Here is a 57168-nt window from a genome sequence, read left to right as displayed (position 1 = left end):
CCGCCTGGACCTCGCTGCCTTCCGGACAGGCGACGGCGAAGTCGATGACGGCGGAATCGCCCGTCAGGACATCCAGCCCGGCGAATCCCTCGAACCGGCCACTGTGCTCCGGAAACAGCGCAAACATGGCGTAGTGCTGGCGCACGCCGGCCGCGTGGGCGCAGGCATCGCGCAAGCGATCGTGCAATCCGTCCGCGCCCGTCAGCAGCGCGACATAGAGCGCGTAGGGATCGAGGCCCGCGATGTCCCGGAACGCCGCGTCCACATACAGCCCGCCCAGCCGCGGATTGATCTCGATCACGACCGGTCCATCCGCCGTCAGGCGGAACTCCAGATGGACGATGGCGTTTCGCAAGCCCAGCGCGGTGAGACATTCCACCGCGTACTCCTTGATGGCGTGGGTTTGCGCTGCCGTGAACGTCACCGGCGGCGAGATCAGCAGGTTCTCCAGCACGGTGCCGCGCTTCTCGGTCAGGATCAGCTTTTCATGGACGAGGACCGGATAAGGCACGTCATCGACTATCACGCATTCGACGCTGCCTTCGATCCCCTCGATATATTCTTCGAGCAGAATGCTTTCGCCCGGTGCGTAGCGGACCGGAGCGGCGCCCGCGAGACGGATCTCGTGCGGCGCGCCGAAGAAGTCCGCCACCGTGACTGCATTGCGTTGCGACGTGAAGCGGTGGTAGTGGTCCGACAGTTCGCCCTCATCCTGACAGCGGGCCGTGAAAGCCGAACCCGCGCCATAAGGCGGCTTCGCAATCAGCGGATAGCCCACCTCCGCGGCCGCCTCGCGCAGTGCGGCTGCATCGCTGCACAGGGCATGGCGGACCGATCGAACACCGTGCCGCTTCAATAGCGAGCGCATCAGGAACTTGTTGTTGCAGGCCGCAACGGCCGCCGGCTCCGAATGCACCCTGCCGGTCAGCCGGCAGACTTCCGCCACGATCGCGCCGACCTCGCCGAGCATCGAGGCTTGCCCAGCATGACAGAACACCGCCTTGATGTCGTAACGCGCGTCGAGACGTTCGAGCAACGCGAGCAGCGAATCGGCCGTAAGCGTTTCGAGCGGCCAGACCTCATCGGTATCCGGCTCCGCGCCGGCCATGGACCCCGCCGGGCGCATCACGGCGGTGAGGCACGCAAAGCCCATTTTGCGGGCAGCGTCGAAGTGACGGTGCCCGTATGCAGTCACCGAGGGCACCGGGCTTTCTATCTGCACGAACAGCACCGCGGCTTGCCGCCTGGCGTCATCCGGACGGGAAATCAACTTGCTCATGCTGTATCTCCCGTTAATTGTCGATCCAGTCGCATGTTTCGCCCTGCCAGTTCACGAACCGGTAAATGCGCTGGCCGTCCGCCTCGACGAACTGCGGAATGTCGTTCTCGCTTTCGAACAGGGGCACGGTGAACTTGCCTTTGGCATGAGGCAGCACGTACTCGGGCATTGCGATGTTCGACACGCGCCGCTTCAGGCGCTTCATGATGCGGATGGCATCGCGGATGGACGCCTTGTAGACCGACGCGCCCGGCGAGAACGGCATGAAGTGATACAGGTAGTACGGTTTGACGCCGCAGCGATACAACTCGATGAACAGGCGATGCAGTGTCGCTTCGTTGTCGTTCACGCCGCGCAGGAACGGCATGTTGGAAAAGACGATGGGCACGGCCGACTGGATGCGCTTCACCGCGTGCATGAACGCCGGGCTGAGCTCATCCGGATGGCAGACATGCACGCCGAACGAATTGACCCGATGGCGTTTCAGTATGTCGATCAGTTCGTCCGTGATGCGGTAAGGATTAAAGGTCAGCGAGCGGGAATGGATGCGGATCAGGATGTCACGGTTCAGGTTCCGGAGCGCGCCGAGATGCTCATCGAGCTTCGCATCTGACAGCATCAGCGGGTCGCCGCCACTCAGAATGACTTCCTCGACCGCTGGATTGCGCGCCACGTACGCCACGCTGTCGAGGAAAGTGTCGCGGCTCGCCTTGCTCTTGTCGCTGTTGACTTCCAGCGTTCTCAGCGCCTCGAAACAAAACTGGCAATACGTATTGCAGGTATTGACCATGCGCAGAATGACGCGATTGTCGTATTTGTGCTGACAGATCGGCGTTTTCATCTCATGGGATAACTCCCAGTTCTCCGACTCACCGTCATATCCGCCCGCGGCCTCTTTATCCCAGAACGGAACGACCTGACGCCATAGCGGGTTATCGACGATGCTGGTGTACTTGTTGTTATCGAGAATCAGGCGGAGATAATAGGGCGTAATCTGGAGTTTGCGGCCCTGAAGATTATGCTGAATGCGTTGACTCAACTCTTCCGGAAAGTCGCCGCATGCGTTGCGCAGCGTCGCCTCATCGCGAATGGTATTCCTTTGATGCCAGCGCCAGTCCTGCCATTCGGAACACTCGGCATCCTTGAATTCAGGCATCGCCAGGGATATTTCAATTGCATCTGGTGTGGAAACCGACATTCTTTTTTCACGCTCTCGTTGATGTGGCGCATTGAATTTCCTATGGAAGGCCTTATGAAGGCCTGCCATGGATTAATTTCCTGTCGCCATGCTGAATTGAACGATCAAACGCCTTGCATCAACCAGGCGTCTGATTTCATTTTCACCGCCTGCGAAAAATTCTAAATTCGGGTTTCAATTACAGCAATACCCGCGAAGCAAATTGACATTCGTGGACTTATCGAAAGCCGGGATTAAAACCAATTACATTGCTTTCATATGGTTTGATAGACGGGCGCTGCATGCCGCGGGTCTGGAGATTGCTCAAATGCTTCCATTGCCGCCCACTCAGGAGGCCGACATGCCAACCCCATCCAGACCCGAACACGTGAACGCGGAAGAAATGGACGAGCCCACGGGCACGCCCACTCAGCAACGCGATCTCGATGCCCGCGAGAAACGCGGCCATGAGGATTCGGAAAACGCGCTGCCCTCGTCGCAGGAAAAGGACCGCGTGCCGCCCGATTCCACGCGTTAAACCCTGCACGAAGCTGAACGATGATCGCATGGCAAGCCCTGCTCGCCGGCGCGCTGATGGGCGCCGTGGTGTGCTACGCGCACTACGAGATCCCGCAATTCACCAGCGGCGCCGGCAAACGCCGGATCGCGCATCTGGTGCTGATCGTGGTGGGGATTGCATTCGGCGCGATGGGCGCTCTGACGCTGGATTTGCCGTTGCCGCGCTGGCTGGTCTTCGTGCTCGGCTTCGGCATCGTGCATGTGCCCGCCGCCGCCATCCTCGCGATCAAACGCCGGGGCGGCGCGGGAATGTCCTGACAGCTTGCTCAATTGCCAACATCGGAGAACGCATCATGTCTACCGAAAGCTATATGCGCAATGGCCACACCGTGAATATCGACATCGATCGTGATCCGACCGGGCTATGCACCTGGTCCTACACGATCGATGCCGATGGTTACACTGAGATGCGTGACCGCCCCGTCAAAACCGCCGAAGCCGCGTTGCACGCGGCCAAGGAGCACGCCAACGCGAAGGCGGACATGCTGCCGGCCGGTTAGTCCGCGGTTATCCAAGACGCTCCGGTGGTTGGCTGTTCGGCGGATCGCCGATCGGCTGCGGTGCATCAGGTGTGCGGTCCGGCGGCGGCGCCGGATCCGGGTCGCTGTCGGGCGTCGGAACGTGCAGGTGTTGCGCGCGTGCTTGGGTGTAGTCCATTCGATCCATCCTCGTCCAGATGACATATCCAGTCCGGCGATGAACGCATTCGCCGTGCCGCGTCATGGCAGAAGTGTCGAAGAGTCGATCTCGTTCAGCTTGACCAGCTCATCGCGCCGCGTGTCGCACGCCTCACGCACGTCCCGCGCGAACCCTGTCCAGATGGCGAACGCAGCCAGCGAGAAACTGCCAAGCACGAGAAACGCCACCGGATAGCCGTACTGATGCGCAAGCCAGCCGCCAAGCAGCGGACTCAGGCACGCACCGCCCGCCTCCACGCCTTGCACCGCACCCTGCCCGAGATTCACGCGCCCCGTGCCATGCAGCAGATGCACGATCAGCGACGGCACCGCGACGCTTTGCAGGCCCGCGCCGATGCCGTCGAAGACCTGCACCGGCAGGAGGCCCCATAACGGCGGTGCCCACGCGGCTGTCATGGCGCGCAACGGCAGCGTCGCGAGCGTGACGAGCAGGATCCACCAGAAGCCCCAGCGACGCGTCAGGCGGCTTGCATAGGCGGCCGCAGCAAGCATCACGACCTGCGAGATCACGATGTTGGCCGCCGTCACCTGACTCGGATCCGCCACGTGCGCCGAGGCGACCGCGAGACTGTAAAGCGGCAGCATCGCCGAATTGCCGAGATTGAAGAGCGCGAGCGCGGCGGCCAGCACCAGCAGCGGACGATTGCGCCACAGCACGGAGAAACCTTGCGCGCGGATGTCGGAGGCATCGTCGTCATCGTGGCGGGCGAGGCCGCGCGCGAAATGCCGATGCACCGAGCGGCCAGGAATCCAGAACGCGGTGGCGATACACGCCAAGCCGAACCCCGCGCTCAGCGCGAAGATCCACGGCATGCCCAGCGTCGCGCCGAGCCATCCCGAGAGCAGCGCCGCCGCGATGTTGCCCGCGTGATTCGCGACCTGATTGCGGCCGAACTGGCGATCGAAGTTCTGCCGTCCGACCATGCCGAGCGTGAGCCCCACCAGCGCCGGGCCCATCGCCGCGCCGCCGATCGCCGTCGAGATCTGCGAAAGCGTGACGGGCCAGAAGCCCTGCCACATCCAGATGATGAGCGCCGCAACGATGCTGAGACCGCTTGCGAGCGCGACGATCATGCGCCGGTAGGTGCTGGCATCGACGAGCGCGCCCGCCGGCGCCGTGACCAGCATGGCGACGATGCCGCCCATGGTCAGCACCGAGCCGATGCGGTCGGGCGTCCAGCCATGCGCCTGCAGAAAGATGCCGAGAAACGGCCCGACGCCCGCCTGCACGTCCGCCGCGAAGAAGCTCAGTGCGAGCAGCGGAACAGTCGGCTTCACATCCTTCACCGGAAGTCTCTTCACAGCGCGACCTGCACGCCGAGCTCGACGACATCCTCGCTCCTGAGGCCATAGTATTCCGCGCTCGATGCGGAATGCGCCGACATCGCGCCGAACAGCCGCTCGCGCCAGCGCGACATCTGGCCGTGCGAGCAGCCGGGCACGGCTTCGTCGCGCGGCAGGAAGTACGTGGTGTGCTTCGGGTCGAAGCGCCAGCCGCCGAGTTGCCCTTCGAGCGAGGCAAGCAGGCGCGGCAGATTGGGCCGTTCGGTGAAGCCGTGCCGCGAGATGACTTCGTAGCAGCCCGCGCCGAGATCGCGTACTTCGATACGTGTCTCTTCATCGATACGCGGCGCGGATTCCGAGCGGTTCGCGAACACGATCACGGTCCGGTGCAGCACACGGTTGTGCCGCAGGTTGCTTGCCAGCGCGGCGGGCGTCGAGCCGGGCATGCTGCCAGGATAGACCGCCGTGCCGGGCACGCGCGCAGGAGGCTCGGGGTCGCGGCATGCATCGCGCAGGAAGTCAGCGAGCGGCTGGGCGTGCGAAGCATGCACCACCTCGAGCGCGCGGCCGCGATGCCAGGTCGCCATCGCGACGAACAGCACGATGCCGATCGTCACCGGAAACCAGCCGCCGTCCGGGAGCTTGTGAATGTTCGCCGCGACGAGCAGCGTATCGATGGCGAGCAGCGGTGCGCTGATCATAACGATGGCTATCCACCGCCAGCGCCACAGCTTGCGCGAGAGGCTCACCATCTGCATGGAGGTGACGAACATCGTGAGACCGACCGCGATGCCGTAAGCCGAAGTGAGTCGCGCCGAACTGCGGAACGTCAGCACGAGGAACAGCACGGCGGCGAAAAGCACCGCGTTGACGGCGGGCACGTACACCTGCCCATGTTGCGACGATGAAGTTTCCACCACGCGCAAACGCGGCAGAAAGCCGAGTTCAATGGCCTGGCTCGTCATGGAAAAGGCGCCGGAGATGACGGCCTGCGACGCGATCACCGTGGCGAGCATCGCGATGACCACGGTGGGGATGAGCGCCCAAGAAGGCGCGGCGAAGAAGAACGGCTGGCTGGCCGCGCCGGGCTGATACAGGATGGCGGCGGCTTGCCCGAAGTAGCCGACGATGATCGCCGGGAACACGACGAACAGCCACGCACGCCGGATCGCACGCTTGCCGAAGTGCCCGATGTCGGCATAAAGCGCCTCGGCGCCGGTCAGCGCGAGGATCACTGCGCCGAGCAAGGTGAATGCAAGCAGCGGACGCATGCGCACGAGGTCCCACGCGAACGACGGCGACAGCGCGCGCAGCACGTCGGGATGCTGCACGATGCGATATACGCCGACCGCCGCGAGATAGACGAACCACACCGACATCACCGGTGCGAACCATTTCCCCACGGCGGCGGTGCCGCGATGCTGGAACGCGAACAGCGCGATCAGGATCAGCAGCGCGAGCGGCACGACGAACGGTTCGAAGGTCGCACTCACCTGACGCAGCCCTTCGACGGCGGACAGGACCGACACGGCCGGTGTGATCATCGAATCGCCGTAGAACATGGCGGCGCCGAACAGGCCGGCCGTCAACAGCAAACGCGGCACATGGCGGCCTTCGCGTTCGTAGCCGGAGCGCACGAGCGCCGTCAGCGCGATGATGCCGCCCTCGCCTTCATTGTCGGCACGCATCACATAGCAGACATACTTGCCCATCACGACGATCACGACGGCCCACACGATCATCGAGAGGATGCCCAGCACCACGCGCGGGTCCAGCGTGCCCGACTCGCTCACGGCTTGTCGCAAGGCATAGATCGGGCTCGTGCCGATATCCCCGAACACCACGCCGAGCGCGCCGGGAACGAGGACCTTCAGCGACCGGTGCGACGAGTCGCGGCCGGGACGCGAGGCCGTTTGCTGTCCGGCAAGATGCCCGCGGGCATCGTTCGATGTCGATGTCATGCGGCGTGTGCGCTCCCTGATGCGTGTCGATCCCGTAGCAAAGCGCGTTCCGCGAACACGGTTTAGTGAATCCGCGTAATCAAAGGTAAGCGTTGCTTACACATGCTCACGTCATTTTAGAGAAGCTTTGCGTAAAGTCGCCTCCAACGATTCGCAAGGCGCGAAAAGTGCTGAAGGTGCGCAACAAACCGCCTGAGCGAATCGGCAATTTGCAAACACGGAGAGGAAACCACATGAAAAAAGCTCGAATCGTTGCCGCGCTCATCTGCGCGAACCTTGGACTCACGACGGGCGCGGCCTTCGCGCAGCCTGCGCCCGGCGGTCCGGATCAGCATCACGACATGCATGGCGGCCCTGGTGGTCCTGGCGGTCCTGGCGCGCATCAGGCTCGTGGGCCGCAAGGCGGCGCGGATCATGGTCCCGGTCCCGGGATGAACGGTCATCAGCCCGGCGGTCCTGCCGAGCACGCGAATCAGCCGCCGCCGCATGGGGAATGGCGCAAGGGTCAGCGCCTCTCGTCGGAGTATCGCGACCATGAGTACGTGGTCGACAACTGGCACGAACATGGGCTGCGTCAGCCGCCGCGCGGGTATCAGTGGGTCGGCGTCGGCGCGGACTATCTGCTGGTTGCGGTCGCATCGGGCGTGATCGCCCAGGTCATGCTCTCGCAGTAAGGTTTATTGCACGTGTCCGCGCGGTGCGCGGATACGTGCCGACCTTCCTTGTCTTCTCGTTGTCTGCACGCGGCAAGTCATTGATTGGTCGGTTCACCCGGATCTTCGACGCCCTTCTCGATGTTCTTCTTCTGATCGCCGTAATCCTTGCGATTCGCGCCGTTCGTGATCTCCACATCACCCTTCACCTTGCGGTCCTCGTTGCCCGTGACCGTGCCGACGGCGGTATCGACCCAGCCCTTGACTGTTCCTTGATGCCTTCACGCTGATCCTTGTTCATGCTGTCCTCACGGCAACGTTGATCGTTCCTCGACCGCAGCAACGGCCATGCCCCGCAGCGACGCCCATACATTAAAAAGCCCGCCACAATGGGCGGGCAAGGATGCGCGCAACGAGAGGGACATTGCGCGCCTTCAACACCGTGTGCCGCAAGGCGTCCGTCATTCAGGTCCGAGGTCGGGGGGCGGCGGAGCGGGCGGCTCCTTCGGCGGCATCGACTGCCGGCGCATGCGGAACAGCAGCCTGCTCGAAGACGATACCCATGGCGATGTATTCAGTTTCCGTTGAACCGCAGGCCGGACAAGTGCCATCGTTCAACGCATCGTCGGAATAGATGAGCTTGTTGCACGCAGCGCAGCGAATCAGCATCTCGACTCCTGACAAATCGAATCAAGCTACTTTGTTATACGCCATAGCGCAGCGGCTTCCAATTGTTCGATATGCTCGCGTTCCGTTCTCTTCAGCGGGACGCGTCTCCACTTCATCTCACGAGATTCCATTCGGATCCCGAAGCCCCGGCCGCCAGTGCCGCTTCGTTGAAGGCGGGAAGAAGAGGTTCGTCGGGCCGTCCATGCCAGCGTACGTTGAACTTCTCCTCGATCAACCCGTCTGCTGTCTTCACCGATGCAGCCACGCTGAACAGCGTGCAACCCGACATCCGCAACGCTTCAGCAAGTGCTTCACGCGAGAAGCGTCCGCGCTGATAGGTGATGTGCAGGTCGGCCTGGTTCTCTCGCGGTATGCGCACTTCGAGCGCCTTGAGAAACCACAGCACGACAATGCCGAGCACGAGCCCGGCCACGCCGAGTCCCAGTTGACCGCCACCGAACAACAAGCCGATCACCGTCACGAACCAGAGCGTCGCCGCAGTCGTCACGCCTTTGACGAGGCCGTCCTTGCGCAGGATCGCGCCTGCACCGATGAATCCGACGCCAGAGAGAATGCCGAGCGGCAGGCGCATCAGGTCGAGTACCGCGAACGATTCCGGCGTCTTGCCCGCCTGAAGCAGCAGCGCGTTGACCTGCAGCATCGCGAGACAGGCAGCGAGACACACGAGCAGCGTGGTGCGCAGACCGGCCACCTTGCCTGACTCACCGCGATTGAAACCGATCAGAATGCCCGCCAGCACCGCCAGCGACAGCCGCATGCACACGTCTGTCCAGTGCAATGTCAGTGGCATGAGCGCCATATCGCCTGTTCCTTGAGTAATGTTGGCGAGCGCATCCGGCAAGCGAAGCCCGGCGCGTCGCCATAGTCATGACTGTCCAGCAATCGTCGAGCCCGTATGAACGCTGACTGCACGCGTGGCCAGCTTTCCAACTTCTTTCCGTCATCGAACAAGCTCCCGACAGAAGCCCCGTCGGCATGCGGTTTGCGCTGCACGGCTTGTCTGCGGTTCGGTATCCCGCGCTTTGGTTCACGACTTTCGGAGAGCTTTCCATGACCACCACTGTCGGTGATTTTCTGATCGACCGTCTGCATGCCTGGGGCGTGCGCCGCATCTATGGCTACCCTGGCGATGGCATCAACGGCGTGTTCGGCGCCCTCAATCGCTCGAAGGGCAAGATCGAATTCATCCAGGCACGCCATGAGGAAATGGCGGCGTTCATGGCGTCGGCGCATGCGAAGTTCACGGGCGAACTGGGCGTGTGCATCGCCACATCAGGCCCGGGCGCCGCGCATCTGATCACCGGTCTCTACGATGCCCGGCTCGATCACATGCCCGTGCTCGCGATTGCCGGTCAACAGGCGCGCGCCGCGCTCGGCGGTCACTACCAGCAGGAAGTCGATCTCCCCGCGCTGTTCAAGGACGTCGCCGGCGCGTTCGTGCAGCAGGCGAGCGTGCCCTCGCAGATCCGGCATCTGGTGGATCGCGCGGTGCGCATCGCGCTGTCCGAGCGCAAGGTGACCGCGCTCATCCTGCCCAACGACCTTCAGGATCTCGACTACGAGCCGCCCGGCCGCAAGCACGGCACGCTGCATTCGGGCGTGGGTTATCGCGCGCCGAAGACCGTCCCTTATGACGAAGACCTGCAACGCGCAGCCGACGTCCTCAACGCCGGCAAGAAGGTGGCGATTCTCGTCGGCGCAGGCGCGCTCAAGGCCACCGACGAAGTCATCGCCGTGGCGGACAAGCTCGGCGCGGGCGTCGCGAAGGCTCTGCTCGGCAAGGCCGCGCTGCCCGACGACTTGCCCTTCGTGACGGGCTCCATCGGTCTGCTCGGCACGGAGCCGAGCTACAAGATGATGATGGAATGCGACACGCTGCTGATGATCGGCTCGGGCTTTCCGTATGCCGAGTTCCTGCCGAAGGAAGGCGCGGCGCGCGGCGTGCAGATCGACCTCAAGGCGGACATGCTGAGCATCCGCTATCCGATGGAAGTGAACCTCGTCGGCGACAGCGCCGAGACGCTGCGCGCCCTGCTTCCACTGTTGCAGCAGAAGACCGAACGCGGCTGGCGTGAGGACATCGAAGGCTGGTTGGCAAGTTGGTGGAAGACGCTGGAGAAGCGCGCGATCGAACCGGCGAAGAGCGGCGTGAATCCGCAGCGCACCGTGTGGGAGCTGTCGCCGCGCGTGCCGTCGAATGCGATCGTCACGAGCGATTCAGGCTCGGTCGCGAACTGGTATGCGCGCGACCTGAAGGTCAAGCGCGGCATGCTGTGCTCGCTGTCGGGCGGGCTCGCTTCGATGGGCGCGGCCGTGCCCTATGCGATTGCCGCGAAGTTCGCGCATCCGGAGCGGCCCGTGATCGCGCTCGTCGGCGATGGCGCGATGCAGATGAACAACATGGCCGAACTCATCACGGTGGCGAAGTACTGGAAGCAGTGGAGCGATCCGCGCTGGATCTGCATGGTCCTCAACAATGAGGATCTGAACCAGGTCACCTGGGAGCAGCGCGTGATGGAAGGCGACCCGAAGTTCGAGGCGTCGCAGGACATTCCTTCGGTGCCTTATCACAAGTTCGCGGAGCTGATCGGCCTGAAAGGCATCTACGTCGATGACGCCGAGCGCATGGCCGCCGTATGGGACGAAGCACTGGCTGCGGACCGTCCGGTGGTGATCGAAGTAAAGGCCGACCCGAACGTGCCGCCGCTGCCGCCGCATATCACGATGCAGCAGGCAAAGGCTTTCGCGACCACGCTGATGAAGGGCGATCCGAGCCAGGCCAACGTGATCGTCGATACGGCGAAGCAGGTGCTCGGCGCGGTGTTGCCGGGACACAAGGACAAGTGATCCATGCAGCTGTCTAAGCGTGAGGCGCCGATCGAAACGATCCGGGCGCGCGCCTACACCATTCCCACCGACAAGCCCGAAGCCGACGGCACCTTCACCTGGGACGCGACGACCCTGATCGTCGTGGAGATCGTGGCGGCCGGCAAGACGGGCCTCGGTTACACCTACAGCGATGCGAGCGTCGCGAAGATGATTGAAGCCACGCTCGCGCCTGTACTGCAGGGCGAGGACGCATGGCACATCGACGCACTGTGGCAGCGCCTGCAACAGCGCGTGCGCAACATCGGTCGCTCGGGCGTCGCGGCGACCGCGATCTCCGCGCTGGATTGCGCGCTGTGGGACGTCAAGGCCCGCCTGCTCGACATGCCGCTTGCGCGTCTGCTCGGCATGGTGCGCACACGGGTGCCGCTATATGGCAGCGGCGGCTTCACCACCTATAGCGACGACGAGATGCGCGAGCAACTCACGCGCTGGGTGCATGAGGACGGCTGCCGCTGGGTCAAGATCAAGATCGGCAGCGAGCCTGCGCGCGATCCGCATCGCGTGGCGGTGGCGCGTGAGGCGATTGGCGCGCAGGCGGGCCTGTTCGTCGATGCAAACGGCGCGCTGACGCGCAAGCAGGCGCTGCATTGCGCGCAGATCTTCGCGGAGCAGGCGGTCGAATGGTTCGAGGAGCCGCTGTCATCGGACGATATCGCCGGGCTCGCCTCGCTGCGCGGCGTGCTGCCCGCGCGCATGGAACTGGCGGCCGGCGAATACGGCTACACATTGGACGACTTCCGCGTGCTGCTCGACAACGCGGCGGTGGATGTGCTGCAGGCCGACGTGACACGCTGCGGCGGCATCACCGGCTTCCTGCGCGCGGCCACGCTGTGCGATGCGTTTCATCTACCGCTCTCGGCGCATTGCGCACCGGCGATGCATCTGCACGTCGCCTGCGCCGCTCCGCGTCTGCGGCATCAGGAATGGTTCCACGATCACGTGCGCATCGAGCAGATGTTGTTCGACGGCGCACCGCGCGCGGTGGACGGCGCCATCACGCCAGACCTGTCGCGGCCCGGCTGCGGGCTCGAATTCAAATATACGGATGCACACCGGTACGCGGTGTGAAGCACACGGGGCACGGCATGAAGCAATTCACGGCAGGCAATCTGGCAGTGGCGGCCGGACTCGCCGCGGCGGGCGCCGCTTTCATCGGCATGAGGTCGAACCGGCGCGCGGCGCCCGTGCAGACCCATATCGACACGGCGCGCAGTTTCAATCGCAGCTCGGCGCTGCTCGCGCTCTCCGTGCTGGCGGACAGCGCGATGGAACATTACCGCGGCTCCTATGACAACCCCGCGATGGTCACGCCGCTCGTGGTCTCCGCGCTGTCGCTGCTCGCGGGTGTGCATGGCGGACGCGATCACGAGCCGCAGCGGCACCCGGTGCGCGATTCGGTGTATCTGGGCGCAGCGCTCGCGGGCGTCGCGGGCACGGGCTTTCATCTGTACAACATCACGAAGCGTCCCGGCCAGTGGAGCTGGCATAACCTCTTCTATGCCGCGCCCATCGGCGCGCCGATGGCGCTGCTGCTGTCGGGCGCGCTCGGCGCGGCAGCGGAGCGCCTGCGCGACGAACCGCAACACGAGCCGCGACTCTTCGGCCTGCCCGCCGGGCAGGCGCTGGCGCTGCTGACGAGTGCGGGACTGATCGGCACAGTGGGCGAAGTCGCGTTGCTGCATTTTCGCGGCGCGTTCCAGAACCCCGCCATGTATGCGCCCGTCACCATTCCGCCGCTTGCCTCCGCGCTGCTGCTGCACACCGCGCTCGCCGCGCCGCGTCCGCGCTGGTTCACGCGGCTCTGGCTGCGCATGACGGCGGCGCTCGGTGTCATCGGCGTGGGCTTCCATGCGCGCGGTATCGCCCGCAATCAGGGCGGCTGGCGCAACTGGAGCCAGAACCTGTTCAACGGTCCACCGCTGCCCGCGCCGCCGAGCTTTTCCGCGCTCGCGCTCGCGGGCCTCGCTGCGCAGCGTTTGCGGGAGACCGAGCGATGAACCTGCCCCGCTATCCCGGTTATGACGTGACGGACAAGCGCGAAACGCCGTCATGGGACGAGGTCACGCGCGGCGTGATCGACGAACGGCTCGCAACGCCCAAGGAGCCGCGCTTCCTCGACGCCGTTGAATGGCGCGCGCTGACGGCGCTGTGCGCGCGCATCGTGCCGCAGGATCATGAACGCGAACCCGCGCCGCTGCCCGCGCTGATCGATGCGAAGCTCGTCAGGGACGTCGGCGATGGCTATCGCGATGCCCGTCTGCCGATGCTGCGCGACGCGTGGCGCATCGGTCTCGCCGCGCTCGACGCGGAAAGCCGCGCGCGCCATGAACTGCCGTTCGCGAGCATCGACGCAACCGGCCAGCACGCGCTGCTGCTTGACATGCAGCACGGCGCCCTGCACAGCGACGCGTGGCGCGGCATGCCGCCCGCCCTGTTCTTCGCGATGCGCGTGCTGCATGACATCTGCGGCGCGTACTACTCGCATCCGCGCGCATGGAGCGAGATCGGCTTCGGTGGCCCGGCGAATCCACGCGGCTATGTGCGCATGGTGTTCGACCGCCGCGATCCCTGGGAAGCCGCCGAAGCGAAGCCCGGCGCGGAAGCGCGTGCGCTGAAGGAGAATCGCCGTGTCCGATGATCCGCAACAGATCCCGCGCGGCAAGCATGGCCGCGCGCCCGATGTCTTCCATCAAGGCGCATGGCTGCCGATGCGCGAATACGATGAAAGCGAGGAAGTGGACTTCGCGATTGTCGGGACGGGCGCCGGCGGCGGCACGCTGGCCTGCCGTCTCGCCGAGAAAGGTTTCAGTGTGGTGGCCTTCGACGCGGGCGCGTGGTGGCGTCCGCTCGAAGAGTTCGCCTCGGACGAGACGCATCAGTCGAAGCTCTTCTGGACCGACGAACGCATCTGCGACGGCGACGATCCGCTTCGCCTCGGCAACAACAACAGCGGCCGCGCGGTGGGCGGCAGCACCGTGCACTTCGCGATGGTGTCGTTGCGCTTTCGGCCGGAATGGTTCAAGGCGCGGTCGCTGCTCGGCTATGGCGCGGACTGGCCGCTCGACTGGCGCGAAATGTGGCGCTATTACGCGGAGGTCGAGCAGGCGCTGAAAATCGCGGGCCCGGTCACGTATCCATGGGGGCCGAAGCGGCCGCGCTATCCGTATCGACCGCACGAACTGAATGCGGCCGCGCTCGTGCTTGCGCGGGGCTGTGAGGCGCTCGGCATGGACTGGACGCCCACCCCGCTCGCCACGCTCTCCGCGCCGCGCGGCGATGCCCATCCATGCGTGTATCGCGGCTTCTGCGTGTCGGGCTGCGCAACCAACGCGAAGCAGAGCGCGCTCGTCACGTGGATACCGCGCGCCGTGCAGGCGGGCGCCGAGATCCGCGATCTTGCGATGGTCGGCCGCATCGTCATGGGCGACGATGGCCGCGCTAAAGGCGTCGAGTATTTCCGCGAGGGTCGCTGGCGCTTCCAGAGGGCGCGCAACGTCGTGGTCTCGGGCTATGCGATCGAAACGCCGCGCCTGCTGCTGATGTCCGCCACCGGCCGTCATCCCGACGGCCTTGCCAACAGCTCGGGCCTGGTCGGCAAGAATCTGATGGTGCAGTTGAACCAGGCCGCGTGGGGCACGATGGAGGAGGAAGTGCGCTGGTACAAGGGCCCGCCTTCGCTCTCGATGACGGAGCACTGGAATTACGAAGACAAGGGCAAGGACTTCTTCGGCGGCTATTGCTACATGAGCCAGGGGCCGCTGCCGGTGGCATGGGCCTCGGTGCAGAACGGGCGCGGGCTGTGGGGCCAGGCGCTGGTCGACGAAATGCGCAAGTACAACCATCAGGCGGGGCTGAAGATCGTCGGCGAAACGATGCCGCAGGAGCGCAACCGCGTGACGCTCGCCGATCAACGCGACCAGTACGGCCTGCCGGTTGCGCGCGTCACCTATTCGCTCTGCGACAACGACAGGCGCATGGTCGCGCATGCGCTCGGCACCATGAGCACCGCGCTCGAAGCCGCGGGCGCACGCGAGGTCTGGCGGCAGGATGACGATACCTGTCATCTGAACGGCACCGCGCGCATGGGCGATGATCCCGCGACGAGCGTCGTCGATGCCGACTGCCGCAGCTGGGATATAAAAAACCTGTGGATCTGCGACGGCTCGGTGTTTCCGACCGTCGGCGGCGTGAATCCGTCCCTGACGATTCAGGCCGTCGCGCTGCGCACGGCGGACCGCATCGAGGCGCTGGCGGCGCGCGGGGAGCTTTGATCGAAGGGAGAGCACGCGATGAACACGCTCGACATCGACCGTCTGCGGCCCACGCAGATGACGCACGGCGAACGACAGATCAGGCAGAAAGCCGAGGCTTACCGGGCGCTGCATGCACGCGACCTGAAGATGGCGATTGCAGAGAAGCCTGTCGCCATCGTGCTCGGTCCCGATGAAGCGCCGTACGTGATCGACCATCATCATGTCGCGGGCGCGTTGCTGCGCATCGGTGTAACGCGCGTGCCGTTCGTGCTGCTCCGTGATTTCTCGTCCCTGTCATCTGCCGAGTTCTGGCTGACGCTCGACAACCGCTCATGGACTTATCCCTACGATGCCGCGCGCCGCCGCGTCGCGTTCGAGGACATGCCGCACCGGCTGGCCGATGCACAGAACGACGAATTCCGCAGCCTCGCCGCCTTCGTGCGCGACGCGGGCGGCTATGACAAGACCGATGTCCCGCTCGCGGACTTTCGCTGGGCAGACTTCTTTCATGCGCAGTTGCCCTTCCCCGCGAACGACGCGGAGTTCGATGCCCTGCTCCAACCGGCACTTGCATCAGCCCGCAGCCCGAAGGCCGCGGGCCTGCCCGGCTTCATAGGGGATGCGCGGCGATGAAGTTCTTGAACGCTGCATACTCCGGCTTCTGCGTCGTGCCGTCGTTCAGCATGACGCCGTAGGGGCCCTGACCGGTCGGCGGGTCGTCGTAAAGCTCGTACATCTGCAACGACTCGATATCGTACTGCGGCGCGATGGAAAGCAGCGTGCCGAGCATGTCGCTGCTCAGGAAGGCTGCCGCCTGATCCTGCGTGCCGGGAAAGTCCGGACGGATGCCCACTTCGTTGATCCATATCGGCTTGCCGAACGACTTGAGCGTGCCGATCACGTCATGGCAACCGGAGCCGCCGCATGCATGACGCATGTCGCCCTGTTCCGAATACCAGTGCCATGCGGTGATGTCCCACGTCACGACGGGATGTCCGCCGGTGCCGTCCGGTTGCGTGCCGCTGGCGAGCATCTGGTCGAAGCCATAGTGCATCCACGTATTGCCGCCGATGATGATCTTCCCCGCCGGATCCACCGACTTGATGCCGGCAATCATCCCGCGAATGATGCCGCGCGCGATCTGGAAGCACTGGTTGTCGTAGTCGGTGCTGTGCACGCCGTCCACCCAGCCGACGAGACATTGCGGCGCCAGTTCGTTCGTTACCTCGTAGTACGCATACTTCTGCACGCCGACAATCTGCTGCGCCAGCGTGTACGACTTCTGATAGGCGGTGTCCTCGTCGGTGAAGTCCTTCACCACTTGCAGCAGCACCGGATAGACCGTCACGCCGGAGGGCAGCATCATCTGCGCGACGCTTGCCAGCTTCACCGCGTCGGCCTGGCTGGAGACATCGTTGCGATACATCGAGACGTTGAGATCCTTCAGTTGCGCAAGCTGCTGTTGCGGGCTGGAGGTGGCGTAGGCGTCGGCGGCGTTCACGTGGCCGTTCATGCCGTAGAAGATGCTGCCGGCCGGTGCGATGACGGCTGCGGGGGCGCTGGAGGTGGTGGCCGCGGGCGATGAGGCGGGAGTAGGAGACGATGCAGGGGTAGCGGACGCCGTCTGATTACCGTCGTTGTTTCCGCCGCCACCGCCACCGCATGCGCTCAGCGCGACGGTGGCGGCGGTCACGCATGCAACCGATAACGATGGCAGGCGACGAGTTTGTTTTGGAATGAGAAGAACCGTAGAAAGCAGAGATGTCATGCGCATGAGTAAAGGCGGGATCCTCGTGATGGCGATGTAGGGAAGCGCCTGACGGACGCCTATTCGACTGAACAAACGGACGCTGGCGGTCCGTCGCGTGGGAACGCCATACATCAGAGAAGTTCAACCCGATTCGGTGCAGAAAGGCACCGCGTGGCGGTAAGCAATTCGTTGGGATCACGGATTGCTGAAGGTGGACAAACAGCGGACTCGGCGTCAGTGAGTTCACCACGTTCACTCATGTCGGGAGACGGCTGCGAATGCCTGCCACGCACCACACGACCCATCGTGCCGGGCGGCTGATTCGCAACACTCGCGCCGCGTCGGCAGCGCTCCTTGTGCTCGCCCGCCAGGCAAGCGCCCATGCCGATGCACCGCTGAACTACTTCCTGCACGCCGATGGCCCCGCCGCCGCACCCACCATGCGACTCGGCTGGGCGCTCGCTGCCTTGGCCGTCGTCGTGGCGGTGATCGTCAGCGTGCTGTTGATCGGTGGCATCCTGCGCAAGCGTCCGCCGCCCACCGAACACGATGCGCGCCACGTGCAAGGGGAAGGCGGCGGGCTGCATTGGGTATGGATCGGCACGGGTGTGTCGTCGGTCGCGCTGTTCGCGGCCCTCGCCTATGTACTGGTCACGCTCGAATCGGTGGCATCGCCGCACAGACCGCCCGCGCTGACGCTCTCCGTCACCGCCTATGACTGGTGGTGGAAGATCGACTATGCCGGCGACCCGGCAGTGACCACGGCCAACGAGATTCATATTCCTGTCGGCGAGCCGGTGAAGATCGAATTGCGCAGCGCGGACGTCATCCACGCGTTCTGGGTGCCGCGTCTTGCAGGCAAGACCCAGACGATACCGGGCGTCGTCAACGAACAATGGATACAGGCCGACAAGCCGGGGATCTATCGCGGGCAATGTTCGCAATTCTGCGGGGCACAGCATGCGCACATGGCGTTCGAGGTGATCGCCGAGCCGCGCGCGCAATTCGACGCCTGGTACGCAAAGCAAGCCCTGCCGCACGACGCGGCCACGAACCTGAGCGCCGGAGCCAGGCTGTTCGACGACAAATGCGCGGGCTGTCACGCCATCCGCGGGTCCGATGCGAACGGCAAGCAGGCGCCCGATCTCACGCATCTGAACTCCCGCAGGCTGATCGCGGCCGGCTTGCTGCCGAACACGGCAGAGAACCAGCTCGACTGGATCCAGCATGCGCAGCGCATCAAGCCGGACTCGCTGATGCCCTCGATTGCGCTCAGCCCGGCGGATGCCGCCGCGCTGTCCGCCTACCTTCGCACACTGCAATGACCGAACCCGCCACCTCTCCTCCGCCATTGCGGCGCTCGCTCAAGACAGGCCGCGTGGAGCCCGGCAGCGCCGACGAACGCGCCTTGCGCGCGCTGTGGGAGACGCCGCCCGGCTGGCGCGGCTTCTTCTCGACGGTCGATCACAAAAGCATCGGCCTGCGTTACCTCATCACGGCATTCGCGTTCCTGCTGGCAGGCGGCGTGGAGGCGCTCGTAATGCGCGTGCAACTCGCGCGGCCCGACGCGACGCTCCTGACACCCGAGCAATACAACCAGCTCTTCACGATGCACGGCGTCACGATGATCTTTCTCTACGCGCTGCCCGTGCTGTCCGGCTTCTCCAACTATCTGTGGCCGCTGATCCTCGGCGCGCGCGACATGGCGTTTCCGCGTCTCAACGCGCTGTCCTACTGGATCTTCCTGTTTGCCGGGTTGTTCCTCTATGCGAGCTTTCCGTTCGGCGAAGCGCCCAATGCAGGCTGGTTCAACTATGCGCCGCTCGCGGGACTGACCTACAACACCGGTCCCAACATCGACGTCTATGCGCTCGGCATGGTCCTGCTCGGCATCTCGACGACGGTCGGCTCGATGAACTTCGTCGTCACGTTCCTGCGCATGCGCGCGCCGGGCATGTCCATTGACCGCGTGCCGGTGCTCGTGTGGGGCACGCTCACCGCATCGGGCGGCAATCTGCTCGCGGTGCCCTCGGTGAGTCTCGCGTTCTTCCTGCTGTGGCTGGACCGGCGCATCGGCACGCATTTCTTCGACGTGGTGAACGGCGGGCGCGCCCTGCTCTGGCAGCATCTGTTCTGGATCTTCGCGCACCCGTGGGTCTACGCGGTCGTGCTGCCCGCCATGGGCATCGTCTCCGATGCACTGCCCGTGTTCTGCCGTCGGCCGCTGGTGGGCTATCTGCCCGTCGCGCTCTCGACGGTGGCTACGATGGTCGTTGGCTTCGTCGTCTGGATCCACCATATGTTCGCGACCGGCATTCCGGCACTCGCGCTGTCGTTCTTCGGCGCGGCCAGCATGGTGATCGCGATTCCGAGCGCGGTCGCCACTTTCGCATGGATCGCGACCATCTGGACCGGCAGGCCAGTGTTCCGCGTGCCGTTCCTGTACTTCGCGGGCTTCGTGTTCCTGTTCGTGATCGGCGGACTGTCGGGCGTGCTCACCGCCGCCGTGCCGCTCGACTGGCAACTCACCGACACGTATTTCGTCGTCGCACACCTGCATTACGTCTTGCTGGGCATCAACGTATTTCCGGTCATCGGCGGCATCTACTTCTGGTTTCCGAAGTTCACCGGACGCATGATGAGCGAACGCATCGGACGCATCGGGTTCTGGATCCTGTTTGCAGGCTTCAACGTCGCGTTCTTTCCGATGCATATCGCCGGTCTGCTCGGCATGCCGCGCCGCATCTACACGTATGCGCCCGACATGGGCTGGAACACCGTCAACATGATCACGTCGATAGGCGCGTTCCTGTTCGCCGCCGGCGTGCTCGTGTTCATGTGGGACCTCCTCTACAGCCTGCGGCGCGGGCCGGTTGCCGGAGACAATCCGTGGGACGCGCCGACGCTCGAATGGTCCACGTCGTCCCCGCCGCCGCCGTATAACTTCGCCGTCGCGCCGCGCATTGCGAGCCGTCATCCGCTATGGGAAGCGCGCATTTCAGGCCGCGCGCAATCGCAGCTTGCGCAGGGCTATGTGCTGAATCAGGGACGCGAGGCGCTGGGCACTACCGTGCTCGACGGCGACCCCGACGTCATCCTCAAGATGCCCGAAGACTCCTATGCGCCGTTCTGGCTGGGCGTGGCCTCGTTGCTGTTTTTCACGGGGCTCGCTTTGCAGGCGTGGTGGTTCGCGGGCCTCTCGCTGCTCGGATGCGGCGCGGCGATCGTCGCATGGCTGTGGCCGCAACGCGAACTCGGTCAGCGCGACGACGTGCCTCACGCGGAGGCCGCATCATGAGCGAACTCGCGGAAGCCTTGCCGGAACGCGCGAACCTGCCCGTCGGCAGTCCGGGGCAGCGCTCGGGCGGCTGGTGGGGATGTCTCACGCTGGTCGCGACCGAAGCCGCGCTGTTCGGCTATCTGATCTTCTCGTATCTCTATCTCGCCTCTCAGACCACCGAACGCTGGCCACCCGAAGGCATGCCGAAACTCGGGCTCGGCATTGTGAACACCGGCATTCTTCTGAGCAGCAGCGTCTTTGTATGGGCCAGCGAGCGCTTCGTGCGCAAGGGACGGCGCGGCATGGGCGTGCTGATGCTCGTCATCGCGATTGCGCTGGGCGCGGCGTTCGTCGCAATCCAGATGAAGGAATGGGCCGATCATCCCTATGGCCTGACGACGCATCTGTACGGCTCGCTGTATTTCACGATCACCGGCTTTCACATGATGCACGTGCTGGTGGGGCTGATCGTGCTCGCCTTCCTGCTGCTGTGGACCGCGCTCGGTTACTTCGACAGGGCGAGATCGGCGGCGCTGAGTATCGGCGGGCTGTACTGGCATTTCGTCGATGTCGTGTGGCTCTTCATCTTCGCGACGCTTTATCTGTCGCCCTATGTGCTGGCGCGATGACATCCGGTCAACATCCTGCGCGCCCCGGTGGCCTCTCGCTGACTTTCGGTCTGCTGCTCGCGCCGTTCGCGTGGATGACGCAGACGACGCTGGGCCAGACCTTGTCCGCGTGGGGCTGCTTTCCGCATCAACGGCCCGTGCATGCGCCCGCGCTGCCGTGGCTCGAACAGGGACTCGCGATGACGGCGCTGGGCGCGCTGGTGATCGGCGGCGCGGGCGGCGTCATCGCATGGCGCAACTGGCGGCGCACGGGGAAGCTTGCATCCGAGCTCAAACAGCAGGGCTCGATCGACCGGCATGCCGCGCGCGATGCCTTCATTGCGCGTGCGGGCGCGCTGGCGAGTGCGCTGTTCGTGTTCGCGCTGATCGCCACCGATCTCGCGTGGCTGCTCGTCTCGCCCTGCGGAGGAAGGTGAACTCATGATCCGCCGCCTTCTATCCATATGCCTGACGTTGTTCGCATGTACGCCATGGGTCCATGCTCAGACGCCGGACACGTCGCCGGGGCTCGTCGCGCGTGGCGACTATCTTGCCCGCGCCGCCGATTGCGCCGGTTGCCACACCGCCGCCCCGGTGCCGGGCAAGCCTCAGCCGCATCCGTTCGCGGGCGGGCTGCCGATGGGTTCGCCCTTCGGCACCATCTGGTCCAGCAACATCACGCCTGATCCGGTGCATGGGATCGGGCGCTATCGCTATGAGGATTTCGCGCGCGCGTTGCGCGAAGGCGTGGCGCCGGGCGGCAAGCATCTTTACCCGGCGATGCCCTATCCATCGTTCTCGAAGATCAGCGACGACGACTTGCATGCGCTCTACGCCTACTTCATGCATGGCGTCGAACCGGTAGCGCAGGCCGCGCCCGAAACGAAACTGCCGTTCCCGTTCAACCAACGTTGGGCCCTGACCTTCTGGAACTTCGCCTTCGCGCCGGGCAAACCCATCGTTGCCGATCCGAAGCGCGACGCACAATGGAACCGGGGCGCCTATCTGGTGCAATCGCTCGGCCATTGCGGCGCGTGTCATACGCCGCGTGGCCCGGCCTATGACGAACTCGGCTACACGGACGGGTCGCCCGCCTATCTCACAGGCGGCACCAACGATCACTGGCATGCGCCGAACCTGACCGGCTTGCCGGGCGCGGGACTGGGCCGCATCTCGGCGGCGGACCTCGCCGCCTTTCTCAAGACCGGCCATGGCGCGGGACTGGCCACCTTCGGCGCCATGGTGCAGGTTGTCGAGGACAGCACGCAGTATCTCGACGATCAGGATCTCGACGCCATCGCGTCGTATCTGAAGAGCCTGCCTTCTCACGGCGAAGGGGGCACCTACGATGCTCATTCGCGCGAAGCCCGCCAGAGCGTCGCAGCGCTGCACACCGGCGAGCAGGAGCGGCCCGGCGCGGGACTCTATCAGGGTACCTGCGCGCGCTGCCATCAGGCCGACGGCATGGGCGTTCCGCTCAAGTATCCCCGTCTGGCCGGCAATCCGGCGGTGCTGTCGCAGAAGCCGGATTCGCTCGTGCGGCTCGTGCTGCAGGGCGGACGCGCGCCGTCCACCGTCCATGGTCCTGAACCGAAGAAGATGCCCGCGTTCGCTGACCAGCTCACCGACACGGAGATAGCCCGCGTGCTGACCTTCGTGCGCTCGACTTGGGGCAATAACGCGCCGCCCGTCACGACGCGCGATGTCAGGACGATGCGCGAAGCGGTGGGAGGCGGCTCGACACACTGAGCCGCGCGCCAAGGCACAGCCATTGCGCCTGGCGAATGACCTGAACGACCGACACTCGATGATGCAGAAGCCTCCCCGACGCCTGCTGGTGATCTCCCCGCATCTCGACGACGCCGTTTTCAGTTGCGGCGCCCTGCTCGCTGCGGAAACCGATGCGTTGGTCTGCACGGTGTTCGCCGGAACGCCCGAGATGCCGATGGTGACCGGCTGGGACACGGAGTGCGGTTTCGGCGACGCGCACCGGGCCATGGAAGCACGTCGCGCCGAAGACATTGCGGCGCTGGAGATACTCGGCGCACGCGCCAGGCATCTCTCGTTCCTCGATTCGCAATACGCGGAGGACGGAGCGCAAACGCTGCAAGCGATCGCTGACGCGCTTGCCGACGTGATCCATGCGGGTCGCCATGACGCCGTCCTGATCCCCGCAGGCCTGTTCCACTCCGACCATGATCTCGTGCACCGTGCCGCGCTCGCCGCCTGCATGGCCGATGCGTCGCAGCGCTGCATCGCGTATGAAGATGGCCTGTACCGGCGCATGGACGGGCTCGTGCAGCAACGTCTGGCGGCTCTTCAAAGCGACGGAATGAAAGCCACGCCCTGGCTCGAAACCATCGACGTAGCGGGCCTGCCTGGCTATCTGGAAGCGAAGCAGCGCGCAGTCCAATGTTATGCGAGCCAGTTGAGAGCGTTCGGTCCGCACGGTTATGACGACGTGCTCGCACCCGAACGCTTCTGGACATTGCGAACGAAGCATCGCGATGCGTGAACCCGCAATGCTTGCCGATTCCGTGGGCACACGTCTCACCGTGGTCGTGCTGACCTACAACCGTGCCGATCAGGTGCTCGACACGCTCGCAAGACTTACCGCGCTGCCTGATCGCATCCACCTCGTAGCGGTCGATAACGCTTCCTCTGATGGCACCGCTGAACGCATCGAGGCCGATTTTCCGGATGTCGAACTCATCGTCGCGCCGGGCAACCTCGGCGCGGCGGGACGCAATCTCGGCGTAGCACGCGTGCAGACCGAGTACGTTGCCTTCTGCGATGACGACACCTGGTGGCACGCCGGATCGCTCTCACGTGCCATCGACATACTTGATGCGGCCCCGCGCGTCGGCGTGCTGAATGCGCGCGTGGTAGTAGGCGAGCCAGGCGCGACCGACGAAACCTGCGAACGCATGCGCGTCAGCCCCTTGGCGCACGATGGCTTGCCGGGGCCTGCGCTGATCGGCTTCATGGCGGGCGCTTGCGTGTTCCGCACCAGCGTATTCCGGCAGACGGGCGGATACGAGCCGAGACTGTTCATCGGCGGAGAAGAAACGCTGGTATCACTCGATGTTCTGAGCGCTGGTCATGAGATCGTCTATGCAGACGAACTTGTGCTCCACCACCATCCGTCACCGCTTCGCGACAGCGCCCAGCGGCGCAAGCTCCTGGCGCGCAACGCAGCCTGGGTCGCATGGATGCGCCTGCCGTGGCGCGAAGCGATCATGACGACCCGCGATGCGTTTCGCACCTTGCGCGCGGAAGCATCGTTAATCCGCGGGCTGCCTGAACTTCTTCGCGGCATCGCGTGGGCCGCCGCAAGACGCCGCGTCATCCCTTCACGAGTCCAGGAAATGCGCCGCATCGTCCGCGACGATGACCTGCGCCAAGTGGTTGAAACCTCATCCCGCCACGCATTCCGTTTTACACGCGATTCTTGAAAGCGCGTTCGCTGCGCAACGCACCCAACGATATTCGGTTCGTCTCCATGCGAACCGCAGATCGTTTCATAGTCCTCCGTACGTTCGCAACGAGTGGCATAGCGAATGCTGAAAGCTATCGACTGATCCACGCGACGACGCACCGCGCCCATGCGGAGAGGGATCTTGTGAAAAGGGGACATCCGTGAAGATCGCGTTGATCAGTGAACATGCTTCGCCACTGGCTGCGGCAGGTGGAGTCGATAGCGGCGGTCAGAACATCTATGTCGCCAACGTCGCGCGGCAACTTGTGCGCCTCGGTCATGATGTCGATGTATTCACACGTTGCGATCGTTCGTTGTTGCCGCTTGTCTCGCGTTTCGAAAACATCCGCGTGATAAACGTTCCGGCGGGGCCGCCGGTGCAGTTGCCCAAGGAGCAGCTTCTACCGCACATGGACGCCTTCGCGAACTTCATGATCGAGTTCATGAAGCAAGAACGACAGCCCTATTCCGTCGTGCATGCGAATTTCTTCATGTCGGGTCTGGTCGGCTTGCGCATCAAGGATGCGCTCGGCGTGCCGCTGGTCACCACCTTCCATGCACTCGGGCGTGTGCGGCGGCTGCATCAAGGCGAATCGGACGGCTTTCCCGATGCGCGCTTCGCCATCGAAGACGAACTGGTCAGCCGTTCCGATTCCGTCATCGCCGAATGTCCGCAGGATGAGAACGATCTGATGCATCTCTATGACGCCGATCCCGCACGCATTGATCTCGTGCCGTGCGGCTTCGACCGCACCGAGTTTCATCCGCTCGACAAGGCGCAGGCACGCACACGGTTGGGCTGGCCACAGGATCGCTTCATCGTGTTGCAACTGGGACGGATGGTGCCGCGCAAGGGCATCGACAACGTGGTGCGCGCAATGGGCGCCTGCCATGCCACGCACGGCGAAGCGGCCGAGCTCTATATAGCAGGCGGCAACTCCGACGAACCCAACGAGGGCGCCACGCCGGAGATCGGCAGGCTGCGCGGCATCGCGCGGGAATGCGGGGTTGAAGCGCATGTGCACTTCGTGGGCCGTCATGGACGCGGCGAGCTGAAGCACTTTTATAACGCCGCCGATGTCTTCGTGACGACGCCCTGGTACGAGCCCTTCGGCATCACGCCGCTGGAAGCCATGGCGTGCGGCACGCCGGTGATCGGCGCGGACGTGGGCGGTATCCGCTATTCCGTCGCGCATGGAGAGACCGGCTTGCTGGTGCCGCCGAGGCATCCGGACGCGCTCGCAGAAGCACTGGTCACCTTGAAACGCAACCCGGCCCTGGCCCGCAGGATGGGCGATGCCGGCCTGGCACGCGCCCATGCCATGTTCACGTGGTCGAGCGTGGCGCAGGCGCTTGCGCGGGTCTATGCACGCGTCAGCGGCGAAGATACGCAGACCGCCACGGCGCTCCAGATGAGCAGGGCCGCCCGATGATGCCGCCCGCGAGACCCGCCGTCTTCATCGACAAGGACGGCACGCTGCTACACGACGTACCGTGGAACGTGGATCCGGAACGGATGCGGCTTGCGCCCGGCGCGTTCGACGCACTGCGCCTGTTCACGTCGCTCGACCTGCCGCTGTTCATCATCAGCAACCAGAGCGGCGTGGCGCTCGGCAAGTTCAGCCGCGAAGCGCTCGATCCAATGGAAGCTCGCCTGCGGACGCTTGCTGCCGAAGCGGGTGCTGCGTTCGAAGGCATCTACTGGTGTCCGCATCATCCGCAAGGCGTCGTACCCGAATATGCGATGCAGTGCGACTGCCGCAAGCCCGCGCCCGGCCTCATCATGCGGGCCGCACGCGAGCATCGCATCGATCTGGCGCGCAGCTGGTTCATCGGCGACATACTCGATGATGTGGAAGCTGGACATCGCGCGGGCTGCCGCTGTGTGCTGATCGACAACGGCAACGAAACTGAATGGCTGCGCGGTGAAGGGCGTGAACCCGACATCGTGGTGCGTAACATGCATGAAGCCGCGCTCGCGATCGTGAACGCGGAGTGCCCCGCATGAAGCGCGACACGGAACAGCCGGTGTCCATGACGCCGGTCATCGCAGCGCACGCCCGCAAGAGCGCGGCGAACGCTCCGCGCGAATGGGGCGCGGACGTGAAGCGCATTCTCTGCATCCGGCTGGACAATCTCGGCGACGTCCTGATGACCACGCCCGCGCTGCATGCGTTGCGCAACGCGCAGCCGGGCCGCCATCTGACCTTGCTCGCTTCGCGTTCGGGCAAGGCGGCGGCGCCGTTCATCGATGCCATCGACGATGTGATCGAATACGACGCGCCCTGGGTCAAGCAGGATGCGCCCATCGACCCGCTCGCTGACCTGGCCATGCGCGCGCGTCTCGACGAAGCGCGTTTCGATGCGGCCGTGATCTTCAGCGTCTATAGCCAGAACCCGCTGCCGGCGGCCATGCTATGTCATCTCGCTGGCATTCCGTTGCGGCTCGCGCATTGCCGTGAGAACCCCTATGGCCTGTTGACCGACTGGGTCGCGGAAAGCGAGCCGCAACTCGGCACGCGTCATGAAGTGGAACGGCAGCTTGCGCTGGTCGCGCAGGTGGGCGCACGCGCGGACGATACCCGCATGCGTTTCAACGAGCAGCCCGCCGATGTCGCTTCGCTCGCGCAGAAGCTGCTAGCACGCGACGTGGATATAGATGCGCCTTTCATCGTCGTGCATCCCGGCGCCACGGCGGAGTCGCGCCGTTATCCCGTCGAGCGCTTTGCGCAAGTGATCGCGTGTCTCGGCGAGCAGTTGAACGTGCCGGTGTTCGTCACCGGATCGGCAAGCGAAAGCACGCTCTGTCGCGAAGCTTGCGGCGCCAGTCCGCACGCCATCGACCTCTCGGGCACGGTGTCGCTCGGCGAACTGGGCGCGCTCATCCGCCGTGCGCGCGTGCTGATATCGAACAACAGCGGCCCGGTGCATCTCGCTTCGGCGCTCGGCACGCCGGTCGTGGATCTCTACGCGCTCACCAATCCGCAGCACATGCCCTGGCAGACGCCGCACCGCGTGCTCTATCACGACGTGCCGTGCCGCTGGTGCTACCGCAGCGTGTGTCCTGAAGGCCATCACGCCTGCCTGCTGGGCGTGCCGGTGCAGGACGTCGTCGATGCCGCGCTGGCCCTGCTCGAAACCGAACTCCCACCCATCAACACGACCACACAGGTTTTCTAGTCATGTACACACTGGGTATCAACGCCGTTTATCACGACAGCGCGGCCGCGCTCATCAAGGATGGCGTGGTCATCGCCGCTGCCGAAGACGAACGCTTCACGCATGTGAAGCATGCCAAGCGGCCCGTGCCGTTCTCGACGTGGCAGCTTCCCTTCGATGCCATCGACTATTGCCTGAAGGAAGCGGGCATCGAACTGGCCGATGTGGATCACGTCGCCTATTCATACGATCCGCATCTGTTCTCGGGCATGCCCAAGGATGCGAAGGCCAGCATCACGCTGCCGATGATGCCTTCGGAACAACCGCTGTCCAATCCGTCCGACTCGCCGTGGGACCCGCTGTTCCTGAGCTACATCGTCAATGCGCAGGGACAGTTGCGCGACGGCGCGCCGCATCATCTGCGCAAGCGCTTCGCCAGTGGCGGGCGTGTGCCGCGTTACACCTGGCACAACGTGGATCATCACCTCTGCCATGAAGCGAGCGCATTCCTCGCCGCGCCCTTCGATGACTGCGCCGTGCTCACGATGGACGGCCGCGGCGAAGGCGTGACGACGAGTCTCGGGCAGTTCGTCGATGGCGAATATCGCCGGCTGAAGCAGGTGGAGCTGCCTCACTCGCTGGGGCTCCTGTATGAAGCGGTGACGGACTATCTGGGCTTCCTGCACTCCTCCGACGAGTACAAGGTGATGGCGCTGGCATCGTTCGGCAAGCCCGTGCATGCGGATCAGTTCCGCGAGATCGTCAGGTATCGGAACGACGGAAGCTATACGGTGGATGCGCCGCGTCTCGTCGAACGTTTCGGTCCGGCGCGCGAACGCGGTGGTCCGCTCACGCAGCATCACTACGACGTCGCGCACTCGTTGCAGGTCGTGCTGGAGGAAACCGCACTCGAACTTGCGAAGTGGCTGCACGCGAAAACCGGCCTGTCCCATCTGGCGATGGCCGGCGGCGTCGCGCTCAATTGCGTGATGAATGCGCGGCTGCGCGATCGCGGCCCGTTTGCCGATGTATGGGTGCAGCCCGCGGCGGGCGACGCCGGTACGGCGCTGGGCGCCGCGTTGTGGACCGACTGGCGCGAGCGGAGCATCGCGGGCGAACCCGGCCGCAAGTGGCGCATGAATCATGCGTATCTCGGCCCATCCTTCGCCGACGATGACATCGAAACCCTCCTGAAGTGGACGCGCGCGCCGTATCGCAGGCTCGATGACATCGCTGCGGAAACCGCCGACCTGCTTGCGCAAAACCGCGTGATCGGCTGGTATCAGGGACGCACCGAGTTCGGACCGCGTGCGCTCGGTGCGCGTTCCATCCTGGCCTCGCCCATCGATGCAACGATGCAGGCGCGCCTGAACGAGATCAAGGACCGCGAGGACTTCCGTCCGGTTGCGCCCGTGGTGATGGAAGAACACGCCGCCGACTGGTTCGTCGATGCGCGCGTCGCGCCCTATATGCTGTTCATCTTCGACGTGCGCGAGGACATGAAGGACCGTATTCCGGCGGTGACGCATATCGACGGCACCGCGCGCGTGCAGACCGTCAACCGCTCGCAGCATGCGCTCTATTACGACCTGCTCGCGGCCTTCAAGGCGCGCACGGGCGTGCCGGTGCTGGTCAACACGTCGTTCAACACGCGCGGCGAGCCGATGGTGAACTCCCCGCGCGATGCGCTCGAATCGTTCTGGACCTCGCCGCTGGATGCGCTGGTGATCGGTCCGTTCTTGGTCGAGAAGCCGGGGTTGCGCGCATGAGCACCTGCACCGGTCTCGTCGATCACGACGGCACTGCCGCTGCAGGCGATGCAAACGCGGCGGACCGTGGGAACTTCATCCCTGAGGTATCGGTGGTCGTGCCGACCTACCGCCGTCCCGCGATGCTCGAACGCTGCGTACGCGCGCTCGCCGCGCAGCAATACGACGCGGCGCGTTACGAGATCATCGTGTGCGACGACGGCCCGGACGCTGCCACGCAAGCCTGCGTGCAACGTCTGGCGCATGAGCACGCGCCGCAGGGTCTGCGCATCCGCTACGTGCCCGTCACGGCGACCCAAGGGCCGGCGGGCGCGCGCAACGCGGGCTGGCATGCTTCGCTTGCACGGCGCATCGCCTTCACCGACGACGACACCATCCCTGATCCGCATTGGCTCGCTAACGGTGTCTGCGCACTCGACGCCGGCGCGGACGCGGTCTCCGGCCGTATCGTCGTGCCGCTGGGACCGCGTCCGACCGACTACGAATGCGATGCAGCCGGACTCGCCACGGCCGAGTTCGCCACGGCCAACGCCTTCGCGACCCGTGTCGCGCTGGAGCGCACCGGCGGTTTCGATGCACGCTATACCGCCGCGTGGCGCGAGGATTCGGATCTGCAGTTCGCGCTGATGCAGGCGGGACTGACGATCGCGCGCGCGGAAGATGCGATCGTGCTGCATCCGGTGCGTCCCGCGCGCTGGGGCGTATGCATCTCCCAACAGAAGAAGAGCCAGTTCGACGCCCTGTTGTTCAAGAAGTATCCAGACCTCTTTCGCGCGCGCATTCGACGCGGCCCGCCGCTGCTGTATTACGCGATGCTCGCGGCGCTGGCGACCGCGCTGCTATCGTTCATTGCCGGTGCGCCTCGTGTGGCGGTCACGGCACTGCTCGTCTGGGCCGCACTGACGCTAGGGTTCGGCGCGCAGCGGCTCAAGCGCACCGCCCACACGCCCGCGCATATCGCGGAGATGCTGTGGACTTCGGCCATCATCCCGACTCTGTCGATCTACTGGCGCATCCGCGGCGCGCTCCGCTTCAAGGTGCTGTTCCTATGAATGCCGGACCGGTACAACGCATCGTCATTTTTCGCGCGCTGCAACTCGGCGACATGCTGTGCGCCGTGCCCGCGCTGCGAGCGCTGCGGCGCGCTCATCCGCACGCGCACATCGCGTTGATCGGCTTGCCGTGGGCCAGCAGCTTCGTCGACCGATACGCGCATCTGCTGAATGAACTGATCGTGTTTCCGGGCGCGGTGGGCTTTCCGGAACAGGAAGAAACCGACGCACATCTGCCCGCCTTCCAGCAGGCCATGCGCGAGCGCCGCTTCGATCTGGCGATTCAGCTGCACGGCAGCGGCGGCGTGGCGAACGATATCGTCAAAGGCTTCGGTGCACGGCTGAACGCAGGTTTCCTCAAGCCCGACGAAGGCATGCGCGCAGGCGTGTTCATGCCATGGCCCGACGAGCTGCCCGAATCGGCGCGCTATGCGGCGCTGCTGCAACGCCTCGGTATCGATGCAAGCGATCTGTCGCTCGAGATTCCGCTCACGGTGGAAGACGAACGCGAATGCGCCGCGCTCATCGAAGCCTGTGCGATCGATTGCAACCGCCTCGTGCTGGTGCATCCGGGCGCGCAACTGCCGTCGCGGCGCTGGCCCGTCGAACGCTTCGGCGAGGTCGCGCGTGAGCTTGCTCGCACGGGATGGCGTATCGCCGTCACAGGCAGCCCGGGCGAAGCCGCGCTCACCGCGCATGTGACGCAGAACGGAGGACCGAATGCCATCGATCTCGCCGGTGCGACCTCGCTCGGCGGACTGGCGGCGCTCGTCGGCCGGGCGCGGCTGATCGTGTGCAACGACACCGGGCTGTCTCACGTCGCAGCCGCGATGCGCACGCCGAGCGTGGTGATCGCGTCAGGCAGCGACACGCACCGCTGGGCGCCCACCGATCACGCCCGGCATCGCGTGCTGGCCGACTGGCCCGCATGCCGTCCGTGCGCGTTCCGCGTGTGCCCTTATGAACACGAATGCGCGACCAACATCGGCGTGCCCGCCGTGCTCGATGCCGCCCGCGCGCAACTCGAAACGACCTTCCGCAAGGAGACGCTGATCCATGCCCATGACTAGCTCCCGGCGCTTGCGCGTGCTGACATGGCACGTGCATGGCAACTATCTCTACTACCTGAGCCAGACGCCGCACGACTTTTACCTCGTCACGCGCCCCGGTTATCCACCCGGATATGCGGGCACGGCGGGCGCGCTGCCGTTCGGCGCAAACGTGCATGAGATTCCGGCCAGCGAAGTGCAGTCGCAGTCCTTCGACGTCGTCCTGTTCCAGCACAAGCAGCAGTGGGACGACGACCGCATCAACCTGTTGAGCGATGCGCAGCGGCGCTTGCCACGCGTGTATATCGAACACGATCCGCCGCAGGAAAATGCTTTCGAACAGAAGCACTGGGTCCAGGATCGCGACACGCTGCTCGTGCACGTCACGCACTTCAACCGGCTCATGTGGGACAACGGCGAAACGCAGACGCGCGTTATCGAGCACGGCGTGGTCGTGCCGGAAGGCGTGCGCTACAGCGGCGAACTGGAGCGCGGCATCGCCGTCATCAATCACCTGCGGCAGCGCGGCAGGCGGCTCGGCAACGATGTTTTCGCGCATGCGGCCGAGCGCGTGCCGCTCGATCTCGTCGGCATGGACGCGCAGTCTGCGGGCGGCATCGGCGAGATTGGCAACATGGAGCTCGCCGCGTTCGTCGCGCGCTATCGCTTCTTCTTCAACCCGATCCGCTGGACCAGCCTGGGACTGGCGATCGTCGAGGCGATGACCATCGGCATGCCGATCATCGGGCTGGCCACGACCGAACTCGCAGCCGTGATTCGCAATGGCGAGAACGGTTTTGTCGATACGAATCCGCTTGCGCTCATCGATGCCATGCAACGCCTGCTGCGCGACCCCGCCGAAGCGCGACGTCTCGGCGAAGGCGCGCGCCGCACTGCGTTGGAACGATTCCATATCGCACGCTTCGCCCATGACTGGGACGAAACCCTGCGCCACGTATGCAGCTGAAATTGATCTTCAAAGGAATGGCGACATGAAAGAAGCCTATAGAAAGCGGATTCTGGTGACGGGCGGTGCGGGCTTTCTCGGCTCCCACCTGTGCGAGCGGCTGCTTGCGCAAGGTCACGACGTGCTGTGCGTGGACAACTTCTACACCGGCACGAAGGACAACATTGCGCATCTGCTGGACAGCGCGAACTTCGAACTGATGCGCCACGACGTTACGTTTCCGCTGTATGTGGAAGTGGACGAGATCTATAACCTCGCGTGTCCCGCGTCGCCCATTCACTATCAGCATGATCCGGTGCAGACGACCAAGACCAGCGTGCATGGCGCCATCAACATGCTCGGCCTGGCGAAGCGCGTCCACGCGAAGATCTTCCAGGCATCGACGAGCGAAGTGTATGGCGATGCCCACGTTCATCCGCAGCAGGAAGCGTATTGGGGCAACGTGAATCCCATCGGCCCGCGCTCCTGCTACGACGAAGGCAAGCGCTGCGCCGAAACGCTGTTCATGGACTACCGGCGCCAGCATGGACTCTCGATCAGGATCGCGCGCATCTTCAATACCTATGGTCCGCGCATGCATCCCGCCGATGGCCGCGTGATTTCCAACTTCATGATGCAGGCGCTGTGCGGCCAGCCGATCACCGTCTATGGAGAAGGCTCGCAGACGCGCTCGTTCTGTTATGTCGACGACATGGTCGACGCCTTCATTCGCCTGATGAACACGTCCGACGACGTCACCGGCCCGGTGAACCTCGGCAATCCGCATGAACTGTCGATGCTCGACATCGCGCGGCGCATCATCGAGTTGACGGGGTCGTCGTCCGAGATCATCTTCAAGCCCCTGCCGCTCGACGATCCGTGGCATCGCCAGCCGGACATCTCGCTTGCGCGCGACTTGCTCGGCTGGGCGCCGTCCACGCACCTCGACGAAGGCTTGCGGCGCACCGCGCAGCATTTCCGCGGCATCATCGAAGCCGCCGATGCACGCGCCGCGCATGCCGCTTAAACGCTGCGTGCGGTGACGCCCTCGATGGTGGCAATCAGCTTCGGCGCGGGCACAGGCTTGGTCAGGCGGGCCTGGAAGCCCGCCGCCTGCGCCCGCGCGCGCGCCTCGGCCTGGGCAAAGCCCGTCAGCGCGATAGCCGGCATGCGCTCGGCCAGCGACGCGCCGCGGCTTGCCTCTTCCTCGCGTATCAGCCGCAATACGTCATAGCCGTCCTGATCGCCGCCCAGCACGATATCGCACAGCAGGACGCCAGGCCATTGCGCCGTCGGCAGAGCGCGCAGCCGCGCCAGCGCTTCGTCGCCGGACGCACATGACACCACCTGCGCGCCGACGGTCTCGAGCACGGCTTCGAGTGCATCGCGGGCTTCTTCCTGATCGTCCAGCACCATGACCGTGATGCCCGTGAACGCATCCTCGGCGGTACCGGCATTGATGTGGGCATCGTCGAGCACGGGGCGCAGCGGCATCGTCGCGACATAGGCCACCTGCCTGTCGATGGTGCGCGCCGCGAAGCCCCCGCCAATCTCCGTCAGCGCCTTCTCCAGCCGGCGCATCTGTTGCCGCGACAGTTCCACCGGCGCGGCGCGCTGTCCCATCACCACCAGCGACGCATGATTGCCCTCGCGGAACACGCGCAACTCGACGCGTTCGCCACGTGTCGCCGTGCCGATCTGCACGCGGCACAGCTCCGCGACGATCTGCTGCAACACGCCCGCGTCGCCCGACACGCGCAAGCCTGGTTCAGTCATCACCGTGTAGAGATTCACGCCACGCGCCGCAATCTCTTCATGGAGCGCATCGATCACGCCGCTCACCAGCGTATCGAGCCCGACCGCTTCCGCCGATATCTTGCGCTGCGCATGTTCGAGTTCGCCCTGTTGCCATTGCAGCGACCACATGCGGGCATACACGCCATCGAGCGTGAGCAGGTCGTCATGCTGTCCCTGCTCGACGATGCGTCCATGCTCCATCACGAGGATCCAGTCCGAATCCACGACGGTGGACAGACGATGCGCGATCACAATGGACGTGCGTCCCTCCGCCAGCCGGTCCAGTTCGTTCTGGATGGCGCGCTCGGAACGCGTGTCGAGTGCGGACGTGGCTTCGTCGAACACGATGACGCGCGGATTCTTCAGGATGGCCCGCGCTATGGCGATACGCTGCCGCTCGCCGCCCGAGAGCCGCACGCCGCGTTCGCCTACGCGCGTGTCGTAGTGATCCGGCAGGCGCTCGATGAAGCCGTCCAGCTGCGCGGCGCGCGCCGCCTGCACGATCTCGGCGCGCGTGGCGTCAGGCCGTCCATAGCCGATGTTGTAGGCAATCGTATCGTTGAAGAGCACGGTGTCCTGCGGCACGATGCCAATGGTCGCGCGCAGGCTGTTCTGCGTCACTTGCGCGATGTCCTGACCGTCGATGCGAATGGCGCCCGACGTCGGTTCGTAGAGACGGAACAACAGCTTCACGAGCGTCGACTTGCCCGAGCCGCTGCCGCCCACCACCGCGAGCTTCTTGCCCGGATGCGCGCGGAAGTCGACATCGCGCAGGATCTGCCGCGCTGGATCGTAGCCGAACTCGACATGCTCGAACTCGATCTCGCCCGCCGTCACGACGAGCGGCTTCGCACCGGTCTCGTCGATGTCCTCGCGCACGCGCCCGCGCGACAGCAGGATGTTGAACATGCGCTCGACGTTCACGATGGCGTCGTTGGTCTCGCGAAACACGAAGCCCAGCGTGTTGAGCGGATTGCACACTTGCACGATGTAGGCATTGACCAGCACGAGATCGCCGACGCTCATCGTTCCCGCGACCACATGCTGCGCCGCGCGCAGCATCACGGCGGCAATGCCCGCGGCGATGATCGTGCTTTGCCCTACGTGCAGCAGCGTCAGCGCGCGCTGGTTCGCGACACGCGCGTGAACCCATTGTTCGAGCACGCCCGACAGACGCCCGCGCTCCGTGTCTTCGCTGGCGAAGAACTTGACGGTTTCGTAGTTGAGCAGGCTGTCGACGAGGCGGCTGTCCGACTGCGCTTCCAGCGCGTTGACGGCGCGCTGGAAGCGCATGCGATAGCGAGTAAAGATGAGCGTCCACACCGAGTACAGCACGAAGGTCACGCCGATGATGGCCATGAACTCCAGCGAGTAGCTGCTGACCATCACCGCCACGACGGTACCGATCTCGATCAGCACCGGCACGATGGTGAACAGCGACGTGCCGAGCAGGAAGCCCACGCCATCCGCGCCTTTCTGGACATCGCGCACTACGGCGCCGGTTTCGCGCCTGGCGTGGAAGCGCGCGCCGAGCGCATGCAGATGCGCGAACGTTCGCTCCGTGAACGACGCGACGGTGCGCTGCGTGACGATGCTGAAGACGACATCGCGTGCTTCATTGAGCACATCGCCGAGATAGCGCAGCAGCACATAAGCCAGGATCAGGAAGACCGGAAAGATGACGGTCGATGCCGGGTGACTGAACTCGTCGATGACCCGCTTGAGCAGCAGCGGCACGGACACCACGGCAAGTCGCGCGGCGATCATCAGCACCAGCGCTGCCGCCGTCTGATAACGCCATGCCCAGACCGCGCGCCACAGATCGCTGACGATGCGTCGGCGAACGCGCGTGCGATCCCGGTCCTCTGTAGCCGGGATCACTCCTTCCAGTCCTTGCGATTGGCCGTTCCTGGACCGGATGCACCACCGTGCTGCTTCTTCACGCGTTGCTCTTCGGTTCGCTTGAGCGTGGCGGGATCGGTGCCGGATTGTCCCGCCGCACCCGCGCCGCCCGCAATGCCTGCGGACTTGCCGGCGCCATCGTCGCTGGGCGCTTTGTTGCCGGGCGGTGCGCCGTTTTGCTGGGCCGAGGCGGCGCTGATGCACGCGCCCGTCAGTGCAGCAATGATTGCGGATTGCAGAAAGCGCTTCATAGGCCCCTCCGTGGTTGCTGGCGAACGCGTATTCGTCAGCAACGCGTGCGCCAGCCATGGCGCCCGATGTCCGCAAATACGGCGGTCCGCAAATACCGGGTCAATCGGCAGATAAGCAGGAGCAAGAAATGCTGTACCGGGGTATGCGCATGTCACGGAGACAATCATGTATTCCCTAGGCGCGTACTTCCTCGAAATCTTCCCGGAGTCCATTCCCGGCGACGGCTGGACCGGCGCCGCGCGGTTCTCGCGTCGCAGCGACTACAAACTCCATGCGGTCGTGACAACCGTTACGTTTCCCAGCCATATCTTCAAGCCGTCCCGACGCCAGGCCGAAGGCGCCATTGCCGACTGGGCACGCGACTTCGTCAAGTCGAGCGGCGATGTGCTCGAATCATCCCTGCGGCTGGCCAGCAGAGTCTGAAGAGATCCCGCGCGGACTGCGCACGACGCGTTGTAACATTGGCGACCGGACGTCTTCTTGTGAGCGTCCCGAGCAGCGATTTCATCTGATCGAGGTCCGCCATGGCCCGCACGCGCGTACTGAACGAACTCAACAGGCTCAACCAGTTCATTGTCGATTGCGAAGTGCGCATCGAAGCGCAGCGGCAGCGGATCGACTGGATAAAACAAGGCGGCGGCAATGCCGAGGACTCCGAGAAGCTTCTGAACAATCTCATCTCCAGTTCCAGTGCGTTGACACGGCTTCGCCTGACGGTCGTGGAAGAGCTTCGCGAGCGGGAAAACTGAGCAGCCCGGATCCATCGTCCTTTCGCGTAAAGCGTCTCTCGCGCGTCGTCGCCATCAACGCCGCGCATTCAACTCTCTTTGTCCGGCTCCGCCGCACTGCAACGCGCGGGTACATCCAATGCTGCGTCGACCTCATGGCCGCGCAAGCGGACCGCACTCTCGAACCCCAGCACTGGAGCTCTGAATGAAAGCCCTCGTTTACGAAGGACCGCGACAGGTCGTCGTCAAGGACATGCCTGACGCACGCATCGAACAGCCGAACGACGTGATCGTCAAGATCACCACCACCAACATCTGCGGTTCCGATCTGCATATGTACGAAGGCCGGACCAATATGGAGACCGGCCGCATTCTCGGTCATGAAAATCTGGGCGTGATCGTCGAAGCCGGTCCGGGCGTCACGCGCGTGAAGGTGGGCGACCGGGTGTGCCTGCCGTTCAACATCGGCTGCGGCTTCTGCAAGAACTGCGAGAAGGGCCTAACCGGTTTCTGTCTCACGGCCAATCCCGGCATGGCCGGCGCGGCTTATGGCTTCGCCGGCATGGGCCCGTATAGCGGCGGTCAGGCCGAATACCTGCGCGTGCCGTTCGCGGACTTCAATTGCCTGCTGCTGCCGCCCGATGCCGTGGAGAAGGAGAACGACTACGTCATGCTCTCCGACATCCTCCCGACCGGCTATCACGCCACCGTGCTCGCGGGCGTCGAAGCAGGCGACAGCGTCGTCATTTACGGCGCCGGTCCAGTGGGGCTGATGGCCGCGATGTCGGCGAATCTCAAGGGCGCCTCGAAAGTCATGGTGGTCGATTCGCACCCGGACCGCCTGAAACTCGCGGAGCGTCTCGGCGCCATTCCGATCGACGACAGCGACGGCGGCGGCGTGGACCGCGTGCTCGAACTCACGGGCGGCGAAGGGGCCGATCGCGGTTGCGAGTGCGTCGGTTATCAGTGCACCTGTCAAGGTCATGAAGTGCCCAATCTCACGATGAACAACCTCGTGAAGTCGGTGCGCGCGACGGGCAGCATCGGCGTGGTGGGCGTGTTCGTCGCGGAAGACCCGGGTTCGCCCGACGCGTTGATGAAGAAGGGTCAGCTCGCGTTCGACTTCGGTTCGTTCTGGATGAAGGGTCAGCGCATGGCGACGGGCCAGGCCAACGTCAAGGCCTACAACCGCAAACTGCGCGATCTGATCGAAGCAGACAAGCTGAAGCCGTCGCAGATCATTTCGCATGAACTGCCGCTCGAACAGGCGCCCGAAGGCTATCGCAACTTCGACGAACGCCGTGACGGCTGGACCAAGGTCGTTCTGAAGACCGCCGCCTGAAGCTCTCGAACACTCGACCCATCAAGGAAACCGACATGACCGACAAAGACTATCCCCGTCCGCCGATGCCTCAGCAGCAGCAGGAAAGCCGTCCCGGACACACCGCTCCGATGAACCCGCAACCGGATCACGGCGAATCCAGCTACAGGGGCAGCGGCCGGCTCGCGGGGAAGATCGCGCTGATCACGGGCGCGGACAGCGGCATCGGCCGCGCGGTGGCGATCGCGTATGCGCGTGAAGGCGCGGATGTGGCCATTGCGTATCTGAACGAACATGCGGACGCCGAGGAAACCGCGCGCCTCGTCAAGGATGCAGGCCGGCGCGCGCTGCTGCTGCCCGGCGACATCACGGACCGCGAGCATTGCAAACAACTCGTTGCGAAGACGGCGGAGACGTTCGGCCGGATCGACGTGCTGGTGAACAACGCGGCCTATCAGGCTACCTACGACAAGCTGGAAGACATCACCGACGACGAATGGGACAAGACCTATTCGACCAACATCGGCGCGATGTTCCGCATCACGAAGGCGGCGCTCGCGCACATGAAGCCGGGCAGCGCCATCGTCAACACCACGTCGATCAACGCCGATTCGCCCAATCCCGGGCTGATCGCCTACGCGAGCACCAAGGGCGCGATCCAGAACTTCACGGGCGGCCTCGCGCAATTGCTGGCTGAACGCGGCATCCGCGCCAACTGCGTGGCGCCGGGGCCGATCTGGACACCGCTGATTCCTTCGACCATGCCGCCATCGAGCGTCGAGAACTTCGGCAAGCAGACGCCGATGAAGCGCCCGGGCCAGCCCGCTGAACTCGCCGCTGCTTACGTCATGCTCGCTGAGGACGATGCAAGCTATATCTCGGGTGCGACCATCGCGGTGACGGGCGGCAAGCCGATCATCTGACAGCGGCACTGCGATTGCCTTTAAAAAGATGTGACACGCTCCGCGCACTGGCGCGGGGCCTACGACTTGAAGGAGCGAGCGAACGAATCGCGGCACGCAATATCGTGAAACGCAGGCGACGCGGCGCGGTGCGTTCAGGCGTCGCGCACCTGCCATTCGATGCATGGCGCATCACACACGCTGAACCTCACTCGGGCGATTCAGACGAAGAGGGCTTTGTATGCATTGCCGCACGCAACAGTTCCGCCAGCCGTTCCGCTTCATCGATGCGCGCCTGTTCGATCGCGATCTGATCCCCGTCGCCTGCGCGCTCAGCCCATTGCTGGCGTTCCCTGGCGAAGATCACGCGCTCGTGAACCGCTCGAATCGCCGACCAGATGGCTTCCTCCGAGCGCGATTCAATGCCCTCGGCCAGTGACATGCCCGTGAACGCATGCCCCGTATGGCAACGGTAGCGCAACGGGCGATCGCCGCGAACGCGCCACAATGCCCCGCCACAGTCCGGACAGGTGAGCGCGGAGCGTTCACCGACTTCATCGAGGGCGTCGAGATCCGCTAGACCGCTGGCTGCGATCAGCGCCTCTTTCTCATACATCGGTTTGTTGGCCTGCGCGATTGCCGGGGCTTCGCCTGACGGTCCACCTTTCACGGCCTGCCGGATGCATTCCGCCAATTCCTCCTCCGTGCACAGCCTGTCCGCGCCGCAGGATTCGAGCGCGGCCCGCGGCATCCCGGTCGCCTCGCAATCGTCAGGATCCTGCACGATAGCGAAACCGCGTTGCGCGCGAATGTTGGCGAGTCCCACGGCGCCGTCGTCGAGATCGCCGCTCATCACCACGCCGATCACGCGCGCACCGTATTCCATCGCGGCGCTGCGGAACAGCGGATCGACGGCAGGCCGCGCAAAATTTTCCTTGGCGCCGTCATTGAGCCACATGCGACCTTGCGACAACACGAGATGCCGGTCCGGCGGCGCAATGCAAACCGTGCCGCGCTCAATGGTTTCGCCGTGGCCGGCATAACGCGCCGGCAGGCGTCCCCATGAAGTCATCAGTTCGGGCAGCACGCTGGCATGACGTCCGATATGCAGCACGACGAACAGCGCCGCAGGCAGGTCAGCGGGCAGTTGGCTGATGAGCACCTTGAGCCCCTGGAAGCCGCCTCGCGACGCACCGATCACTACAATATCCCGTTCCGCCATATCGCCTCCTTGCTTAAGGGAAGCAGCAATTCGCGGACCGGGACGCGGCCTTCATATTCCGAAACAGGCCGAAACAAGGCATGCGTTATGAACCCCCTGCGGCCAGCAGCGTGTCCAGCATGTGCAGCAGGTCTGCAAGATCGACCGGCTTGCTCAGGTGCGCGTCGAAGCCCGCCGCACGCGCGGCGCGCCGGTCCTCGTCCCGTCCGAACGCGGTCACCGCGATGGCCTTGAGGCCGACCAGCGCAGGATCGGTACGAACCCTCCTGATGAGCTCGTAGCCGTCGATGCCCGGCAGCTGGACGTCCGAGATCAGCACGTCCACCTCGCCCACCCGAAGCTGTTCCAGCGCCTGCTCGGCGCTCGTGACGGTCTGCACGCTCGCCTGCTCCAGTTCGAGCAACGTCGCGAACGAAGCGGTCGCCTCGATGTCGTTATCGACCAGCAAAAGGCGCGCGCCCGCCACCGGCCGAACACGGTCTTCCTGCTCTTCCGGCGACGCGTCCTGATGCGCCGCGCCCGGCAGCCACACCGACAGCGTGGCGCCATGTCCCACGCCGTCCGAATGGGCCTCGATGCGCCCGCCATGCATCTCGACGAGCTGCTTCGCGAGCGACAGTCCGATACCCAGGCCGCTCGACGTGGGATTGCGTCCGCCTTGCCGGTACATCTCGAAGATATCCGCCAAAGCCGACGGATCGATGCCCTGTCCCGTATCAACGACGTCCACACGCACCATGTCGCTTTCACGCGCGACGCGAATGTCGATGGAACCGCCGCTATCAGTGAACTTCAGCGCGTTCGACACCACGTTCCAGAAGATCTGTTCGCTGCGCACAGCGTCGGCGAAGGCATAGACCGGCTCGCCCGGCGTGCTCAGGTTCAGGCGGATGCCGCGCTGCGCCGTTTCGCTCTCCGTGGCCTCGGCGATACGCGCCAGCACAGCAGCGACATCCAGCGGCGCGATGGACAGCGCCAGCTTGCCGGTGCGCACCCGCGACAGGTCCAGCAGATCGTCGATGATCTGCGCCTGGCCACGCACCGCGCGCTTGATGGAATCCGCTGCTTCGCGCACCACTTCGATACCGCGCGTTTCGGGCAGGCGCGGCAGGATCTCCGCCTTCATGCCGATCAGGTTGAGCGGATGCTTCAGCTCATGCGACAGCACCGCGATGAAGTCGTCCTTCAGCTGGTTCGAGAGCGTTTCCTTCTTGCGCTCGGCGTGTTCGTGCGCGAGCGCCTCGCGGTTCGCGTCCTCGCGCAGCTTGCGTTCGGTCAGGTCGCGCACGATCTTCGCGAAGCCCGTGAACGACGGGTCCGAGATCGGCGTCACCACGCCGCTGCAGTACACCCGGCGTTCGTCGCGCGTGATGTGCCAGCGGTCGTCGTCGGCGCGGCCTTCGCGTGCGGACACCTCGCGTTCGCGCGCCGGAATGTGCGCCTTGCGGTCGATCGGATCGTAGATCAGCGCGATGTTCTTGCCGACCACTTCCCGCTCCGTGAAGCCGAAGATGCGCTCGGCCCCCGCGTTCCATGTGACGATCACGCCGTTCGGATCCTGCAGGATGATCGCGTAGTCGTTGGTGGACTGCGCGACCAGCCGCAGGCGCTGCTCGCCGATGCGCGCCGATTCCTCGGCCAGATGCCGCGCCGTGATGTCGATCAGGGTCAGCACCGCGCCGTCGATGCGGTCGTCCGCCGTGCGGTACGGCAGCAGGCGCATCAGATACCACTTGCCGTCCGAGCTTTCCACTTCGCGCTCGATCAGCTTGAGGGTTTCGAAGGCCTGCTTGACGTCGTCGGCGAGGGACGAGTAGCGCAGCGAATGCGTGATGTCGAACAGCGAGCGGCCAACGTCCACGTCGATCAGCTTGAACACGCGCGTCGCGCTCGTGGTGAAGCGTTTCACGCGGATCTGCTTGTCGACGAAGACGGTGGCGATCTCGGTCGAGGCAATGATGTTCTGCAAGTCGTCGTTGGCCTTCGCCGTGTCTTCCACGCGCGCCTGCAGTTCCGCATTGACCGTGGTCAACTCCTCGTTCACCGATTGAAGCTCTTCCTTGCTGCTTTCGAGTTCCTCGGTCGCGGAGCGCAACTCCTCGTTGATCGCCTGCAATTCCTCGTTCGAGGCCTTCAGTTCCTCGACCGTCGTCTCGTGTTGCTCGATGGTCGTCGCAAGCTGTTCGCGCGTGTGCTGAAGTTCGCGCTCCAGCTGCATCAGCAGCGGATCCTGGCCGCGCCCTTCGGGCAAGCCTCCGTCCGCCATATGCTCCTGCACTTCGTCGAACAGCACGAGGAAAAAGTCTGCGTTCACGCCCGTGTCATGGAACGGTCGAACGGTCATGTTGACCCACACGGTGCGCCCTTCCTGCAACAGCTTGACGCGCCGCGCCTCGACACTGCCGCCGGTCTGGTGCGCGCGAAACAGCGTCGTGCGCAGATCGAGCCGCAGTTCGGGCAGCACGAGCGCCATGATGTTCGAGGACAGCTCGCCGCCGCCGTGCCGCAGGAAGCGTCCGGCCGTCGTGGAGAGATGCACGATGTTCGAATCGCGATCCACGACCACGCTCGGCGGCGCGTATTCCTCGAGCACCCGCTGGTGCAGCGCGGCGAAGGAAAAGCTGCGGCGCTCGGGGGTTTCCGGTCCGCTGCTCAGGCTCGATTGCGTTGCCACGGCCGCGAGATCCTCGCGTGGCATGACGTTGCTGAGCCCGAGCGACGGGAACGCAACCGGCGGCTTCACCCGGTTGAGCACCGTGCGCGCGCGGTAGATGCGGCTTTTCTTGTCGACGATGGTGAAGAGGTCGTCGGCGGTATCGGCGGATTCGGCGGTGCCAAGGAACAGATAACCGCCCGCACGCAGCGCGAAGTGAAACAGTTCGAGCACCTGGCGCTGCACCGCGCGATCGAGATAGATCAGGACATTGCGGCACGAGATCAGGTCGAGGTGCGAGAACGGCGGATCGCGCAGCAGGCTGTGCGCGGCGAACAGAATGCGTTCGCGCACCGACTTCACGATCTGATAGCGTCCGCCTTCCTGCTTGAAGTAGCGGCGCAGGAGATCGTTGGGCACGTCGCTCGCAATGGAGCCCAGATACGAACCGGAGCGCGCCTGCGCGATGGCGGGCTCGTCGATGTCGGTTGCGAAGATCTGGTAGGTCGCCTCGAAGCCCGCGATCTCGCGCGCCTGCGCCAGCATGATGGCGAGCGAATAGGCTTCCTCGCCCGTCGAGCAGCCCGGCACCCAGACGCGGATCTGCGCCTCGCTCTTGTTAACGTCCAGCAGATGCGGCATGACATCGCGCCGCAGCGCGTCGAAGGCATCGCGGTCGCGGAAAAACTGGGTCACGCCGATCAGCATGTCCGCCAGCAGTGCCGTGGTTTCGTCCGGGTGGGCGCGCAGATGCTCGCGGTATTCGCCGATGTCGCGCAGACCGTTCACCTGCATGCGCCGCTCGATGCGCCGCAGGATGGTGGCGCGCTTGTAATGACGGAAGTCGTGACCGGTGCGCACGCGCAGCTGCATGAGCACGTCGGAGAGCGCGCGCTCGGCGCCGACGACTACCGGCGAAATCTCCTTCTCGGCCAGCTCGCCGCCCTCCACGGAGGGAAGATGAATCTTCTTCGCGTTGGTCCAGAGGTCGAGCAGTTTTTCCGGCATTTCGGCCGCGGGCAGGATGAAGTCGACCTGGCGGGTGGAGATGGCATGCTGCGGCATCTCGGCGAAATGCGCGTCTTCCGGCTTCTGCGCGACGGTCATGCCGCCGCTCTCCTTGATGCGCGAGAGGCCTGCGGCGCCGTCCGATCCCGCGCCCGACAGCACGATGCCCACCGAACGCGTGCCATGCTCGGACGCCAGCGTGGCGAAGAAGTGATCGATGGTCGTGGGCGAGGTTTCCTTGCCGGCACGGTCCACGGATTGCAGCGAGGTGCCGGTCATTTCAACGTGCCGCCCGGGCGCGTTGATGTAGATGTGGTTCTTCTCGATGGTGGTCGGCCCCGTCACCTGCCTGACCGGCATGTCCGTCACGCGCTGCAGCACCTCGTCGGCGAAACTCATGTGGTCCGCCGGCAGATGCACGATCACGACAAACGCCATGTCCATCTCGGCGGGCGCGTTGTCGAAGAAGTTGAGCAGCGCCTCGATGCCACCCGCGGATGCGCCCATGCCGACGACGGCAAACTGCAAGGGCTCGATATCCGTGGAAGCCGGCGCCTGGGAACCGCTGCTCGTCATGTGCTCAGGCCCTCCGCCCGAATCTTGTGTACTGATGGGTTGCCCATGCTCGTTCGTATGGTGTCGTCTGGTTCATGCTGCCCGATGGATGTGCGTGGGGTCCTCCGCGCGCACGGGCCGTGCTGGCGTCGCGCTGCGGCTCTCGCTGCGACCGGATTGTAGTGTACGTAACATCCCTTTTCAGGCTGTGCAATGTGCACATGCCGGTGAGTGCGCCGCTCTTGCGAACGGGAAGGCGCTTCAGAGAGGCCTGAACCAGGCCAGGGCAGCCAGTTCCCTATTTGGCGTCATTGACAGCGAGTGGCTGAGGCACGGCGTCCTCTTGCTGCGCGGCATCCGGCGCCTGCCGATGGGCGTTGCGCAGACGCATGATGGTCTGGCGCGAGGTGTTGAGCGCGCGGGCAATTTCCGTCACGGTACGGCCCGCGCCCAGGGAGTCGATGGCCTGCTGCTGCTGCGCCGGGGTAAGCGAACTGGGACGTCCCTGCGCGACGCCGCGTTCCTTCGCCGCATTCGCCGCTTCGCGGGCTCGGCTGCGGCGGGTCACGCGCTCCAGGTCCTCGGCGAGCCGGAGTGCGTCGATGAAAGGCTGTCCTTCGGCGGCACAGAGATCTTGCTTGCCATAGGCGAGACACACCGTGACGATGCCGCGCCGCCCGAGCTGTTCGATGGTCGCGAGGACGTCGGAGACGCTGTTGCCGAGGCTGAGGAGCTGGGTGGTTACGAGCGTATCGCCCGCCTGCAGCCGGCGCATCGCGCGCTGGAAGGCGGGCCGCGAGGACATGGGCGCCGTGCAGCTGCAGCACTCCACGAACACCGCGCTCATGTCGACAAAATAACCTGCCGCGTCGATCTCGAAGAGGTCGCGCTCGTGCATCGGGACACCTCTGCTTTCCTCAAATACATAAACAACAAGTGCCATGGCCTGACGTTCTCTCCGGTCGGATGATGGCGCGCGGTTCAAATCACAGCGGCCGATAGGTGCAGTATGGCAGTACGAAAGGCGCGTTCAACGTACAAAATGCGACCAATCCGTACGCGTTTGCGCAAACTTTGGAATGAGCCGGTGCGCTCACTCAGGCTGCGGCGGGATGCCACAGACGGTGGTCTATTTCGTCCTTTCCTGCGGACAGCGCGAAGGCGCTCGCTTCTTCTGCGGAGTCGAAATGGCCCAGCACGCCGCTGGCGCGTTGCTGGCCGCGATCATCGCAAACGATGGCCATCGCCGCGTATAGGCCGCCGTCGAAGGCTGCCATGGGGATGACGACAAAGCCACGATATTCAAACCGGGTCTGCTTCATACGGCCCTCCGCTCTCTCATGTCGCTTTGTCTTTTTTCGCCCTTCTCTGACCGGCAACTCGGATGCCAAGGGCCATGCGCCGATTTTCTCTCTACCGAAAACGTTTGCGATCCGGGAAAACCAGCGGCCATATCTGTCCAGATCAGGTCCTTTCCGGCATATCGTGCCCGGGCTAGAGTTCAGGGCGTGCGAGATCCGCATTCACGACGGCGTCGCCACGCGCGAGAGCGGCGGCCACTGCGTCGGATTTCGTGGCGAACGGGCCAATGGTGTCAACGCCGTCGAACGGAAACAACAACCGGCCATCCGTCTTCCTGACCACCTTCAACGTGCCGAAGAAGCCGCTCGCCGTGCTGCCCCGATAGGAGGCATAGATCTGGAAGTCGTCCGCACTGGTCCCCGGCCTGGGTTCGACATGACGTGCCGGGAACAGGACCAGCTTGGGGCGCTTGCCGCTCGATTGAGTCACTGGCTCACCGCTGAGGGATATCGACGTCTCGATTGTGATTCAACGAGAGTGCACGCGTGGCGTCCTTAAGCCATGCTTTAGTGGCGCCGGAAGGGCATACGGATTGCGAACCGCAGCGGATTCACAGGCAGGAGGCGCCTGAGCGTAGCGCTCGTTACGATGTGCACCACGGCCTGCCGGGGCCACGCATTTCTTGCGAAGCACGGCGGCGAATGGGGACTGCCCGTGCAACCGGGGCACGGGCATCGAAAGGATGCCGGTGGAAGGTACCGCGGTGCGCTGGCCGGAGGGCAAGAGTCCGTTTGAAGCGGTAGCGCGCGAGGGCATGACCTTCGGTGCATGGCGCCGCGTATCACCTGTCCGCGCACTTCAGACACGAACGCAACGGCGGTCCGATGACCGAACCTGCCGCCGCGCCCGACTTAAGCAGATAAATAGGCCCGTTGTGGGCCGCCTCAATCAAGCAAGCTTGATCTTCTTTTCCTGCGGATACGCCGTCTTGCGCCAGTCGCCCGACTGCGGGATCGGCAAGCCGAGGTTTTCGCGCAGCGTGCCGCCCGTGTAGTCCTTGCGGAACAGGCCGCGACGCTGCAGCTCCGGCACCACCATGCGCACGAAGTCCTCATACGCGCCGGGCACGTGCGTCGGCGCGATCACGAAGCCATCCACGGCGCCTTCCGTGAACCATTGCTCCATCTGGTCCGCGACCGTCTTCGGTGTGCCGCAGAACACCGGGAACTCGTCGATGCGCGCGCGCTTCGAAAAGTCCACGAAATCCCGCACCGACGGATTCTTTTTGCCCGAAAGCGTCACCACGCGATCGCGGAACCCGGTCCAGCCGGAAATCGCGGCCATTTCGGCGTCGCTGAACGGATCGTCGTAGCCGCGCTTCGAAAAGTCCGTGTTGAGCACTTCGCACAGCAGCGCGAGCGAGTCGATCGGCTTGGCGAGGGCGTCGATGTATTCGCGTTCCTTCTGCGCGATCTCGTCGGACTCCGCGACGATCGTGTAGCACGCCGTCGAGATCTTCACGTCGTCGGGGTTGCGGCCTGCATCGGCGAGCGCCTGCTTCATCTCCGCGTACTGTTTCTTCGCCACTTCGAGCTTCGGATAGACGACGAAGATCAGGTCCGCCCAGCGCGACGCGAACGCGCGGCCACGGCCGCTCTGTCCCGCCTGGATCAGCACCGGATGGCCCTGTTGCGAACGCGGCACCGTGAACGGGCCCCGCGACTTGAAGAACTTGCCCTGGTGATCGAGACGATGCACCTTCGACGGATCCGCAAAGCGGCCGCTTTCCTTGTCGAGAATCAGCGCATCGCTTTCCCACGTATCCCAGTGGCCCATCACCGTTTCGACGAACTCGTCGGCGCGGTCATAGCGCAGGTCGTGTTCGAGATGCGCGTCCTGCCCGAAGTTCGCCGCTTCCGAATCGTTCAGCGACGTCACCACGTTCCACGCGGCGCGGCCCTTGGTCATCAGGTCGAGCGTGCCGAACGTGCGCGCGATGTGGAACGGCTCGTAGTAGGTCGTCGAGTAGGTCGCGCCGAGGCCGAGCTTCGAGGTCGCCATGCCCATCGCGGTGAGGATCGAGACCAGGTCCATCTTCACGGCGCGCACGCCGTGCTCGACGGTCTGCGCGTGATCGTTGCCGTAGATGTCGGGCATCGCGAGGCGGTCGTCGAAGAAGGCGAGGTGGAACTTGCCTTCCTCCAGCGTGCGCGCGATGCGCTGGTAGTACTCGGGCGTCGTGAAGTCCTGCATCGCCGCGCTGTGGCGCCACGAACCGGGATAGGTCGAGCAGTTCTGCGCCTGCAGAAAGCCGATCAGGGTCATTTGCTTCTGGGTCATGTCAGGTTCCTCGTGAATCGTGAAAGTGGTTCAGGCGCGGGCCGAGACTTCGCTGATTTCCGCCACGCTGTCGTGGTGGCGAATCGGCTTGCGCGTCATGAAGAGGCTGACGAGCGCGCCGGCCAGGGCGAGCGCCCCCGCGATATAGAACGCGTTGTTGTAGCTGTGCGTGATGGCGACGACATAGCCCGTGGCGATCGGCGCGATCATCGCGAACGATGCGCCGCCGGTGATCAGCAGGCCCGTGCCGCGCCCCACTTCCGCCGACGAAGGCAGCAGGTCGCCGATCAGTGCGATGTTCATCGCCAGCGCGGCTTGCGCGCCGGTCAGCGAGAGCGTGAAGACGGCGACCATCATCCACACGTCATCGACGAACGGCGTGACGAGCACGACGGACGTCAGCAGCATCGAGGCCGCCACCATGGTGCGGCGTCCGCCCTTGTTGATGGCATCGACAGGCAGCAGGCGGTCGCTCAGCTTGCCGATGCCGAGCGCGAGCAGCACCGAGAGCGCATACGGCAGCGCCGTGAAATAGCCGCTCTTGACGATGTCGAGATGACGCTCGGTCTGCAGGTAGCTCGGCAGCCAGGTGAGAAACAGGAACTGCGCATAGGAGCCGAAGCCTTGCGTGATGAGCAGGCCCCAGACGCTCACGGACTTGAGCAGGTCGGGGATGGAGAGCGTCGGGCCGGTAGGCGTGTCGGGCATGCCGCCGTTGCGCTCGCGCAGGATGTGCGCGCGCTCTTCCTCGCTGAGGAAGGTGGCGAGCTCCGGCTTGCGGAACCACTTGAGCCAGCAGACGAGCCAGATTGCGCCCGAGCTGCCGACCAGGATGAAGCCCGTGCGCCAGCCGAACAACTGCACCGCGAAGGCGACCACCAATGCGCCGATGGCCGGGCCCGCATACGAGCCGCTGTTGAGCACGGCCGCCGCGATGCCGCGTTCGCGTGCCGGCATCCATTCGCGGATCACCTTGCCGCCCGCCGGATACGACGATGCTTCGCCGGCGCCCATCACGAGACGCGTAACGAGGATCGACGCATAGCTCCACGCGAAGCCGGTCGCGACGGTGGCCACCGAGAACACCGCCATGCCGATGGCGTTGACGTAGCGCGTGCCCCAGCGGTCGAGTGCGAGGCCCCACAGGATCAGGCTCGCGAAGTATGTCCAGATGAACGAGGACAGGAGGAAGCCCATCTGGATCGGGCTGATGCCGAACTCGTGCGCGATGGGCTGCGCGGCCACCGACAACGCCACGCGGTCGATGTAGTTGATGCTCGTGAGCGAAAACAGAAAGATGTAGATAAAGATGCGGCGATTTTTCATATGTCTCCTCCGGAAATCCGTGCGCACACTGGCGTGCGCCGGACGGTCTCGTGCCTTTTGCGGATGGGTGATGCGCCTGACTCGTTGTGATTACGCGATGCCCTCCGCCATGAGTGCCTCGACCCGCAGCCCGTACACGCGGTTCGCCGTGCCCGCGAGCAGCTTGCGGCGCGCCGCGTCCGGATAGCCCGCGCTCAGCAGCTTGAACGCGTTCCACACGGAGACGTAGTTGCAGCTGCCCTTGTCGACCGGGAAGTTGCTCTCGAACATCGCGCGGTCCGCGCCGAACAGTTCGATGCAGGTGCGCACATAAGGCGTCCAGCGTTCGACCAGCTCGACACAGCTTGCGGGCTTCGCGGCATCGGCGAAAGACAAGCCGGTGCGCGGCATCGCCAGCCCGCCGATCTTCACGGCGACGTTATCGTTCGCCGCCACGCGTCCGAGCGAGCGGCTCCATTCCTCGCGCACCGCGGCGCGCTGATCGGCATAAGGACCGATGCCCAGCGGACCGCCGCAATGATTCAGCACGATGGCAAGGCGCGGATGACGGCGCGCGAGTTCCGCGGCCTGGTCCAGTTGCGTGTGATAGACCCACAGATCGAGCACGAGGCCCATCTCCGCGAGGATCGCGCAATAGCGGTCCAGCTCGGGCGAGGCGATCAGGCGTTCATCGGCGCCGCCATGAGGCGCGGCGAAGGCCGGATCGGCATGCCATGCAGCGCGGACCCGCACGCCGCGCATGCGGCCCTGGCCGTCTTCGAGATGCGCTTCGAGCACGCCTTGCGGATTCGCGACGAAAGGATCGCCATACGCGACGATGCCCTTCACGAGCCCCGCATGACCTTGCTGCAATTGCGCGGCGGCCTGTGCCTGCGCCACCGCGAAGCGCGTCTCGCCGACCGGCTCGAAACCGGCGGGCGCGTCGTCGTCGAAATGCGCCTTGCACTCGACGAACACCGTGGCCAGCACGCGATGCCCCGCGTTCACATCCGCGACGAGTTCCGGCGCGTGATAGAACGCGCTCTCGACATCCCACAGATGATGATGCGGATCGATGATCGGCAGTTCCGGCTCCACGGCCGGCTCGGCGACCTGCGCGAGCCATTCGGGCCGCACGCGCGGGAAGTTGGCGTGTTCGTATTTCGCGTCGAACATGCGCGCTCCTCAGGCCGTCAGCGGCCAGAAGCCGCCGAATTGCCCGCTCAGATAGATGAGCGGCGCCATCGGCTGCTGCGATTCGATCTCCAGATGCTCGACCGCGCCGATCAGGATGGCGTGTGTGCCGTACTCCACGGTGTCGTGCACGCGGCAGGTGATCGACGCAATGCTGCCGTCGAGCGACGGAAGATTGTGGTCATTCATGCGCCATGCGCCGTTGGCGAAGCGGGCGTCGCCGTCCGGCTTGCGCGAGAAGGCCACCGCGAGGTCCGCATGCTGCTGCGTCAGCAGGTTCACGCAGAAGGTGCCGCTGCGCAGGAGGGCATCGAACGCCGATGCGTGCCGGTTCACCGAGACGACCAGCGCGGGCGGGTCCATCGTCAGCGAAGTGACGGCGGTGACGGTCATGCCGTGGCGCACGCCTTCATGCACCGTCGACACCAGCGCCACGCCGCCCGCGAGCCGGCGCATCGCCTGGCGAAAGCCGTCCTGCAAGGTTTCTTCGATAACAGGCGACGCGGCGGGCCGCGTCTGGAGATCGGCTTCGCTCATTGCGTGTTCTCCAGCTTGATGGGGATGTCGATATCGAGCATCGGCGCGTGCTGCTGCGAGCCGTACACGTCGGTATCGCCGATATCGCCCGACGAGATCAGGCGCGGCAGCGTCGCCTTGAACGCGCGTGCTGCGCGATACGGCGTGAACTGCACCTGCTCCGGCTTCACGCCATACAGGCGCGCGAAAAGTTGCGGCGTGAGCACGCCGGTGGCGGCGACGCGGTCGAAGATCGCGTCGGTTTCGAACACAATGTCGAGCGTGACCATGAACGGTCCTGCATTTTTGCTGCGGCACACGCTCGCAAAATCCTTGATGGCTGGCATGTCAGGCTCCGATGGTTTCGTAGCGGATCGGGAACAGCGACAGCGCGTTCTCCGGCTCGAGCAGATGGCACACGGAAAAGCGGTAGACCTGACCGAGATCGAGGTCGGACGGCGAGAACGGGATCGCCATGTTGCCTTCCTTGCAGAGCCGGCCCGGGAATTCCGAGTGCAGGATCGTGGTGCGCGCAATCGCCAGCACGGCCTTCGCGGTATCGCGGTCCTGCGCGACCACTTCCGCGACGATCGCCGTTTCGTGCGCATGGCGTTCGGCCTGCGGCAGCGGTTCGCGCTCGCCCATCACGCCGTTCTGGCCGTAGACGCGGAAGTTGAGCGTGTAGGTGTCGGAGGGCGCGCCGAACGCGGTCGCCTTCTCATCGACAATCTCGCGCGAGCGGGCCAGATAGCGGTCCATCTGCGCTTGCAGCACCGGATCGCGCGTGGCGCACAGCGAGATGACGCGATGCCCGCGCGCCTCGACGCCTTCGAGCTTCACCGTGTACTTCGCGGGCTTCCAGCGCATGCCGGACACGCGCACCGCGCGTTCCGTGACGGCCTCGAACGAACATTCGGAGGTGTCGAGCATGCCGCCCGGCTCGTGGTGATGAATCGGGCTGCTGTTCTCGTGCAGCGCGAAGTACGCCACCGAACGCGGCGTGCAGGCCTGCTCGGGGTGCATCGGTTCGAGTTCGACGTGATCCTCGCGGATGGTCGCGAGCAGACAGCCTTCGCGCTTCGGCAACGCGGGTTCGGCGCCGCATTCCAGCATCTTGCCTGCGTACCAGCCGAGCGCCGGCGAGAAACCCGCGCGGATGGCCATGGCGGCCCACGGCGCCGGGTCCGTGCTGCGGCCCGAGAGAATCACTTGCGCGCCGGCGTCGAGAGCGGTGATGTACGGCTCCGGTCCCATCGCGCCGACCACGCGCACGGCCTGTTCGACGAGTTCCGGCGTCAGTTCGGGCAGGCCGTAGAGCGGCCGTGTCTTGCCGGCGTTGACGTGTTCGAGCAGCACGTCCTTGGGCAATTCCGAATTGATCACCGCGAGCTTGAATGACAGACTTTCTTCCGCGGCGATTTCCTTGACGATATCGACCATCATCTGGAGATGCGGATCGCCGCCGGCGCCGCCGCAGGTGCTGACGATCACCGGAATGCCGCGCGGGACGGCGGCGGCCAGCATGATGCGCATGTCGCGCTTGGTCGCCATGCGCGAGGTGAAGGACTCGCCCGAGGCGAGGTAGTACGGCCCCGGGTCCGAACTGCCGCCGTCCGCGCCGATGAGATGCGGATTGCGCGCAAGCCCTGCTTCGAACGCGCTCTGCGCGAAGCCATAGCCGAGGATGGCCGTACTGCTGAGCAACCTGAGTTCTTCCATTGTGTGAGTGTCTCCGTTGTGCTTCTGGATGGAATCAAGCGTAATCAGATGGAACGGCGGCTGCTCGCATACCTGTTATGCATATCGGCCCGCTTCAGGCGACAATGCCCGGCAACAGAGGAGAACGAGGAGACCCGCACGTGGAGTTGAAGCAGCTGAGGTATTTCATGGTGGTGGCGCGCGAAGGCAGCGTCTCGCGCGCGGCCGCGATTCTCGGCATCAGCCAGTCGATGCTGACGCGCCATATCCAGATGCTCGAACAGGAACTGGGGCCGCCGCTGCTGTATCGGCACGGCCATGGCATGTCGCTCACGGAGGCCGGGCAGAAGTTCCTTGCGCGCGCGAACGACATCCTCGAACGCAGCGACGAGGCCGTGAACCACATGCAGGCCCTGCGTTCGGTGCCGGGCGGCACGGTCACGATGGGCATCCCGCCGATGCTCGGCGACTTCCTGCTGGTGCCGCTCGTCAAGCGCTTCCGCGCCGAGTTCCCCGAGGTGCGCCTGCGCATGCGCGAGGGCTTGTCCGGCTACATGCTCGAATGGCTGCTGAGCGGCCAGCTGGATATCGGCGTGCTGTACAACATCGGGCCGCACAGCACGATCAGCATCGAGCCGCTGCTGTCCGACGACCTGCTGCTCGTCGGTCCGCCGGATGCGAGCATCCTCCAGCCGGCGATGGAGCCCATCCGCTTTGCCGACGCCGTGCAGCTGCCGTGGATACTGCCGGCGCGCCCGCATGGGTTGCGCACGCTCGTCGAGGATGCCGCGACCACGCGTTCCCTCACGCTGAACATCGCCTTCGAGATCGACGCGATGATGGCGATCTTCGAACTCGTCGAGGCCGGCCTGGGCTTTTCGGTCGCGCCGTATGCGGCCGTGCGCGGCCGTATCGAGCGGGGCACGCTGAAGGCCCGGCCGATCATCGAGCCGACGCTGCCGGGCGTGCTGTCGGTGGCGTTCTCGCCGAAGAAGGAAGCCACGCTCGCAATGAAGGCGCTGTATCGCATCGTGCGCCAGGAGACCGATGCGCTGGTGCGCGCGGGCGTGTGGCGCTCGATCGCCTGAACGAGCTGGGGCATACTGTCGGCGCGCTTGCTGTCGCGCCGCCAATTCCCTGACACCCCGAGACCCGATCCGATGTCCGATGCCACGCCCGAACGACGACCCGCCACCGCGCATGACGTAGCCCGCGCGGCGGGTGTCTCGCAGTCGGCGGTGTCGCGTGCGTTCACGCCCGGCGCGAGCGTCTCGCCGGCCACGCGTGAACGCATCGTCGCGGCGGCGCGCGAGCTGGGCTATCGGCCGAACCTGGTGGCGCGTTCGCTGATCACGGGCCGCGCGAACCTCATTGGCGTGACGGTGCCGGCCAATGAAAATCCGTTTTATCACGCCGCGCTCAACGCGCTCACGGCCGCCTTCGCGCGCGCGGGCTATGGCGTGCTGATGTTCACGAGCGACCCCTTGCGCGGCTCGGATCCCGTGCTCGATGAAGTGCTGCGCTATCGCGTGGATGCGCTGGTGCTGATCTCGACCAGCCTGTCCTCGCATTTCGCCGACGAATGCATGAACATCGGACTGCCCGTGGTGATGTTCAACCGCAAGACCGACAGCCAGGCCGCGTCCAGCGTAACGGGCCAGAACCGCGCGGGCGCGCGCACGCTCGCGGCGTTTTTGCACGCCGGCAAGCACAAGGGCTATGCGTATGTCGCGGGTCTTGAAAGCTCGTCCACGAGCCGCGATCGCGAGGAAGGCTTCTTCGATTACTTGCGCGAGCAGGGCGTGAAGGCCATTGAACGGCGCGTGGGCCAGTACACGGCGGCGGGCGCGGAAGAAGCGGTGATCTCGCTGCTGTCCGCCACGAAGCCGCCCGACGCCATCTTCTGCGCCAACGACCACATGGCGCTTGCCGCGATCAGCGTGGCGCGCGCACGCTTCGGGCTGAAGGTGGGCGATGAGGTGTCGATCGTCGGCTTCGACGATATCGACATGGCGCGCTGGCCCGTGTTCGATCTCACGACCTACAGTCAGCCGCTCGACGACATGGTGCAGCGCGCCGTCGCCGCGGTGCTTGCGCAACTGAACGGCACGCTCGATGCGGCGCTTCATGACGAAGCTCCTGGCGGGCTGATCGTGCGCGGCTCGGCGCGCAGGCCGCGCCGGGGCGTCGTGACGAACGACGACGGCACGCAAACCTGGGCCATGCCCGGGTAAACCTTAGCGTCGCTTTTCCCCACTGGAACTTGCCGATCACGCCAAAAGCGACTAATCTTCGCTCGTGTTGCATACGTATGCAATGAGTATGCGCTCCCCACATCAACGAACAGAGACCAGGAGATGTCATGGCCAAGTGGCTGAAGCAAGGTGCGACTGCGGAAGTGATCAAGTCGGCGGCGAAGGAAGTGCGTGAAACGGTGGAGGCGACGCTCGCCGATATCGAGGAACGGGGCGATGCGGCCATCCGTGATCTGTCGATCCGTTTCGACAAGCTGGATCGCGAGGACTATCGTCTGACGCAGAAGGAGATTGACGACTGTCTCTCGCAGCTTTCGGCGCGCGACATCAAGGACATCGAGTTTGCGCAGACGCAGGTGCGCAACTTCGCGCGTCATCAGCGCGACTCGATCAAGGACATTGAAGTCGAGACGATGCCGGGCGTGATCCTTGGGCATCGCAACATTCCGGTGAATGCGGCGGGCTGTTACGTGCCGGGCGGAAAATATCCACTGCTGGCATCGGCGCACATGTCGGTGATCACGGCGCAGGTGGCCGGCGTGCCGCGCATCATCACGTGCGCGCCGCCGTTCCATGGCAAGCCGGCGCCGGCGATCGTCGCGGCGCAGCACATGGCCGGCGCGCACGAGATCTATTGCCTGGGCGGCATCCAGGCGGTGGGCGCGATGGCGATCGGCACGGCGAGCATTGCGCCGGTGGACATGCTGGTGGGCCCGGGCAATGCGTTCGTCGCGGAAGCGAAGCGTCAGTTGTTCGGCCGCGTGGGCATCGACTTGTTCGCGGGTCCGACCGAGACGCTCGTGATCGCCGATGAGAGCGTGGATGGCGAGATGTGCGCCACTGATCTGCTCGGCCAGGCCGAACATGGACCGGATTCGCCGGCTATCCTGCTGACGACGTCCGAGAAGCTTGCGAAGGAGACGATGGCGGAAGTGGAGCGCCTGCTGGGCATCCTGCCGACGGCGGATATCGCCCGTAAGTCGTGGGCGCAGTTTGGTGAAGTGATCGTGGCGGAGTCGGATGAGGAGATGGTGAAGATCGCCAATGATCTCGCGTTCGAGCACGTTCAGGTGATGACACACGATGTCGATTACTTCCTCGAGAACATGACGAACTTCGGCGCGCTGTTCCTGGGTCCGCGCACGAATGTGTCGTATGGCGACAAGGTGATCGGCACGAACCACACACTGCCGACGAAGAAGGCGGCGCGTTACACGGGCGGCCTGTGGGTGGGCAAGTTCATCAAGACCTGCACGTATCAGAAGGTGTTGACGGACGAGGCATCGGCGCTGGTTGGCGAGTATTGCTCGCGTTTGTGCGCGCTCGAGGGCTTCGCGGGTCATGGCGAGCAGGCGAACCTGCGTGTGCGTCGTTATGGCAAGCGTGATGTGCCTTACGCAAGCGCGGTGGCAGAGAGCCCGGCGACGGCGCTCTGATGCGATGAACCGCACGCCGCGCTTCGAGTGGGGCGTGGCGTGCGGTGCGGGTTTCATCTGCTTGCTGGTACGCGTGCGGTTCAGACCGCCATGCACAGGTACTTGATGACGACGTAGTCATCGATGCCGTAGTGCGAGCCTTCGCGGCCGAGGCCGGATTGCTTGACGCCGCCGAACGGTGCGACTTCGTTCGAGATCAGTCCGGTGTTGATGCCCACCATGCCGTAT

General features: G+C 64.7%; 54 protein-coding genes (1 of these 54 running past the window's edge). 32 read left to right on the top strand and 22 right to left on the bottom strand.

Features of this window, described 5'->3' with window-relative positions; all coding sequences use genetic code 11:
- Both QCE69_RS16380 and QCE69_RS16375 read right to left on the bottom strand, forming a co-directional pair.
- Positions 1-1279, bottom strand: partial view of a 2OG-Fe dioxygenase family protein gene (locus QCE69_RS16380; protein ID WP_309931866.1) — the 5' portion only. It extends 851 nt beyond the left edge of the window; 1279 of the gene's 2130 nt are visible here — the first part of the coding sequence; its start codon is at positions 1277-1279; the stop codon falls past the left edge of the window.
- Positions 1280-1292: 13 nt separating this feature from the next.
- Positions 1293-2546, bottom strand: a complete 1254-nt coding sequence (locus QCE69_RS16375) for a radical SAM protein (RefSeq protein ID WP_309920382.1) — start codon at positions 2544-2546, stop codon at positions 1293-1295.
- A 271-nt stretch (positions 2547-2817) separates the two neighbouring features.
- Between QCE69_RS16375 and QCE69_RS16370 the strand changes: the two genes are divergently transcribed.
- From QCE69_RS16370 to QCE69_RS16360, 3 genes are read left to right on the top strand one after another with little or no spacing between them, the layout of a single operon-like run.
- Positions 2818-2994, top strand: a complete 177-nt coding sequence (locus tag QCE69_RS16370; RefSeq protein ID WP_309920380.1) for a hypothetical protein — start codon at positions 2818-2820, stop codon at positions 2992-2994.
- A 20-nt stretch (positions 2995-3014) separates the two neighbouring features.
- Positions 3015-3293 carry a hypothetical protein gene (locus QCE69_RS16365; RefSeq protein ID WP_309920376.1) on the top strand — a complete coding sequence of 93 codons (279 nt, stop codon included), beginning with the start codon at positions 3015-3017 and terminating at the stop codon, positions 3291-3293.
- A 35-nt stretch (positions 3294-3328) separates the two neighbouring features.
- On the top strand, positions 3329-3535 hold the full coding sequence (locus QCE69_RS16360; RefSeq protein ID WP_309920373.1) for a hypothetical protein: 207 nt from the start codon (positions 3329-3331) through the stop codon (positions 3533-3535).
- Between the two features lie 7 nt (positions 3536-3542).
- On the opposite strand, the gene QCE69_RS16355 is transcribed toward QCE69_RS16360, so the two are convergent.
- The 3 genes from QCE69_RS16355 to QCE69_RS16345 all read right to left on the bottom strand — a co-directional run bounded on the left by QCE69_RS16355 (position 3543) and on the right by QCE69_RS16345 (position 6978).
- A complete protein-coding gene (locus tag QCE69_RS16355) occupies positions 3543-3692 on the bottom strand; it encodes a hypothetical protein (protein ID WP_309931864.1) in 150 nt (49 codons plus the stop codon).
- A 62-nt stretch (positions 3693-3754) separates the two neighbouring features.
- Complete coding sequence (locus QCE69_RS16350) at positions 3755-5035, bottom strand: MFS transporter (RefSeq protein WP_309920369.1); 1281 nt, start codon at positions 5033-5035, stop codon at positions 3755-3757.
- Positions 5032-6978 carry a KUP/HAK/KT family potassium transporter gene (locus tag QCE69_RS16345; protein WP_309920367.1) on the bottom strand — a complete coding sequence of 649 codons (1947 nt, stop codon included), beginning with the start codon at positions 6976-6978 and terminating at the stop codon, positions 5032-5034. Before QCE69_RS16345 ends, QCE69_RS16350 begins: the two co-directional genes overlap by 4 nt.
- Positions 6979-7211: 233 nt before the next feature.
- Between QCE69_RS16345 and QCE69_RS16340 the strand changes: the two genes are divergently transcribed.
- On the top strand, positions 7212-7652 hold the full coding sequence (locus QCE69_RS16340) for an RcnB family protein (protein ID WP_309920364.1): 441 nt from the start codon (positions 7212-7214) through the stop codon (positions 7650-7652).
- A gap of 444 nt (positions 7653-8096) precedes the next feature.
- Here the strand turns inward: QCE69_RS16340 and QCE69_RS16335 are convergent, their stop codons facing one another.
- Complete coding sequence (locus QCE69_RS16335) at positions 8097-8300, bottom strand: hypothetical protein (protein WP_309920361.1); 204 nt, start codon at positions 8298-8300, stop codon at positions 8097-8099.
- Between the two features lie 112 nt (positions 8301-8412).
- Complete coding sequence (locus tag QCE69_RS16330; RefSeq protein WP_309920359.1) at positions 8413-9120, bottom strand: MgtC/SapB family protein; 708 nt, start codon at positions 9118-9120, stop codon at positions 8413-8415.
- Between the two features lie 251 nt (positions 9121-9371).
- Here QCE69_RS16330 and QCE69_RS16325 point away from each other — a divergent pair, with 251 nt between their 5' ends.
- From QCE69_RS16325 to QCE69_RS16300, 6 genes are read left to right on the top strand one after another with little or no spacing between them, the layout of a single operon-like run.
- Complete coding sequence (locus tag QCE69_RS16325; RefSeq protein ID WP_309920357.1) at positions 9372-11168, top strand: thiamine pyrophosphate-requiring protein; 1797 nt, start codon at positions 9372-9374, stop codon at positions 11166-11168.
- A 3-nt stretch (positions 11169-11171) separates the two neighbouring features.
- Positions 11172-12278 carry an enolase C-terminal domain-like protein gene (locus tag QCE69_RS16320; protein ID WP_309920354.1) on the top strand — a complete coding sequence of 369 codons (1107 nt, stop codon included), beginning with the start codon at positions 11172-11174 and terminating at the stop codon, positions 12276-12278.
- A gap of 17 nt (positions 12279-12295) precedes the next feature.
- Entirely contained in the window at positions 12296-13207 is a 912-nt protein-coding gene (locus QCE69_RS16315; RefSeq protein WP_309920351.1) for a hypothetical protein, read from the top strand.
- Positions 13204-13848, top strand: a complete 645-nt coding sequence (locus QCE69_RS16310; RefSeq protein WP_309920349.1) for a gluconate 2-dehydrogenase subunit 3 family protein — start codon at positions 13204-13206, stop codon at positions 13846-13848. The genes QCE69_RS16315 and QCE69_RS16310 overlap by 4 nt, the downstream gene beginning before the upstream one ends.
- Positions 13838-15481, top strand: coding sequence for a GMC family oxidoreductase (locus tag QCE69_RS16305; protein ID WP_309931861.1), 1644 nt, complete (start codon positions 13838-13840; stop codon positions 15479-15481). Before QCE69_RS16310 ends, QCE69_RS16305 begins: the two co-directional genes overlap by 11 nt.
- Positions 15482-15499: 18 nt before the next feature.
- Positions 15500-16096, top strand: a complete 597-nt coding sequence (locus QCE69_RS16300) for a ParB/Srx family N-terminal domain-containing protein (RefSeq protein WP_309920343.1) — start codon at positions 15500-15502, stop codon at positions 16094-16096.
- Here the strand turns inward: QCE69_RS16300 and QCE69_RS16295 are convergent.
- A complete protein-coding gene (locus tag QCE69_RS16295) occupies positions 16074-17156 on the bottom strand; it encodes a lipopolysaccharide biosynthesis protein (protein ID WP_309931859.1) in 1083 nt (360 codons plus the stop codon). The two genes, QCE69_RS16300 and QCE69_RS16295, sit on opposite strands and share 23 nt — an antisense overlap.
- A gap of 335 nt (positions 17157-17491) precedes the next feature.
- Here QCE69_RS16295 and coxB point away from each other — a divergent pair, with 335 nt between their 5' ends.
- From coxB to QCE69_RS16220, 15 genes are all read left to right on the top strand, one after another.
- The gene (gene coxB / locus QCE69_RS16290; RefSeq protein ID WP_309931858.1) at positions 17492-18538 is read left to right on the top strand and encodes a cytochrome c oxidase subunit II; all 1047 of its coding nucleotides are present in this window, start codon (positions 17492-17494) and stop codon (positions 18536-18538) included.
- A complete protein-coding gene (ctaD, locus tag QCE69_RS16285; protein ID WP_309920334.1) occupies positions 18535-20511 on the top strand; it encodes a cytochrome c oxidase subunit I in 1977 nt (658 codons plus the stop codon). Before coxB ends, ctaD begins: the two co-directional genes overlap by 4 nt.
- Positions 20508-21122 carry a cytochrome c oxidase subunit 3 gene (locus QCE69_RS16280; protein ID WP_309920331.1) on the top strand — a complete coding sequence of 205 codons (615 nt, stop codon included), beginning with the start codon at positions 20508-20510 and terminating at the stop codon, positions 21120-21122. The genes ctaD and QCE69_RS16280 overlap by 4 nt, the downstream gene beginning before the upstream one ends.
- Positions 21119-21538, top strand: coding sequence for a hypothetical protein (locus QCE69_RS16275; RefSeq protein WP_309931855.1), 420 nt, complete (start codon positions 21119-21121; stop codon positions 21536-21538). Before QCE69_RS16280 ends, QCE69_RS16275 begins: the two co-directional genes overlap by 4 nt.
- A gap of 4 nt (positions 21539-21542) precedes the next feature.
- Positions 21543-22850, top strand: coding sequence for a cytochrome c (locus QCE69_RS16270; protein ID WP_309931854.1), 1308 nt, complete (start codon positions 21543-21545; stop codon positions 22848-22850).
- A 58-nt stretch (positions 22851-22908) separates the two neighbouring features.
- A complete protein-coding gene (locus QCE69_RS16265; protein ID WP_309931852.1) occupies positions 22909-23616 on the top strand; it encodes a PIG-L family deacetylase in 708 nt (235 codons plus the stop codon).
- A gap of 40 nt (positions 23617-23656) precedes the next feature.
- Positions 23657-24556: a glycosyltransferase gene (locus QCE69_RS16260; RefSeq protein ID WP_309931850.1), complete on the top strand. Its 900-nt coding sequence runs from the start codon at positions 23657-23659 to the stop codon at positions 24554-24556.
- Between the two features lie 184 nt (positions 24557-24740).
- A complete protein-coding gene (locus tag QCE69_RS16255) occupies positions 24741-26012 on the top strand; it encodes a glycosyltransferase family 1 protein (RefSeq protein ID WP_309931848.1) in 1272 nt (423 codons plus the stop codon).
- On the top strand, positions 26009-26587 hold the full coding sequence (locus QCE69_RS16250) for an HAD family hydrolase (RefSeq protein ID WP_309931846.1): 579 nt from the start codon (positions 26009-26011) through the stop codon (positions 26585-26587). The genes QCE69_RS16255 and QCE69_RS16250 overlap by 4 nt, the downstream gene beginning before the upstream one ends.
- Positions 26584-27759: a glycosyltransferase family 9 protein gene (locus QCE69_RS16245; RefSeq protein ID WP_409017862.1), complete on the top strand. Its 1176-nt coding sequence runs from the start codon at positions 26584-26586 to the stop codon at positions 27757-27759. The genes QCE69_RS16250 and QCE69_RS16245 overlap by 4 nt, the downstream gene beginning before the upstream one ends.
- A 2-nt stretch (positions 27760-27761) precedes the next feature.
- Positions 27762-29507: a carbamoyltransferase C-terminal domain-containing protein gene (locus QCE69_RS16240; protein WP_309931844.1), complete on the top strand. Its 1746-nt coding sequence runs from the start codon at positions 27762-27764 to the stop codon at positions 29505-29507.
- Positions 29504-30559, top strand: coding sequence for a glycosyltransferase family A protein (locus QCE69_RS16235; RefSeq protein WP_309931842.1), 1056 nt, complete (start codon positions 29504-29506; stop codon positions 30557-30559). The genes QCE69_RS16240 and QCE69_RS16235 overlap by 4 nt, the downstream gene beginning before the upstream one ends.
- A complete protein-coding gene (locus tag QCE69_RS16230) occupies positions 30556-31629 on the top strand; it encodes a glycosyltransferase family 9 protein (protein ID WP_309920306.1) in 1074 nt (357 codons plus the stop codon). Before QCE69_RS16235 ends, QCE69_RS16230 begins: the two co-directional genes overlap by 4 nt.
- Entirely contained in the window at positions 31616-32575 is a 960-nt protein-coding gene (locus QCE69_RS16225) for a glycosyltransferase family 4 protein (RefSeq protein ID WP_309920304.1), read from the top strand. The genes QCE69_RS16230 and QCE69_RS16225 overlap by 14 nt, the downstream gene beginning before the upstream one ends.
- 25 nt (positions 32576-32600) lie before the next feature.
- Complete coding sequence (locus QCE69_RS16220) at positions 32601-33581, top strand: SDR family oxidoreductase (protein ID WP_309931839.1); 981 nt, start codon at positions 32601-32603, stop codon at positions 33579-33581.
- Here the strand turns inward: QCE69_RS16220 and QCE69_RS16215 are convergent.
- Both QCE69_RS16215 and QCE69_RS16210 read right to left on the bottom strand, forming a co-directional pair.
- Positions 33578-36229, bottom strand: coding sequence for an ATP-binding cassette domain-containing protein (locus tag QCE69_RS16215; RefSeq protein WP_409021220.1), 2652 nt, complete (start codon positions 36227-36229; stop codon positions 33578-33580). The genes QCE69_RS16220 and QCE69_RS16215 overlap by 4 nt on opposite strands.
- Positions 36229-36504 (bottom strand): hypothetical protein, encoded by a 276-nt coding sequence (locus QCE69_RS16210; RefSeq protein ID WP_309920297.1) that lies wholly within the window; start codon positions 36502-36504, stop codon positions 36229-36231. The genes QCE69_RS16215 and QCE69_RS16210 overlap by 1 nt, the downstream gene beginning before the upstream one ends.
- A gap of 166 nt (positions 36505-36670) precedes the next feature.
- On the opposite strand from QCE69_RS16210, the gene QCE69_RS16205 reads away from it, so the two are divergent.
- The 4 genes from QCE69_RS16205 to QCE69_RS16190 all read left to right on the top strand — a co-directional run bounded on the left by QCE69_RS16205 (position 36671) and on the right by QCE69_RS16190 (position 39477).
- Complete coding sequence (locus tag QCE69_RS16205; protein ID WP_309920294.1) at positions 36671-36928, top strand: hypothetical protein; 258 nt, start codon at positions 36671-36673, stop codon at positions 36926-36928.
- A 101-nt stretch (positions 36929-37029) separates the two neighbouring features.
- On the top strand, positions 37030-37254 hold the full coding sequence (locus QCE69_RS16200) for a hypothetical protein (RefSeq protein WP_309931835.1): 225 nt from the start codon (positions 37030-37032) through the stop codon (positions 37252-37254).
- A 184-nt stretch (positions 37255-37438) separates the two neighbouring features.
- Positions 37439-38575: a glutathione-independent formaldehyde dehydrogenase gene (locus tag QCE69_RS16195; protein WP_309920288.1), complete on the top strand. Its 1137-nt coding sequence runs from the start codon at positions 37439-37441 to the stop codon at positions 38573-38575.
- Between the two features lie 35 nt (positions 38576-38610).
- Positions 38611-39477: a glucose 1-dehydrogenase gene (locus tag QCE69_RS16190; RefSeq protein WP_309931833.1), complete on the top strand. Its 867-nt coding sequence runs from the start codon at positions 38611-38613 to the stop codon at positions 39475-39477.
- Positions 39478-39664: 187 nt separating this feature from the next.
- Here the strand turns inward: QCE69_RS16190 and QCE69_RS16185 are convergent, their stop codons facing one another.
- The 11 genes from QCE69_RS16185 to QCE69_RS16135 form a co-directional block, all read right to left on the bottom strand.
- Positions 39665-40678: a chemotaxis protein CheB gene (locus QCE69_RS16185; RefSeq protein WP_309931831.1), complete on the bottom strand. Its 1014-nt coding sequence runs from the start codon at positions 40676-40678 to the stop codon at positions 39665-39667.
- Positions 40679-40763: 85 nt separating this feature from the next.
- Positions 40764-44915, bottom strand: coding sequence for a CheR family methyltransferase (locus QCE69_RS16180; RefSeq protein WP_309931830.1), 4152 nt, complete (start codon positions 44913-44915; stop codon positions 40764-40766).
- Between the two features lie 277 nt (positions 44916-45192).
- Entirely contained in the window at positions 45193-45792 is a 600-nt protein-coding gene (locus QCE69_RS16175; RefSeq protein WP_309920274.1) for a recombinase family protein, read from the bottom strand.
- A 199-nt stretch (positions 45793-45991) separates the two neighbouring features.
- On the bottom strand, positions 45992-46216 hold the full coding sequence (locus tag QCE69_RS16170) for a hypothetical protein (protein WP_309920271.1): 225 nt from the start codon (positions 46214-46216) through the stop codon (positions 45992-45994).
- Between the two features lie 172 nt (positions 46217-46388).
- On the bottom strand, positions 46389-46649 hold the full coding sequence (locus QCE69_RS16165; protein WP_309922842.1) for a DUF6723 family protein: 261 nt from the start codon (positions 46647-46649) through the stop codon (positions 46389-46391).
- 495 nt (positions 46650-47144) lie between these two features.
- Complete coding sequence (locus QCE69_RS16160; protein ID WP_309920267.1) at positions 47145-48536, bottom strand: LLM class flavin-dependent oxidoreductase; 1392 nt, start codon at positions 48534-48536, stop codon at positions 47145-47147.
- Between the two features lie 30 nt (positions 48537-48566).
- Positions 48567-49862 carry an MFS transporter gene (locus QCE69_RS16155; RefSeq protein ID WP_309920265.1) on the bottom strand — a complete coding sequence of 432 codons (1296 nt, stop codon included), beginning with the start codon at positions 49860-49862 and terminating at the stop codon, positions 48567-48569.
- 90 nt (positions 49863-49952) lie between these two features.
- Entirely contained in the window at positions 49953-51017 is a 1065-nt protein-coding gene (locus QCE69_RS16150) for an amidohydrolase family protein (RefSeq protein ID WP_309931828.1), read from the bottom strand.
- 9 nt (positions 51018-51026) lie between these two features.
- Positions 51027-51572, bottom strand: a complete 546-nt coding sequence (locus tag QCE69_RS16145) for a flavin reductase family protein (RefSeq protein WP_309920259.1) — start codon at positions 51570-51572, stop codon at positions 51027-51029.
- Positions 51569-51898 carry a DUF4387 domain-containing protein gene (locus tag QCE69_RS16140; protein WP_309931826.1) on the bottom strand — a complete coding sequence of 110 codons (330 nt, stop codon included), beginning with the start codon at positions 51896-51898 and terminating at the stop codon, positions 51569-51571. The genes QCE69_RS16145 and QCE69_RS16140 overlap by 4 nt, the downstream gene beginning before the upstream one ends.
- Before the next feature lies 1 nt (position 51899).
- Entirely contained in the window at positions 51900-53270 is a 1371-nt protein-coding gene (locus tag QCE69_RS16135) for an acyclic terpene utilization AtuA family protein (protein ID WP_309931825.1), read from the bottom strand.
- Between the two features lie 140 nt (positions 53271-53410).
- Here QCE69_RS16135 and QCE69_RS16130 point away from each other — a divergent pair, with 140 nt between their 5' ends.
- The 3 genes from QCE69_RS16130 to hisD all read left to right on the top strand — a co-directional run bounded on the left by QCE69_RS16130 (position 53411) and on the right by hisD (position 56940).
- The gene (locus QCE69_RS16130; protein WP_309920253.1) at positions 53411-54337 is read left to right on the top strand and encodes a LysR family transcriptional regulator; all 927 of its coding nucleotides are present in this window, start codon (positions 53411-53413) and stop codon (positions 54335-54337) included.
- Between the two features lie 72 nt (positions 54338-54409).
- Complete coding sequence (locus tag QCE69_RS16125; RefSeq protein WP_309931823.1) at positions 54410-55483, top strand: LacI family DNA-binding transcriptional regulator; 1074 nt, start codon at positions 54410-54412, stop codon at positions 55481-55483.
- Positions 55484-55611: 128 nt separating this feature from the next.
- On the top strand, positions 55612-56940 hold the full coding sequence (hisD, locus tag QCE69_RS16120) for a histidinol dehydrogenase (RefSeq protein WP_309931821.1): 1329 nt from the start codon (positions 55612-55614) through the stop codon (positions 56938-56940).
- An 80-nt stretch (positions 56941-57020) separates the two neighbouring features.
- On the opposite strand, the gene QCE69_RS16115 is transcribed toward hisD, so the two are convergent.
- On the bottom strand, positions 57021-57168 hold a 148-nt coding region (locus QCE69_RS16115; RefSeq protein ID WP_309932807.1), incomplete at its 5' end, for an aldehyde dehydrogenase family protein.

Source organism: Caballeronia sp. LZ032 (assembly GCF_031451315.1).
In the GTDB taxonomy this organism is placed as follows: Bacteria; Pseudomonadota; Gammaproteobacteria; order Burkholderiales; family Burkholderiaceae; genus Caballeronia.
This window is presented reverse-complemented; position numbering and strand designations above follow the sequence as displayed.

Bases quoted from the DNA above. Each gene is read 5' to 3' on its own strand.
- QCE69_RS16155 (WP_309920265.1), bottom strand. From the start codon at position 49,862: ATGAAAAATCGCCGCATCTTTATCTACATCTTTCTGTTTTCGCTCACG.
- QCE69_RS16160 (WP_309920267.1), bottom strand. From the start codon at position 48,536: ATGACCCAGAAGCAAATGACCCTGATCGGCTTTCTGCAGGCGCAGAAC.
- QCE69_RS16145 (WP_309920259.1), bottom strand. From the start codon at position 51,572: ATGAGCGAAGCCGATCTCCAGACGCGGCCCGCCGCGTCGCCTGTTATC.
- QCE69_RS16325 (WP_309920357.1), top strand. From the start codon at position 9,372: ATGACCACCACTGTCGGTGATTTTCTGATCGACCGTCTGCATGCCTGG.
- QCE69_RS16190 (WP_309931833.1), top strand. From the start codon at position 38,611: ATGACCGACAAAGACTATCCCCGTCCGCCGATGCCTCAGCAGCAGCAG.
- coxB (WP_309931858.1), top strand. From the start codon at position 17,492: ATGCCTGCCACGCACCACACGACCCATCGTGCCGGGCGGCTGATTCGC.
- QCE69_RS16140 (WP_309931826.1), bottom strand. From the start codon at position 51,898: ATGCCAGCCATCAAGGATTTTGCGAGCGTGTGCCGCAGCAAAAATGCA.
- QCE69_RS16210 (WP_309920297.1), bottom strand. From the start codon at position 36,504: ATGAAGCGCTTTCTGCAATCCGCAATCATTGCTGCACTGACGGGCGCG.
- QCE69_RS16270 (WP_309931854.1), top strand. From the start codon at position 21,543: ATGATCCGCCGCCTTCTATCCATATGCCTGACGTTGTTCGCATGTACG.
- QCE69_RS16220 (WP_309931839.1), top strand. From the start codon at position 32,601: ATGAAAGAAGCCTATAGAAAGCGGATTCTGGTGACGGGCGGTGCGGGC.
- QCE69_RS16175 (WP_309920274.1), bottom strand. From the start codon at position 45,792: ATGCACGAGCGCGACCTCTTCGAGATCGACGCGGCAGGTTATTTTGTC.
- QCE69_RS16170 (WP_309920271.1), bottom strand. From the start codon at position 46,216: ATGAAGCAGACCCGGTTTGAATATCGTGGCTTTGTCGTCATCCCCATG.
- QCE69_RS16265 (WP_309931852.1), top strand. From the start codon at position 22,909: ATGATGCAGAAGCCTCCCCGACGCCTGCTGGTGATCTCCCCGCATCTC.
- QCE69_RS16355 (WP_309931864.1), bottom strand. From the start codon at position 3,692: ATGGACTACACCCAAGCACGCGCGCAACACCTGCACGTTCCGACGCCC.
- QCE69_RS16205 (WP_309920294.1), top strand. From the start codon at position 36,671: ATGTATTCCCTAGGCGCGTACTTCCTCGAAATCTTCCCGGAGTCCATT.
- QCE69_RS16225 (WP_309920304.1), top strand. From the start codon at position 31,616: ATGCCCATGACTAGCTCCCGGCGCTTGCGCGTGCTGACATGGCACGTG.
- QCE69_RS16240 (WP_309931844.1), top strand. From the start codon at position 27,762: ATGTACACACTGGGTATCAACGCCGTTTATCACGACAGCGCGGCCGCG.
- QCE69_RS16185 (WP_309931831.1), bottom strand. From the start codon at position 40,678: ATGGCGGAACGGGATATTGTAGTGATCGGTGCGTCGCGAGGCGGCTTC.
- QCE69_RS16250 (WP_309931846.1), top strand. From the start codon at position 26,009: ATGATGCCGCCCGCGAGACCCGCCGTCTTCATCGACAAGGACGGCACG.
- QCE69_RS16340 (WP_309920364.1), top strand. From the start codon at position 7,212: ATGAAAAAAGCTCGAATCGTTGCCGCGCTCATCTGCGCGAACCTTGGA.
- hisD (WP_309931821.1), top strand. From the start codon at position 55,612: ATGGCCAAGTGGCTGAAGCAAGGTGCGACTGCGGAAGTGATCAAGTCG.
- QCE69_RS16180 (WP_309931830.1), bottom strand. From the start codon at position 44,915: ATGACGAGCAGCGGTTCCCAGGCGCCGGCTTCCACGGATATCGAGCCC.
- QCE69_RS16315 (WP_309920351.1), top strand. From the start codon at position 12,296: ATGAAGCAATTCACGGCAGGCAATCTGGCAGTGGCGGCCGGACTCGCC.
- QCE69_RS16135 (WP_309931825.1), bottom strand. From the start codon at position 53,270: ATGGAAGAACTCAGGTTGCTCAGCAGTACGGCCATCCTCGGCTATGGC.
- QCE69_RS16235 (WP_309931842.1), top strand. From the start codon at position 29,504: ATGAGCACCTGCACCGGTCTCGTCGATCACGACGGCACTGCCGCTGCA.
- QCE69_RS16345 (WP_309920367.1), bottom strand. From the start codon at position 6,978: ATGACATCGACATCGAACGATGCCCGCGGGCATCTTGCCGGACAGCAA.
- QCE69_RS16335 (WP_309920361.1), bottom strand. From the start codon at position 8,300: ATGCTGATTCGCTGCGCTGCGTGCAACAAGCTCATCTATTCCGACGAT.
- QCE69_RS16200 (WP_309931835.1), top strand. From the start codon at position 37,030: ATGGCCCGCACGCGCGTACTGAACGAACTCAACAGGCTCAACCAGTTC.
- QCE69_RS16195 (WP_309920288.1), top strand. From the start codon at position 37,439: ATGAAAGCCCTCGTTTACGAAGGACCGCGACAGGTCGTCGTCAAGGAC.
- QCE69_RS16310 (WP_309920349.1), top strand. From the start codon at position 13,204: ATGAACCTGCCCCGCTATCCCGGTTATGACGTGACGGACAAGCGCGAA.
- QCE69_RS16360 (WP_309920373.1), top strand. From the start codon at position 3,329: ATGTCTACCGAAAGCTATATGCGCAATGGCCACACCGTGAATATCGAC.
- QCE69_RS16375 (WP_309920382.1), bottom strand. From the start codon at position 2,546: ATGGCAGGCCTTCATAAGGCCTTCCATAGGAAATTCAATGCGCCACAT.
- QCE69_RS16125 (WP_309931823.1), top strand. From the start codon at position 54,410: ATGTCCGATGCCACGCCCGAACGACGACCCGCCACCGCGCATGACGTA.
- QCE69_RS16280 (WP_309920331.1), top strand. From the start codon at position 20,508: ATGAGCGAACTCGCGGAAGCCTTGCCGGAACGCGCGAACCTGCCCGTC.
- QCE69_RS16230 (WP_309920306.1), top strand. From the start codon at position 30,556: ATGAATGCCGGACCGGTACAACGCATCGTCATTTTTCGCGCGCTGCAA.
- QCE69_RS16330 (WP_309920359.1), bottom strand. From the start codon at position 9,120: ATGGCGCTCATGCCACTGACATTGCACTGGACAGACGTGTGCATGCGG.
- ctaD (WP_309920334.1), top strand. From the start codon at position 18,535: ATGACCGAACCCGCCACCTCTCCTCCGCCATTGCGGCGCTCGCTCAAG.
- QCE69_RS16275 (WP_309931855.1), top strand. From the start codon at position 21,119: ATGACATCCGGTCAACATCCTGCGCGCCCCGGTGGCCTCTCGCTGACT.
- QCE69_RS16365 (WP_309920376.1), top strand. From the start codon at position 3,015: ATGATCGCATGGCAAGCCCTGCTCGCCGGCGCGCTGATGGGCGCCGTG.
- QCE69_RS16370 (WP_309920380.1), top strand. From the start codon at position 2,818: ATGCCAACCCCATCCAGACCCGAACACGTGAACGCGGAAGAAATGGAC.
- QCE69_RS16150 (WP_309931828.1), bottom strand. From the start codon at position 51,017: ATGTTCGACGCGAAATACGAACACGCCAACTTCCCGCGCGTGCGGCCC.
- QCE69_RS16320 (WP_309920354.1), top strand. From the start codon at position 11,172: ATGCAGCTGTCTAAGCGTGAGGCGCCGATCGAAACGATCCGGGCGCGC.
- QCE69_RS16245 (WP_409017862.1), top strand. From the start codon at position 26,584: ATGAAGCGCGACACGGAACAGCCGGTGTCCATGACGCCGGTCATCGCA.
- QCE69_RS16300 (WP_309920343.1), top strand. From the start codon at position 15,500: ATGAACACGCTCGACATCGACCGTCTGCGGCCCACGCAGATGACGCAC.